This window comes from Thauera aminoaromatica S2 (assembly GCF_000310185.1).
In the GTDB taxonomy this organism is placed as follows: domain Bacteria; phylum Pseudomonadota; class Gammaproteobacteria; order Burkholderiales; family Rhodocyclaceae; genus Thauera; species Thauera aminoaromatica.
In genome coordinates this window covers 1-57,671 of the sequence record NZ_AMXD01000005.1, presented here as the reverse complement: position 1 = coordinate 57,671, position 57,671 = coordinate 1, and the positions used below count along the sequence as shown (strand labels likewise).

The window sequence follows — 57,671 nt, the reverse complement described above, 5'->3', positions numbered from 1 at the left end:
CGACAACGGCATCACCACCGCCGACGGCCGCCCTGTCGCCGCCGCGGCGACCCTGGTGGACCTGGAGACGCCGGGCGCCGACACCGAGTACTGGCTCGGCTACCGGAACTTCTACGTCATCACGCGCTACAATCGAAGCAGTTTCTACGCGATGTCGGTGTTCGAGCTCGCCGAGGCGCTGCGCCTGGGCCGGCTGGTGGAGGAAATCCGCGCCGAACGCCGCTGAAGGATCCGCCCATGCCCGCAAGCGCCCCGCCGTCGTCCTCCGACCCCTCCTCCCTCCGTCCGGCGCCGCTCGGCCTCGCCGACCTCGGCGGCGCGCTGCGTTTCGGCATCACGCAGTTCCGGGCCATTCCGCTCCTGAGCATGGCCTTCGCACTACTCTTCGTGGTGATCGGAGCCCTGCTCTTCGGCATTCTCGAGTTCGGCGCGATCGCGCCGATGAGCCTGTCGCTCGCCGGGGGCTTCATGCTCGTGGGTCCGGTACTGCTGGCCGGCTTCTTCGGTGTCTCCGACAAGCTGCGCAAGGGCCGCCAGCCGAGCTTCGGCGACATCTGGAGCGGTTTTCGGCAGATGCCGCGCGGCGGCTGGGTGGTGTCCTTCGTTTGCGGGCTGCTGTTCCTGATCTGGATCACCGACGCCGGCATCCTCTACGGCTTCATGGTGGGCCGCGAGCCGATCGGCTTCGTGCGCCTGCTGCGAATCGAGCAGGTCGTGATGGACTACGCCGGTTACAGCGCGATCATGGGTGGAGTGCTGGCCTTCATCCTGTTCGCCGTGTCGGCGTTCTCGATCCCGCTGATCTACGATGGCCGCGCGACGCTGGTGTCGGGCGTGGTGGCGAGCGTGCGTGCGGTGTTCGGTCGCTTCGGCGTGATGATGTGCTGGGCCTTCCTGCTCGCCGCGGTGATCATGGGCAGCGTTATGGCCCTGCCGCTGCTGCTGGTCAGCCTGCCGGTGATGGCCTACGCGAGCCGGGAACTCTACTTCCGCACCTTTCCCCCTGCCGCGCCCGCGACATGACGGGACTCCTGCGCGCACCTGCCGTTGTGCTTGCCTAGAGCAGCGCGTCGCGCGAGATTCCGCGCCGGCGCAGGATCCGGCGCAGTTGGCCCAGCGCCTCGAGCTGGATCTGGCGCACGCGCTCGCGGGTGAGTTCGAGGCGTTCGGCGAGTTCTTCGAGCGTGAGCAACTCGCACTCGTCGATGCCATAGCGGTGACGAATCACCATGCGCTGCTTGTCGTTGAGGATCGCGAGCCATTCGCGCACGAGTTGCTCGACTTCCGAGCACTGTATGCGAAGGTCGGCGGAGATGTGCTGCTCGTCCGCGAGCGACTCGCCGATCGACAAGGACGGGTCGATGTCGAGGGGTGCGTCGAGCGAGGCGGTGTGCTCGCCGAGCGCGAGGATGCTGCGCACCTCCTCGATCGTCTTGCCTAGCCGATTGGCGATCTGCTCGAGCGAGGACTCGCCGTTGCAATCGGCCTCGATGTGGCGCTGCGCGCGCAGGACCTGGTTGAGTTCCTTCACCACGTGGACGGGCAGGCGGATCGTGCGCGACTGGTTCATGATCGCACGCTCGATGTTCTGCCGAATCCACCACGTCGCGTAAGTCGAGAAGCGGAAGCCGCGCTCGGGGTCGAACTTCTCGAGCGCGTGCATGAGGCCGAGGTTGCCCTCCTCGACCAGATCGAGCAAGGGAATCCCGCGATTGAGGTAGTGCTTGGCGATATTGACGACCAGGCGCAGGTTGCGCTCGATCATCGTCTGCCGGGCATCGAAGTCGCCCATCCGCACGCGGCGGGCGATCACCAGCTCCTCCTCGGCGGTCAGCAGCGGATTGGCACCGATCTCGTTGAGGTAGAGCTGGGTGACGTCGCTGAAGAACTCGTTCTCGACAACCGGCGGCGCCTGGAACGAGAACACCTCCACCTCAGGGGGAAGATCCGGTTCCTGCTGACTTTCCAGTTCATCAAGATTGACCGGTTCTTCCATCCTCGCCCTCCTCAGCGCGCAGGCAGATACCCGGTCGGATCGACCGCCTTGCCCTGCTTGCGGATCTCGAAATGAAGCTTGGGCCGATCGGCTTCCGAACTGCCGAGCTCGGCGATCTTCTGGCCCTGTGCGACCTGGTCGTCTTCCTTGACCAGGAGCTTGTCGTTATGAGCATACACGGAGTTGTACTCCTGATTATGCTTGATCACGATCAATTTGCCATAACCCCGCAGGCCGCTGCCTGCGTAGACCACCTTGCCGGCCGCTGCCGCATACACCGGCTCGCCGACCGCGCCACCGATGTCGAGCCCCTTGTTGGAAGCCTCGTTGAAGCCGGCGATCACGCTGCCGGAGGCCGGCCAGCGCCATTGGCCGCTCATCGTCGAAGGCGGCGCCTCCGCCGCGGCGGGCGGCGGACTCTCGACCGCAGCGGGCTCGGTCACCGGCGCACGGCCGCCGACCGGCTCCCGCACGGTCGGGACCGTAGCGGAGCCGGTCGAAGGGATCGGCGTCGCGATGGCCCCCCCAGCCCCCGCGATCGCGCCCGTCGAGGCCGACGGCGACACGCGCAGGCTCTGGCCGACGTGGATCTGGTCGGGGTCGGTGATCCGGTTCCACGACACCAGATCGGGCAGGGTGACGCCATATTGGCGTGCGATGCCGAGCAGGGTGTCGCCCGGACGGACGGTGTGATAACCCGAGGCCGGCGCGACCGCAGCGGCCGGTGCGGGCGAAACCCCGCTACCGTCGCGCACCGGCGCCGTCCCCTGCGAGGCGCAGCCGGCAAGCAGCGCGGCGGCGACGAGGGCGATAAGATGAGAAGTGTTCTTGTGCATCCGAAAATACCGTGATTCAGTCAGTACCCGCGATCAGGGGAACGAAGCGCACCGCCTCGCACCAGGTCTCGCGGAAGGTATTGCCCTGGCGCTCGATCAGCAACAGGCGCTGCTCCGCTCCACCGACCGGAATGATCAGCCGCCCGCCCGAGGCGAGCTGCTCCTTCAATGCCGGCGGCAGCCCGACCGCCGCCGCGGCGACGACGATGCTGTCGAAGGGAGCGGCCTCGGGGAGACCAAGACTACCGTCGGCAAGTTTCAGCCGCACGTTGGGCAGGCGCAAGGGGCGCAGGTTCGCGCGCGCGCGATCGAGCAGGCCGCGGATGCGCTCTACGGCATAGACCTCGGTGGCGAGCAGCGACAGCACCGCAGCCTGATAACCGCAGCCCGCGCCGACCTCGAGCGTGCGCCCGAGCTCGCGCCCGTTGCGCAGCAGTTCGAGCATGCGCGCCACCACGAAGGGCTGCGAGATGGTCTGCTGGAAGCCGATCGGCAGCGGCGTGTCGTCGTAGGCGCTGAATGCCAGCCCCTCGTCCACGAAGGCGTGGCGAGGCACCGCCTGCATCGCCGCGAGCACGCGCTCGTCGCGGATGCCTTGGGCGCGCAGCCGCTCGACCATGCGCGCGCGTGCGCGCGAGGCCTGCCCCGGGTCGGATGCGCGCACGCTCACCGCTGCAACCAGTCGAAGACCGGAGCGATCAGGCCGGTATGGGTGAGGTCGATCTGCAGCGGCGTGACCGACACGAAGCCGTTGGCCACCGCATGGAAGTCGGTGCCTTCTCCCGCGTCGGCGGCACCGCCCGCGGCACCGACCCAATAGACCGTCTCGCCGCGCGGCGTCTCGCTGCGCACCACCGGCTCGGCCTTGTGGCGCTTGCCCAGGCGGGTGACGCGGATGCCTTGCAGGCGCTCGTAGGCGACATCGGGCACGTTGACGTTGAGCAGCACCGGACGCGGAAAGGGGTTGCGCATGAAGCGCTCGGCGAGGTCGCGAGCGACGCGTGCGGCGGCGGTGAAATCGGTGGCCGACTTGCTCACCAGTGAGACCGCGATCGAGGGCACGCCAAGCAGAAAGCCCTCGGTGGCGGCCGCGACCGTGCCCGAATACACCGTGTCGTCCCCCATGTTGGCGCCGTGATTGACACCGGAGACAACCATGTCGGGAAGGTGGTCGAGCATCCCGGTGACCGCGAGATGGACGCAGTCGGTGGGGGTGCCATTGACGTGATAGAAGCCGTTGGAGGTCTGGCGAAGCGAGAGCGGACGGTCGAGCGTCAGCGAGTTGCTCGCGCCGCTGCGGTCGCGCTCGGGAGCGACCACGGTCACCTGGCCGATCGTACCGAGCGCCTCGGCGAGCGCCGCGATGCCGGGGGCGAAGTAACCGTCGTCGTTGCTGACCAGGATGCGCATCTTGATTCCGTGCGGGTGGCTGCGAGGGATTGCAAGGGGCGCCGCGAACCGGCGGGAGCGGAGATATTAGCATGGCGTACCAGGCGGCACGCCTGGCGAACGGCACAAACAAAAAAACCGGCCTGGGCCGGTTAGTTTGATTGGTCGGGGCGGCGGGATTCGAACTCGCGACCCCTTGCACCCCATGCAAGTGCGCTACCAGGCTGCGCTACGCCCCGACACAAGCCGCCATTATAGCAGCGGTTTTCAGAAATACCAGTACTTTTGCTGCGCGATGATCAGCCTGCGAATCGTGCCGCGGATCAGGCGCGCAGTTCCTGCAGCGTGGCCGCAATCTCGGCGCGCAGTTGCCGCAGCGTGGACCTGCATTGCTCGAGTTCCACGCCGTTCTCCTGCTCCTGGATCGCCGACTCCCCAAGGCGGTTGCGCGCACCGGAGATGGTGAACCCCTCCTGATACAGCAGCTGGCGGATGCGCCGGATCAGCATGACCTCGTGGTGCTGGTAATAGCGCCGGTTGCCACCGCGCTTGACCGGTTTCAGCTGGGTGAACTCCTGCTCCCAGTAGCGCAGCACGTGCGGCTTCACGCAGCACAGCTCGCTCACCTCGCCGATCGTGAAATAGCGCTTCGCAGGAATCGGCGGCAGTTGCTCGCCACCGGTTTCAGGGCTGCTTGCTTGCATCGCTGAGTTGCTCCACCGCGGCCTTCAGTTTCTGGCTGGCATGGAAGGTGACCACGCGCCGGGCGGTGATCGGGATTTCCTCGCCGGTCTTGGGGTTGCGACCCGGACGCTGCGGCTTGTCGCGCAACTGGAAGTTGCCGAAGCCGGAGAGCTTGACGCTGTCGCCGCGCTCCAGCGCCGTCCGGATCTCCTCGAAGAAGCCCTCCACCATGTCCTTGGCTTCACGCTTGTTGAGCCCGACCTGCTCGAACAGCAGGTCGGCGAGCTCGGCCTTGGTGAGGGTCATGTCAGGCTCCCGCGCCTCGCAGGCGCGCACCCAGCACGGTTTCGGCATGCGTCACGAGCAGCGCGATGGCCGCATCCACTTCGGCGTCTTCGAGGGTGCGTCGAGTATCTTGCATCGATACCTTGAAGGCAAGGCTCTTCTTGTCATGATCGATGCCCTTGCCCTGGTAAAGGTCGAACAGCGCGATCTCGCGTACGAGCGCGGGTGCGGCCTCGCGCAGCACCTCGAGCACGCGCTCGACCGGAACCTCGTTGCCCACCACCAGCGCAAGATCGCGGCGCACCGCCTGCATGCGCGAGATCTCGGCATAGGCCGGCACGCGGGCGGCGAGCGCAGCATCGAGCGCAACCTCGAACACCACCGGCGCGGTGCCGAGCTCGTAGCGCTGCACCCACACCGGATGCAGTTCACCGAGCACGCCGATCATGTGCCCGTCCAGGCGCACGGCGGCCGCGCGCCCCGGATGCAGGGCGGGATGCGAGAGCGGGGCGAACTGCAGCTCGCGCGGCGCGAACAGCGCCTCGAGATCGCCCTTCACGTCGTAAAAGTCGACGCTGCGCGCGCGCTCGCCCCACTGCTCGGGCACCACCTGGCCGGCCGCCAGCGCGGCGATGTTCATCACCTGATGGAAGCCGCGCACCGGATCGCCATCGGCCTTGCGCTCGAACACGCGTGCCACCTCGAAAACGCGCACGCGGTCGATCTGGCGCTTGCGATTGGCGGCGAGCGTGCCGACCAGGCCCGGAATCAGGCTGGAGCGCATCACGCTGAGGTGGCTGGCGATCGGGTTGGCCAGGCGGATCGGGTTCTCGTTGGCGCAGAAGTCGCGCTCCCAGGCCTCCTCGACGAAGGCGAAGTTGACCACCTCCTGGTAGCCGCGCGCGGCGAGCAGGTGACGCAGCGCCCACACCGGGCGTCCGTTCTCGCTGCTCGGCAGCATCATCAGGCTGCCCTGCGGGGCGATCGCCGGGATGTTGTCGTAGCCGTGCAGGCGGGCGATCTCCTCGATCAGGTCTTCCTCGATCTCGATGTCGAAGCGCCACGACGGCGGCGTGACGAGGATGTCGTCACCTGTGCGCTCGACCTGCAGGTGGACGCGACGCAGCAGCGCGAGCATGTCCGCGTCGGCAAGCACGATGCCGAGCACGCGGCGCGCACGCGCCGGACGCAAACGCACCGGCGCGCGCGCGGGCAGCGCGTCGGTGGCGACGGCCTCGACCACCGGACCGGCCTCGCCGCCGCACAGCTCGATCACCAGACGGGTGGCACGCTCGAGGGCGCCGCGCGCAAGCTCCGGATCGACACCACGCTCGAAGCGGTGCGAGGCATCCGAGCCGAAACCGTAGGCGCGCGCGCGGCCCGCGATCGCATCGGGCGCGAAAAAGGCGCTCTCGAGGAAGACTTCGGTGGTGTCGAGGGTGATCCCGCTGTCCTCGCCGCCCATGATGCCCGCGAGCGCGAGCGCGCGCGCCTCGTCGGCGATCAGCAAGGTGTCCGCAGCCGGGGTCACCGTCTGCTCGTTGAGCAGCAGCACCTGCTCGCCCGCACGCGGCAGGCGCACATGGATGGCGCCCTGCAGCTTGGCGTTGTCGAAGGCATGCAGGGGCTGGCCGAGCTCGAGCATGACGTAGTTGGTGATGTCGACCAGCGCGCTGATCGAGCGGATGCCGCTGCGCACCAGGCGGCGCACCATCCAGTCGGGCGTCGCGGCGCGCGCGTCCACGCCGCGCAGGATGCGGCCGCAGTAACGCGGACAGGCTTGCGGCGCATCGAGCACGATGTCGCGGCGGGCCTCGATCGCGGGCGCGACCGGGTCGATCGCGAGCGGACGGAACTCGCCGCCGGTGATCGCCGCGACCTCGCGCGCCACGCCGGTCAGGCTCAGGCAGTCGGCGCGGTTGGGGGTCAGCTTGATGGTGAACAAGGTGTCGTCCAGGCCGAGGTAGGCGCGGATGTCGGTGCCCACCGGGGCATCCTCGGGCAGCGCGTAGAGGCCGGAGTGATCCTCGGAGAACCCGAGCTCGCGCGCAGAGCACAGCATGCCGAAGGACTCGACGCCGCGCAGCTTGGCCTTCTTGATCTCGAACTCGCCGGGCAGGACCGCGCCGACCACCGCGCATGGCACCTTCATGCCGGCGGCAGCGTTGGGCGCGCCGCAGACGATCTGCAGCAATTCGCCGGTGCCGGCGTCGACCTTGCACAGCTTGAGCTTGTCGGCGTTGGGGTGCTTCTCGGCCTCGACGATCTTCGCCACCACGACACCGCGGAAGGCGGGCGCGGCGGGTTCGGCCTCCTCGACCTCGAGGCCGGCCATGGTCAGCAGATGGCCGAGTCCGGCGCTGTCCAGTTGCGGATCGACGAAGGTCCGCAGCCACTGTTCTGAGAATTGCATGATTCGATTACCCGGATTGCGTGGTAGGGCGCAGCTTGTGCGAAGCCGCTCAGCGGAACTGGCCGAGGAAGCGCAGGTCGCCCTCGAAGAACAGGCGCAGGTCGTTCACGCCGTAGCGCAGCATGGTGAGGCGGTCCGGCCCCATGCCGAAGGCGAAGCCGGTGTAGCGCTCGGGGTCGATGCCGCCGAAGCGCAGCACGTTGGGGTGCACCACGCCGCAGCCGGCAATCTCCAGCCAGCGCCCCTCGAGCGCGCCGCTCATGAAGGCGACGTCGATCTCGGCCGAAGGCTCGGTAAAGGGGAAGAAGGACGGGCGGAAGCGCACCTGCAGGTCGTCGGTCTCGAAGAAGCGGCGCAGGAAGTCGGCGATCACGCCCTTGAGGTCGGCGAAGCTCACCGTCTCGCCCACCCACAGGCCCTCGACCTGGTGGAACATCGGCGAGTGGGTGGCATCGGAGTCCACGCGGAAGACACGGCCGGGCGCGATGATGCGCAGGTCGGGCATGGCATCGGCGTCACGGTGGCGCGCGACGTGGGCCTGCATGGCGCGGATCTGCACCGGGCTGGTGTGGGTGCGCAGCAGCACGTCGTCGTGGCCTTCGAGATAGAAGGTGTCGTGCATCGAGCGCGCCGGGTGGTTCTCGGGCGTGTTGAGCGCGGTGAAGTTGTGCCAGTCGGTCTCGATCTCGGGACCGTCGGCGACCACGAAGCCGATCGAGCCGAACAGGCGCTCGACGCGCTCGAGGGTGCGGCTCACCGGATGCAGTCCGCCCTGCACGCCACCGCGCCCGGGCAGGGTGACGTCGAGCGCCTCGGCGGCGAGCTGGGCGAGCAGCGCGGCTTCGCGCAGCGCGTTGCGGCGGCCTTCGAGCGCGGCCTCGATCGCGGTCTTGGCGGCGTTGATCGCGGCGCCCGCCTCGCGGCGCGCCTCGGGCTCGAGCTTGCCGAGCGCCTTCAGGCGCTCGGTGAGCGCGCCGGACTTGCCGAGGTAGCGCGCCTTGGCCTGTTCGAGCTGCGCGCCGTCGACCGCGGCGGCGAATTCGGCGGCGGCCTGTTGTACCAGTTGATCGAGCTGTTCCATGTCCCTGCCCTGGCGGAATGCAGTGTTGCGGGATGAGCGCTGCGGAGCGCACCGCTCATCGGGAATTCGGGGGAGTCCGGTCGCGGCGCCCGCCGGGCGCCGGGAATCCAGAAAAAAAAAGGAGGCCAGGCCTCCTTTTTTTTGGCTGCGCGCGATTACGCAGCGAGTTTGGCCCGGGCCTGCTCGGCAATCGCGGCGAACGCCGGCTTGTCGAACACGGCCAGATCGGCCAGCACCTTGCGGTCGATCTCGATCGCGGCCTTCTTGAGACCGTTCATGAACACGCTGTAGGTCAGGCCCAGCTCGCGCGCGGCGGCGTTGATACGCGCGATCCACAGGGTGCGGAACTGACGCTTGCGCTGACGACGGTCGCGGTAGGCGTACTGACCCGCCTTCATCACCGCCTGCTTGGCGATGCGATAGACGTTCTTGCGACGGCCACGGTAACCCTTGGCCTGGGAGAGGACTTTCTTGTGACGGGCGCGGGCGGTTACACCACGTTTGACTCGGGGCATTGCGGTCTCCTATCAGGCGTACGGAAGCATGGCGCGGATCAGCTTTTCATCTGCCGCATGCACTTCGGTCATGCCGCGCAGGTGACGCTTCACCTTCGTCGTCTTCTTGGTCAGGATGTGGCGCTTGAACGCCTGGGACCGCTTGATCCCGCCGCTGGAGCGGACCTTGAAGCGCTTCTTCGCTCCGCTCTTGGTCTTCATCTTGGGCATTGCTGAGACTCCATGTTTTTGGATGACACCAGGTAGCACCGAAAAGCCCGGCGCGTTTTGTTACCCGGCACCACTTGTTTTCCGCCGGAGGGAAATTCCTTCCCGCGGTCTCGCCCCTCGCGAGGCGATTTCTTCGGGAAGAAGCTCAGTGCTTCTTCTTCGGCGCGATGATCATGATCATCTGGCGCCCTTCCATCTTGGGCATCTGCTCGACCTGGCCGAGTTCCTCGAGGTCCGCCTTCACGCGCTCGAGCTGGCGCAGGCCGAACTCCTGGTGCGCCATCTCGCGGCCGCGGAAGCGCAAGGTCACCTTGCACTTGTCGCCTTCTTCCAGGAAGCGCTTGAGGTTGCGCAGCTTGATCTGGTAGTCGTTCTCGTCGGTGCCGGGGCGGAGCTTGACCTCCTTGACCTGCACCTGCTTCTGCTTGAGTCGGGCTTCGTGGGCCTTCTTCTGTTCCTGATACTTGAACTTGCCGAAATCCATCAGCTTGCACACGGGCGGCACGGCCATCGGTGCGATTTCGACCAGATCCAGCCCGGCCTCTTCGGCCATGCTGAGGGATGCGTTCAGGGAGACGATACCGAGCTGCTCGCCCTCCTCGCCGACCAGCCGGACCTCAGGCGCAGTGATCTCCCGATTTACGCGCTGCTTTTTTTCTTGTGCGATGGTTCAACTCTCCACGAAAACCAATATCAGACCGATCCGGCTTTCGCTTCAACTTCGCGAAGCCAGCGTTCGATCAGCGAATCGAGGGACATTTGGCCAAGATCCTGGCCACCCCGGGCACGTACGGCCACCAGGCCTGCCGCCTTCTCCTTCTCGCCGATGACGATCTGGTACGGCAGCTTCTGCACGCTATGTTCGCGAATTTTATAGTTAATCTTCTCGTTGCGCAAATCCGCCTCGACGCGGAAGCCGGCCTTCTTCAGCCTCGCCACCGCCTCTTCGGCATATTCGGCCTGGCCCTCGGAGATGTTCATCACCACCGCCTGCACCGGGGCGAGCCACAGCGGCATGGCGCCGGCGTGATGCTCGATCAGGATGCCGATGAAGCGCTCCAGCGAACCGAGGATGGCGCGATGCAGCATCACCGGGATCTTCTTGGTGTTGTCCTCGTCGACATACTCGGCACCGAGGCGCACCGGCAGATTGAAGTCGAGCTGCAGCGTGCCGCACTGCCACACGCGGCCCAGGCAATCCTTCAGCGAGAACTCGATCTTGGGTCCGTAGAAGGCGCCCTCGCCCGGCTGCAGCTCGTACTGCAGACCCTGCGCGTCGAGCGCGGCGGCAAGCGCGGCCTCGGCGGCATCCCACTGCTCGTCGGTACCGACGCGCTTCTCGGGGCGGGTCGACAGCTTCACCTGCACGTCGGTGAAGCCGAAGTCCTGATACACCTGCTGCAGCAGGCGGATGAACTCGGCGGATTCGGCCTGCACCTGGCTCTCGGTACAGAAGATGTGCGCGTCGTCCTGCACGAAGTTGCGCACGCGCATGATGCCGTGCAGCGAGCCGGAAGGTTCGTTGCGGTGGCAGGAGCCGAACTCGGCCATGCGCAGCGGCAGGTCACGGTAGCTCTTGAGGCCCTGGTTGAAGATCTGGATGTGGCAGGGGCAGTTCATCGGCTTGACCGCGTAGTCGCGCTTCTCGGACTGCGTGGTGAACATCAGGTCGGAGTACATGCCCCAGTGACCGGACTTCTCCCACAGCGAGCGGTCGACGATCTGCGGCGTCTTCACTTCCTGGTAGCCATGCTCGCCGATCGTGCGGCGCAGGTACTGCTCGACCTGCTGCCACAGCGTCCAGCCCTTGGCGTGCCAGAACACCATGCCGGGCGCCTCGTCCTGGATGTGGAAGAGGTCGAGCTGGCGGCCGAGCTTGCGGTGGTCGCGCTTCTCGGCCTCCTCGATCATGTGCAGGTAGGCGTCGAGCTCGTCCTTCTTCGTCCACGCCGTGCCATACACGCGCTGCAGCATCTCGTTCTTCGAGTCGCCGCGCCAGTACGCACCGGCCAGCTTCATCAGCTTGAAGACCTTGAGCTTGCCGGTCGAGGGCACGTGCGGGCCGCGGCACAGGTCGATGAAGTCTCCCTGACGGTACAGCGACACGTCCTCGCCCGCCGGGATCGAGGCGATGATCTCGGCCTTGTAGTGCTCGCCGATGCCCTTGAAGAAGTCCACCGCCTTGTCGCGCGGCCACACCTCGCGATGCACGGGGATCTCGCGCTTGGCGATCTCGGCCATGCGCTGCTCGATGGCCTGCAGGTCCTCGGGGGTGAAGGGACGCTTGTACGAGAAGTCGTAGTAGAAGCCGTTGTCGATCACCGGCCCGATCGTCACCTGGGCGTCGGGGAAGAGCTCCTTCACCGCGTGCGCGAGCAGGTGGGCCGTGGAGTGGCGGATGATCTCGAGGCCCTCGGCGTTCTTGTCGGTCACGATGGCCAGATCGGCGTCGGCCTCGAATCGGTGCGAGAGATCGACCAGCTTCCCGTCGGTGCGACCGGCGATCGCCGCCTTGGCGAGACCGGCACCGATCGAAGCCGCAACCTCGGCGACGGTCACCGGGTGATCGAAGCTGCGCACGGAACCGTCGGGAAGCGTGATGTTGGGCATGGCTGTAGCCTCGGGCTGTTGTCGCCCCGCGAGGCGCAGGACGTACAGGGGAAATCGGGAAAAACGTGGACGAAAAAAAAGCGCGGTTTGGGCGCGCTTTTTTCTCTTAGCAGACAAGCGGAGCCGACCTGTTCAGTTTCCGGCCTGAGTGGTAGTTCGGAACATGACTTTTCGACTCCAGAATCCTGGTAGGCGCGATTGGACTCGAACCAACGACCCCCACCATGTCAAGGTGGTGCTCTAACCAACTGAGCTACGCGCCTGCTGAAGTCCCGCATTATAGACACTGCGAAAAATTTGTCAAAGTTTTTTTGCAGTGCCGCGGAACGGGATCATTTCTTGAGGCGGGTCACCACGAAAAGGATCACCACCGCGCCGATGACCGCACCGAGGAAACCCGCGCCCTCGCCGGCGTGATAGATGCCGAGCGCCTGGCCGCCGTAGGTGGCGACCAGCGAGCCGGCGATGCCGAGCAGCGAGGTCATGATGATCCCGAGGCCGTCCTTGCCGGGGTGCAGCAGGCGCGCGACGAAGCCGACGATCAGGCCGATGAGGATGGTTCCGATGATGCCCATGATGCTCTCCGTAAGAGGATGGGGGATGGAGCCGGCGCCGCGCCGCTCAGCCTTGCGGCCAGGCGGCGAGGAACTGCTTCCAGTGCGGTGCGTCGATGCGGCCGAGCGCCTCGCGCACCGTCTCCACCTCCGCCGCCCACGCGGCGGCGTCGAGATGCCCGCGCATGCGCTCGAAGCGCAGGTAGACGAGGTAGGTGTTGACGACGTCGGTCTCGCAGTAGTCGCGGATCTCGGCGATCCGGCCCTCCTGCCAGGCCTGCCAGACCGCCGAACCGTCCATGCCGAGCTTGCCGGGATAGCCCATGAGCTTGGCGAGGTCGTCGAGCGGTGCGCTCGCGCGCGGCTGGTAGAGCGCGAGCAAGTCCATCAGATCCAGATGACGACTATGGTAGCGGCTGATGTAGTTGTTCCACTTGAAGTCGCGCGAGTCGTGGTAGTCGCCCTCGCCCTGGTCCCAGTAGCGCGGTGCTGCAACGCCGTGCAGCATGCCGCGGTAGTGCAGCACCGGCAGGTCGAAGCCGCCGCCGTTCCACGACACGATCTGCGGCGAGTAGCGCTCGATGCCGTCGAAGAAGCGCTGGATGATCTCGCCCTCGCCGCTCTCGGGCTCGGAGAGCGAGAACACCCGGAAATGCTGCGCGTCGCGCAGCACGCAGGAGATCGCCACCACGCGCTGCAGATGGTGCGGCAGGAAGTCGTTGCCGTGGCTGGCGCGGCGCTGCTGGAACGCCCACTCCGCGACCTCGTAGTCGGACAGGCCCGCGGGCAGGTTCTCGATCGCGCGGATGCCGGCGACGTCGGGAACGGTTTCGATGTCGAAGACGAGGACCGGCATCATTTCCTCGACCACGCAGCGCCCTGCTGCACCCACCAGCCCGGCTGCGCGCGCTCGAGCCAACGCTGCGCGAAGGTGCGGCGCACCTCGGCCTCCCACTCGGGGTGACCGTTGGCGCGCGCGATCTCGCGGTAGAGCGCGGCACGGTCGGCATTTTCGGCGGCAACCGCGGCGTTGGCCTGGGCGCGCTGCGCGAGCGGCACCGCCGCGGCGTCGCGCAGGCTCACGGTACCGTCTGCGGCGATGCCCACCGCACCCGACGCATACAGCGGCGCGAGCTGCGCGTGGCGCTGCTGCATCGTCTTGCGCAGCGCGGAGATCGCCGGGGTGTCGATCTCGAGGTTGCCCTGCGCATGCACCGGGAAGGCGAGCGCGAGGCCGACGAACAGGGCCGCCAGGCGGCCCGCCCAGGAGCCGGACGGCATCGAAGCGGATTTCATTTCGCGTCTCCCGCAGCCGGCGGCGTGGCAGGCGCGCTGCCCGCACCCTCGCGCAGCTGCCAGACCTCGTCGATGATCCGGTCGGCGGCCTTCTCGGCCGCCGCGGCCGGGAAATAGATGTTGATCGTGACGCAGGCCGCGGTGCTCGCAACCAGCGCAGCCGCGAACAGCCAGCGCGCAACAGGGTTCATGCCGTCCTCGCGGGATATGCAGATTCAATCGATCGTGGGAGAGACGCCCTCGGCCACCACGCGCTGCAGGCGGGCCACCAGTTCGTTCCAATCGACGCGCCGATTGTAGCCGATGACGTCGAGTGCCGGGACGCCTCCGCCACGCACGATGGTGAAGCCGCCATCGGCGCGCGCGGCGCCGTCCGGCGCCGCATCCAGCCCGTCCATCTCGCATACGCCCTTGGCAAGCCGGCAGCGCAGGCCGAGCTCGCGATAGCCGAAAGTCTCGAACAGGCGCAGCACGCTGCGCTGCACCGCCGCGAGCGCGCCCCCGCCGCCGAGCGCGCCGAGGTTCTGCACCGCGCGCTGGCTGATGCGGCGGCGCTCGTCGCCGGCGATGCTGGCGATGCGGGCGTCGAAGGCCGTGGGCCGCCAGCTCGACAGCTCCAGGCCGCGCACATCGGCGTCGATATGACCGGTGATGCTGCCGAAGCTGAAGGCCTCGGTAAGCTGGGCGAGATCGATGTGGCGCGCCTCGATCTCGCCCGTCAGGTGCGAAGCGACGCCGAAGGGTTCGTGCACGCGCAGTCCGCTCGCCTGCACCCACCCGCCAAAGACGGACACCGCGAGCGTGCCGTCGAGCACGAGCTCGCCCGGACGCAGGTGCAAGCCCGGCAACGCGGCCGACATCACCCCCGCCATGCGCGGCAGACCGAGCGCCTCGGTGAGCAAGGGCATCGACACCGGCTCGAGGACCGCGCCAGCGCTCCCCTCCCAGCCTGCGACGGACCAGCCGAGGGCGAGATCCCGGAGCACCAGCGCACCGTCGAGCAAGGGGATGCGCGCGCCCGGCAGGCGCAGCCCGGCGGGCCCGAGCACCGCGTCGAGCGCGAAGGCCCCGAGCGCGAGCTTCTCCCAGCGCCCTCCGCCAACCTGCAGGGCGGCCTCGCCCCGGCCGCGCGAGGACCAGCGCACGCGCCCATCCACGGGGCCGAAGGCGAGCACCTCGGCGCGCGCCTCCTCCGCTACGCCGCCTGCGGCGATTCCCTCGCCCTGCGGCGACGCGAGACCGAAGCCCGCCCCATGCAGTTCCACGTCGACCGTCTCCAGCCGATCCCGGCGCAATTCGGCACGCAGGTCCGCCCGCCCCTCGAGGCGCAACCGCTGCGCACTCGCCGGCGCCAGCAGCGGCGCCAGCCAGCGCGGGCCGATGCGGACGAGATCGACATCGGTCAGCTCGACCGCAAGGGTGTCCAGCGTGCCGCCGAAGGTGTCGAACACGCCGCGCGCGGAGGCGGCAGCAACCCCATCGAGCGCCAGCTCGCCGCGCTCGAGCACGATCCGGCGGCCGTCGAAGCGCCCGTGCGCGCGCAGCCGCGGGCCGGCCTCGAAGAGCAGCGGATGCACATAGGCCGCGCCCGCGTCCCAGTCGAGCTGCGCCGCCCAGGACCACGCCGCGCCCGTCCCACGTGCATCGAGCGTGAAACCGGCCTCCACGCCCTCGGCTGCACGCAGACCGTCGCCACTCCCGAAGCCGCCGCCCGCGATCCGGCCGCGCAGGGTTGCGGATGCGTCGCCCACACCCGCGGGCCGGTAATCGAGCTCGGCATCGAGCACGCCGACGGCCTCGAGCTCGCGCAGGCGCGCGGCGAGCTCGGCGAGCCAGGGCTCCAGCAGGGCCGCGGTCGCCGCAGGGCGGATCCGGTGCAGACGGGCGCGCAAGCTGCCATCCGCTTGAATGGCAGCCTCGATGCGGCCGCCTTCGGCCAGGCGCAGCACGATCCGCGCCGGCCCGGGGCCGAGCGTCGCCTCGATGTCGGCCTCGAAGGGCAATCTCCGCCCGCGCAGCTCCAACCGTGCCGCGCTGCACCCGAGCACGCCGTCGTCGAGATGCAGGCGACCGCAACGCAGCGAGAGCGCGCGCCACTCGCGCGCACCGACCCGCAGGCGGCCGACCGCGATCTCCCCGCTTTGCGCATGCGCGTCGAAGCGCACGCTCAGCTCCTCCGCAGCAAGGCCGGGACGGGTGATCTCGGCGATCTGGAGGGCGAGCACCCGAAACACCGTTGCGCCCGCAAGCGGAACGGCGGTCGCCAGCATCAGCAGCAAGAGGGCGCAGGACGCCACGCGCAAGCCGCGACCGCGGCGGGACGACTCCCGTTCGGCACCTGCAGCCTCCACGCGACGCGATCGCCGCGTCACCCGCGGCCCGGCCAGCCGAAGGCGCTCAGGCCGGGAACACACCCGTCGACAGGTAACGGTCGCCGCGGTCGCAGACGATGGAGACAATCACCGCGTTCTCGACCTGAGCGGCGATGCGCAGCGCGACATGCATCGCGCCACCCGAGGAGATGCCCGCGAAGATGCCCTCCTCGCGCGCGAGCCGGCGGGTCATCTCCTCGGCGTCAGCCTGGCTGACGCGCTCGAAGCGATCGACCCGCGGGCGCTCGAAAATCTTCGGCAAGTACGCTTCGGGCCACTTGCGGATGCCGGGGATGGACGAGCCCTCCTCCGGCTCGCAGCCGACGATGCAGATGTCGGGATTGCGCTCCTTGAGGAAGCGCGAGGTGCCCATGATGGTGCCGGTGGTGCCCATCGAGCTGACAAAGTGGGTGATGCGGCCGCCAGTCTGCTCCCACAGCTCGGGGCCGGTACCCTCGTAGTGCGCCACCGGGTTGTCCGGGTTGGCGAACTGGTCGAGGATGATGCCGCGGCCCTCGTCGCGCATCTTCTCGGCGATGTCGCGCGCCATCTCCATGCCGCCCGAACTCGGCACCAACACGAGCTCGGCGCCGAACGCGCGCATGGTCTGACGGCGCTCGACGCTCTGGTTCTCCGGCATCACCAGGATCATGCGGTAGCCGCGGATCGCCGCGGCCATCGCGAGCGCGATCCCGGTGTTGCCGCTGGTGGCCTCGATCAGGGTGTCGCCCGGCTTGATCTGGCCGCGCGCCTCGGCGCGCATCACCATCGACAGCGCCGGGCGATCCTTGACCGAGCCGGCCGGGTTGTTGCCCTCGAGCTTGGCGAGGATCACGTTGTTGCGGCCGGCGTCGATGCGCTTGAGGCGCACCAGCGGCGTGCGGCCGACGTAGTCTTCCAGCGTCCTGAATTCCATTTCTACCCTGTGGAGTGGGGTTCTTCGGGAGGGTTCGTCGGGAGGTGGACTCCCGACCGGCCCGCCGGGTTCGCCGCGCTTCAGGGCGTCAGGTCGAACTCTTCGGTGCGCCGCGGTGGATAGGTCTCCCAGCCGCCGCAGGCCGGGCAGCGCCAGTGGAACTGGCGCGCCTTGAAGCCGCAGGTGTTGCAGCGATAGCGTGCGACGCGTCGGGTGTGACCGTGGATGAGCTGCTTGATGAGGTCGATGTCGGCGCGCTGCTCGGCCGGCGCGTTGAGCGCCGCCGCCTCGAGCAGCTTGTCGAGCCCGAGCAGCGTGGGGTTGCGGCGCAGCTCCTCGCGCACCATCTCGTAGGCCGCCTTGGGCCCCTCGCGCTCGAGCTCCCAGTGGAAGAGCTCGTCGAGCAGGTCGAGCGAGGCGTGCCCGGCGAGCCAGGCGCGCAACAGCTGGTGCCCCTGAGCCACGCGACCGAGGCGCCCGCAGGCGTCCATGACGCGCTCGGCGACGAGGGCGAGGTAATTGGGGTCCTGGTTTTCGATGCGCTGCCAGGCTTCCAGCGCTTCCTCGTCACGGCCCTGGGCGGCATGCAGGTCGCCGAGCAGCAGGCTCGCGCGCACGCAGCGGCGATTGACCTCGAAGGCACGATCGAGATGGCCCCGCGCCTCGTCGTGGCGCGAGTTCGCCAGTGCCGTGGCAGCGAGCTCGCAATGGAAGTTGGCGACCTCGGTGTGCCACATCACGCCTTCATGGCCAGGCAGCGCCTCGGCGACCTCGATCGCCTTGGCCCAGTCCTTCTCCTGCTGGTAGATCTCGAGCAGATAGCGCAGCGCGACATCGTTGGCGCGCGTGCCGCGCAGGCGCAGAAAGGCAGCCTCCGCGCGGTCCAGCAGGCCGGCCTTGAGAAAATCCTGGCCAAGCTCGCCGAGCGCCTGCAGGCGATGCTCGTCACTGATGTCCTCGCGGTCGACGAGCAGCTGGTGGATGCGGATCGCGCGGTCGGTCTCGCCGCGACGGCGAAAAAGGCTGCCGAGCGCGAAGTGCAGCTCGACGGTCTGCGGGTCGATGCGCACCGCCTCGACGAAGGCGTCGATCGCCTTGTCGGGCTGCTCGTTGAGCAGGAAATTGAGCCCGCTCAGGTAGGAGCGCGGAAGCGCGCGCGACTCCTGCACCACCTGGCGGATGTCGATGCGCGCGGCCAGCCAGCCGAGCGCAAAGAACAGCGGCAGCGCGAGCAGCCACCAGTATTCGATTTCCATCGGGGATCAGGGCATCGGCAAGCGGGACTCTGCCGCGGCGAGCGCGGTCTCGGTCGAGGCCTTCTCGCGCTCGACGAGCTCGACCTGGCGGCGCAGGCGCGAGATCTCGCGGCGCTGGCGCATCATCGAGGCAAGCGTCGCGGTGACGCCGATCAGGGCACCGGCGGCGAAGGTGACCAGGATCACGAACACCAGCGGAAGTTGCCACTGGATGCCGAAAAAGAAGTTCAGCGTGACCAGATGGTCGTTCTTGATCGCGAAGCCGAACAAGAGGAAGAACAGCAGCAGGCGGATGATCCAGATGATTGCACGCATGACCGGCATGATTCCCGAACGATGAACAAAAAGAAGGCGACCGCAGTCGCCCTCCATTATTGCCTGTAAACCGATCGCCGCGCGGTCAACTTCCGCCGAGATCCACCCTTTCGCGCAATTCCTTGCCCGCCTTGAAATGCGGGACGTATTTTTCCGGCACCAGCACCTTCTCGCCGGACTTGGGATTGCGCCCGGTACGGGGCGGACGGTAGTTCAGCGCAAAGCTGCCAAACCCGCGGATCTCGATGCGATCACCGCGCGCGAGCGCGTCGGTCATCGCATCGAGAATCATCTTGACCGCGTAATCGGCGTCCTTTGCGACCAGCTGGGGAAAACGCTCCGCCAGCTGGGCGATCAGCTCCGATTTGGTCATGATCGGACAGATTACTGCTTCTGCTCGTTCAGCTTGGCCTTGAGCAGGGCACCCAGGTTGGTGGTACCGGCGGAAGCGGAGCTCTCGGAAGCCAGCTTGCTCATGGCTTCGGACTGCTCGACCTGGTCCTTGGCACGAATCGACAGGCTGATCGAGCGGGTCTTGCGATCCACGTTGATCACCAGCGCCTCGACCTCATCCCCTTCCTTGAACATGGTGGTGAGGTCGTCGACACGGTGCGGAGCGGCCTCGGACGCGCGCAGGTAGCCTTCGACGTCGTCACCCAGCGAGATCACCGCGCCACGGGCCTCGACCGACTTCACGGTGCCGCGCACGAGGCTGTTCTTCTCGTGGGTGGCGATGAAGTTGGTGTAGGGGTCGCCCTCGAGCTGCTTGATGCCGAGCGAGATGCGCTCGCGCTCGACGTCGATCGCCAGCACCACGGCCTCGACCTCGTCGCCCTTCTTGAAGCGGCGCACGGCATCCTCGCCCGACTCGCTCCACGACAGGTCGGACAGGTGCACCAGGCCGTCGATGCCGCCTTCCAGGCCGATGAACACGCCGAAGTCGGTGATCGACTTGATCTGGCCACGGACCTTGTCGCCCTTCTTGTGGTTGATGGCGAAATCGTCCCACGGGTTGGACATGCACTGCTTCATGCCCAGCGAGATGCGGCGACGGTCTTCGTCGATCTCGAGGATCATGACCTCGACCTCGTCGCCCAGCTGCACGACCTTGGTCGGGTGGATGTTCTTGTTGGTCCAGTCCATCTCGGACACGTGGACCAGGCCCTCGATGCCCTGCTCGACCTCGACGAAGGCGCCGTAGTCGGTGATGTTGGTGACCTTGCCGAACAGGCGGGTGCCCTGCGGGTAGCGGCGCGAGATGCCCACCCACGGGTCTTCGCCGAGCTGCTTGAGGCCGAGCGAGACGCGGTTCTTTTCCTGGTCGAACTTGAGCACCTTGGCTTCGATCTCGTCGCCGACCGACAGCACTTCGGACGGGTGACGGACGCGACGCCAGGCCAGGTCGGTGATGTGCAGCAGGCCGTCGATGCCGCCGAGGTCCACGAACGCACCGTAGTCGGTGATGTTCTTGACCACGCCCTTGATGACGGTGCCTTCCTTGAGGTTGGCGAGCAGCTTCTCGCGCTCTTCGCCCATCGACTCTTCCAGCACGGCGCGACGCGAGACCACGACGTTGTTGCGCTTGCGGTCGAGCTTGATGACCTTGAACTCGTATTCCTTGCCTTCGTACGGCGTGGTGTCCTTGACCGGACGCATGTCGACCAGCGAGCCCGGCAGGAAGGCGCGGATGCTGTTGGTCATGACGGTCAGGCCACCCTTGACGCGGCCGGTGATGACGCCCTTGACCAGGGTGCCTTCGTTGAGCGCCTTCTCGAGGTCGTTCCAGGCGGCGATGCGCTTGGCCTTGTCGCGCGACAGGCGGGTCTCGCCGTAGCCGTCTTCGAGGGCGTCGATGGCGACGTGGACGAAGTCGCCGATGTTGGCTTCGAGTTCGCCGCGGTCGTTGCGGAACTCCTCGATGGGCACGTAGCTTTCGGACTTCAGGCCGGCGTTGACGACGACGAAGTTCTGGTCGATGCGCACGACTTCGGCGGTGATGACTTCACCGGCGCGCATTTCCTGGAGGGCGAGGCTTTCCTCGAAGAGGGCGGCAAAGCTTTCTTCGAAGGCAGGGGTGGCGTTGGACATAAAAGGTGGATTCCGGCACCGCCGTGGGACGGCAAACATGGCTGGTTCAAGAAAAAACGCGCCGGAGCCCACGCTCCCGCGCGATTGCGTTCAACCGGACGACTTGCCCCCCCGCCCGACGAGATCGAGAACGAAGGCGACGGCCTCGTCGACGTCCCGTTGAGTGGTGTCGAGCAGGGCCGCATCCGGCAGCTTCACGAGTGGCGCCACAGGCCGGGCGGCATCGCGCGCATCCCGTTCCTGAAGGTCTTTCAGAAGACTTTCCATGTTAGCAGCCAAACCCTTTTCGATCAACTGCTTATGGCGGCGTTCGGCGCGCGCCTCGGCCGAGGCGGTGAGGAAGACCTTGAGCCCTGCATCGGGGAAGATCACCGAGCCCATGTCGCGGCCTTCGGCCACCAGGCCGGGGGCCGCGCGGTAGTCGCGCTGGCGGTCGAGCAGGGCCGCACGCACCGCCGGCAGCACGGCGACCTTCGAGGCGCCGACCGAGCAGGCCTCGGAGCGGATCTCGTCGGTGACGTCGCGGTCCGCGCCCTCTCCCAACAGCACCCGCCCGCCCTCGAAGCGCGCCGGCAGACCCGCGGCGAGCGCGGCCACGCCGGCCTCGTCGTCGAAGGCCACTCCCGCGCGCATCGCGGCCAGCGCCACCAGGCGGTAGAGCGAGCCGCTGTCGAGGTAGTGCCAGCCCAGCGTCTCGGCGACGCGCGCCGCCACCGTGCCCTTGCCCGAGGCCGAGGGACCATCGATGGCCAGCACCGGCACCGGCCGCGCCACCTGCGCAAAGGCCTCGAAATAGCCGGGGAAGGTCTTGTTCACGCACTTCGGGTCGTTGATGCGCACGCGGCAGCCCCCCAGGCTCGCCAGCGAGAAGCACATCGCCATGCGGTGGTCGTCGTAGGTGTCGATCGCCGCCGGCTGCAGGCGCGGCGGGCGCTGCACCACCAGGTAGTCGGCGCCCTCCTCCACCTCGGCGCCGAGCTTGCGCAGCTCGGTCGCCATCGCGGCGATGCGGTCGGTCTCCTTGACCCGCCAGCTCGCGATGTTGCGCAGCCGGCACGGCCCGTCGGCGAACAGCGCCGCCACCGCCAGCGTCATCGCCGCGTCGGGGATGTGGTTGAGGTCGAGGTCGAAGGCCTTCAGCACGCCGCCGGCGGGCGCCGCGGCCTCGATCCAGTTGTCGCCCAGGGTGATGCGCGCGCCGAGTTGCTCCAGCGCCTCGGCGAAGCGCACGTCGCCCTGGATGCTGGTCCGCCCCACGCCTTCCACCCGCACCGGCCCACCACCGATCGCCCCGGCGGCGAGGAAATAGGATGCCGAAGAGGCGTCGCCCTCGACGAACACCGTGCCCGGGCTGCGGTAGCGCGCGCCGCCCGGCACCACGAAGCGCTCCCAGCCCTGCTGCCCGACCTGCACGCCGAAGCGCGCCATCAGCTCGAGGGTGATGCGGATGTAGGGCTTGGAGATGAGCTCGCCCACCACCTCGATCGTGGTCTCCACTCCGGTCAGCGGCAGCGCCATCAGCAGCGCGGTGAGGAACTGGCTGGAGACATCGCCACGCACGCGCACCACGCCACCGGGACGGATCGTGGCGGGCTTGAGATGCAGCGGAGGGTAGCCCTCGTTGGCGGTGCAGGTGATGTCGGCGCCGAGCTGGCGCAGCGCGTCGACGAGGTCGCCGATCGGGCGCTCGTGCATGCGCGGTACGCCCGACAGGCGGTACTCGCCGCCCGACAGCGCGAGCGCCGCGGTGAGCGGCCGGAAGGCGGTGCCGGCGTTGCCGAGGAAGAGATCGCCGGTCTTGACCGGGAAGGGGCCGCCGACGCCGCATACACGGTAGTTCAGGCTGTCGCCCTCGCGCCGCCAGTCCACGCCGAGTGCGCGCAGGGCCTCGAGCATGCGTTCGACGTCGTCCGACAGCAGCAGGTCGCGAATGTCGGTCTCGCCCTCGGCGAGCGCGGCCAGCAGCAGCACGCGGTTGGAGATGCTCTTCGAGCCGGGCAGGCGGACGCTGCCGGCGGCGCCCAGCATCGGGGGCAGATCGAGAAATTCCATCATGACCTCAGAAAACGGGGCCGTCCCCGCGAAACAGGAAAAAGCGCAGGCTCACTCGGCGGTACGGATCGGCAGCCCCTCGGCCCAGGCGTTGCGCGCGTGCCGGGCGCGCTCGAACACCGCCTCCAGGCCGTCGCCATCGCCCTCGACCAGCATCATGCGCAAGCGCGCGAGCTCGCCGAGGTAGGCATCGAGTTCCTCGAGCAGCGCGACCCGGTTGGCGACGCAGATGTCGCGCCACATCTCGGGATGACTGCCGGCGATGCGGGTGAAGTCGCGGAAACCGCTCGCCGCATGCGAGAACAGCAGCGGCGCGTTGCTGCGCCCGGCGAGGTCGTCGACCAGGCCGAAGGCGAGCAGGTGCGGCAGGTGGCTCACCGCGGCGAACACGCGGTCGTGCTCCTGCGGTGTCATGCCGACCACGTTGGCGCCGCAGGCCTCCCACGCGTCGCGCACCTTCTGGACGGCCTCGGGGCGACTCTCGGGCAGCGGCGTCAGCACCACCTTGCGGCCCATGTAGAGCTCGGCGAAGGCAGCCTCGACCCCGCTCTTCTCGGCGCCGGCGATCGGGTGCGCCGGCACCACGTCGGCGAGCGCGCCACCCAGATGGGTGCGCAACGCGGCGACCACGTCGCGTTTGGTGCTGCCGGCGTCGGTGACGATGGTGCCCGGGCGCAGGTGCGGCGCCATCGCGGCGAGGATCGCGTCGGTCTGCCCCACCGGCGCGGCGAGCAGCACCAGGTCGGCGCCGTCGAGCGCATCCGCCCAGCCCTCGGCGATCTCGTCGATCACGCCGAGCGCGCACGCGCGCTCGAGCACTTCGCGCCGGCGGCCGATGCCGACGATGCGCTCGACCGCGCCCGCGCGCCGCAGCGCGAGCGCGAAGGAGCCGCCGATCAGCCCGACCCCGCAGACGACCAGCTTGCCGATGTGCGCCATCGTCCGCCCCCTGCTCAGGCGAGCGCCTGGCGCAGCGCCTCGATGAAGCGCGCGTTTTCCTCGGGCAGACCGATCGACACGCGCAGCCAGTGCGGCATGCCGTAGGCGGCGATCGGACGCACGATCACGCCCTGGCGCAGCAGCGCCTGGTTCACCCCGATCGCGTCGCCCACCTTGAAGGTGACGAAGTTGCCGGCCGAGGGGATCCATTCGAGGCCGAGTTCGCGGAAGGCGGCGACGAGCTGCGTCATGCCGCGGCGGTTGAGCTCGGCGCTGCGGGCGAGGAATTCGTCGTCGCCGAGCGCCGCCTCGGCCGCGGCGAGCGCTACCGAGGACACGTTGAAGGGCTGGCGCACCCGGTTCATCAGGTCGGCCACCTCGGGGTGGGCGATGCCGTAGCCCACGCGCAGGCCTGCCAGGCCGTAGGCCTTGGAGAAGGTGCGCGACACCAGCAGGTTGGGGAAGCGCGCCAGCCAGGCGATCGAGTCGTAGCGCTGCTCGGGGGCGAGGTATTCGGTGTAGGCCTCGTCGAGCACCACCAGCACGTGGCGCGGGACCTTGGCGAGGAAGGCCTCGAGCTCGGCGCCCGGGACGAAGGTGCCGGTGGGGTTGTTCGGGTTGGCGATGAAGACGACGCGGGTCTGCGGCTCGATCGCCGCCGCCATGGCGTCGAGGTCGTGGCCGAAGTTCTTCGCCGCCACCTCGATGCCGCGCGCGCCGCGCGCGTTGGTGGCGAGCGGATAGACCGCGAAGGCGTGACGCGAATACACCGCCGACAGCCCCGGCGCGAGGAAGGCCTGCGAGGCCAGCTCGAGGATGTCGTTCGAGCCGTTGCCGATCACGAGCTGCTCGGGCTTGACGCCGAAGCGTTCGCACAAGGCCTTCTTGAGCGCGAACGCGCCGCCGTCCGGATAGCGCGAGACCTCGCCGATCGCGGCGATCGCGGCATCGCGCGCGCGCGCGCTCATGCCGAGCGGGTTCTCGTTGGAGGCGAGCTTGACGATGCTCTCCTCGGGGATTCCCATCTCGCGGGCGAGCTCCGAGATCGGCTTGCCCGGCTGGTAGGCCATGATCGCGCGGATGTAGTCGGGGGCAAGACTGGCAATGCTCATGGGTCGTCTCCTGCTGCGGCCCGCACTCCCCGCGCGGGCCTGGTGTGCAATCGGGGCCGCGCTCAGATCGCCGCGACCGGATAGGAACCGATGATCTTCACGAAGGCGGCGCGCTCGTCGAGCTCGCGCAGCGCGGCCGCCACCTCGGGGTCTTCGCGGTGGCCGTTGATGTCGGCGTAGAACACGTACTCCCACAGCCCGGAGCGCGCCGGGCGCGACTGCAGCTTGGTCATGTCCACGCCGTGGCGGGCCATCGGCTCGAGCAGGCTGTGGATCGCCCCCGGCCGGTTGGGCGCGGAGAACACCAGCGAGGTGCGGTCCTTGCCCGAGGGCCCGGCGTCGTGGTCGGCGATCACCAGGAAGCGCGTCGTGTTGTTGGGATCGTCCTCGATGTTGGGCGCGAGGATGTTGAGCCCGTAGAGCTGCGCCGCGGCGTCGCCGGCGATGGCGCAGGACTCGGGATCCTCGGAGGCCATGCGCGCGGCCTCGGCGTTGCTCGCCACCGGGATGCGCGGCAGGTGCGGGAGGTTGCGGTTGAGCCACTCGTGGCACTGCGCCAGCGACTGCGCGTGCGAGTAGATGCGGCGGGCGGCGCCGATGCCCTCGGCGCGCGACATCAGCTGCTGGTGGATGCGCAGGCGCACCTCGCCGCACACCTTGAGCGGGTTGGCCAGCAGCAGGTCGAGCGTGCCGCCGACCGCGCCCTCGGTGGAGTTCTCCACCGGCACCACGCCGTAGTCGGCATTGCCGGCTTCCACCGCGCGGAAGACGTCGTCGATCGCCGCCATTGGCAGGAAGTTGGGCGCGGAGCCGAAATGCTTGCGGCTGGCGCTCTCGGAGAAGGTGCCGGCGGGGCCGAGGTAGGCCACGCGCAGCGGCTGCTCCAGCCCGAGGCAGGCCGACATCACCTCGCGGAAGATGGTCTTCACCGCATCGGAAGACAGCGGGCCGGGGTTGAGCTCGGCCAGCCGGCGCAGCACCTGCGCCTCGCGCTCGGGGCGGTAATACATCACCCCGCGCTTGATCTCGCCCACGCGCTGCGCGCAGCGCGCGCGCTCGGCGAGGCGGGCGAGGATTTCCTCGTCGATGCGGTCGATCTCGTTGCGCAGTTTCAGCAGTTCGTCGCTCATGCTCGGCCCGTGGCCCCTCCGGCTTGCGTCCTGATGTTGTCCCGTGTTTCCGTCCCGCCGTGCCCTGCCCCGCGCGGCCTCAGCCGCGGCGGGCGGCGAAGTCGCGCATGAAGTCGACCAGCGCCTGCACGCCCGCGAGCGGCATCGCGTTGTAGATCGACGCGCGCATGCCGCCGACCGACTTGTGGCCCTTCAGCTGCACCAGCCCCGCCGCCTTGGCCTCGGCGAGGAAGGCGTCGTTCAAGGCCTCGTCCTTGAGGAAGAAGGGCACGTTCATGCGCGAACGGCAAGCCGGGTCGATGCGATTCTCGTAGAAATCGCTGGCGTCGAGAAAGTCGTACAGCAGCTTCGCCTTGGCGACGTTCTGCGCCTCGATCGCCGCCACCCCGCCCTGGCGCTTGAGCCACTGGAAGACCAGCCCGGCGATGTAGATGCCGTAGGTGGGCGGCGTGTTGTACATCGAGCCGTTGTCGGCCACGGTCTTGAAGTCGAAGGCGGTGGGGCAGTGCGGCATCGCGCGCCCGAGCAGGTCCTCGCGCACGATCACGATGGTGAGACCCGCCGGGCCGATGTTCTTCTGCGCGCCGCCGAAGATGAGGCCGTACTTCGAGACGTCGATCACACGCGACAGGATGTGCGAGGACATGTCGGCCACCACCGGCACCTCGCCGCGGCCGATCTGCGCGAGGTCGGGCTCGAAGGGGTACTCGAGGCCGCCGATGGTCTCGTTGGTGCAGGTGAACACGTAGGCCGGATCGGCTGACAGCTTCCACTCCGCCATCGCCGGCACGGTGGTGAAGCCGCCCGCCTCGGACGAGGCGGCGATGTTCACCTCGGCGTACTTGCGCGCTTCCTTCTGCGACTTCTGCGACCACGAACCGGTGACCACATAGTCGGCCACGCGCCTGTCGCCCATCAGGTTCATCGGGATGATCGCGTTCTCGGCGATGGCCCCGCCCTGCATGAAGAGGACGCGGTAGCCGGCCGGCACCGCGAGCAGCTCGCGCAGGTCGGCCTCGGCCTGGGCGGCGATCGCGGTGAATTCCTTGCCGCGATGGCTCATCTCCATGACGCCCATGCCGCTGCCGTGCCAGTCGAGCATCTCGTCGGCGGCCTGGCGCAGCACCTCTTCGGGCAGCACCGCGGGACCGGCGCTGAAGTTCCACACGCGACTCATCAGGCCTCTCCTTCCTCGTCCGCAGCGGGGGCCTCGCCCTCGCCCGGCGCGGCTTGTGCGCCGCCTTCGGCCTCGCCGCCCTCGGCGCCCTCGCCGCTGGCACGCATGCTCTCGTCCGACTCGGACTCGGCCACCTTCTCGATGCTGGCGAGGAAGGTGCCCTCGTCCAGGTTGATCAGGGTCACGCCCTGGGTCGAGCGGCCCATCTCGCGGATGCTCTCGACGCTGGTGCGGATCAGCACGCCGCCGGTGGAGATCAGCATCACCTCGTCGCTCGGCTCGACCAGCACCGCGCCCACCAGCCTGCCGTTGCGGTCGCTGGTCTGGATCGCGATCATGCCCTTGGTGCCGCGGCCGTGGCGGGTGTATTCCGCCACCGGGGTGCGCTTGCCGTAGCCGTTCTCGGTCGCGGTCAGCACCGACTGCGACTCGTCCTTGGCCACCAGCATCGCGATCACCGCCTGACCGTCCTCCAGCGTCATGCCGCGCACGCCGCGCGCGTCGCGCCCCATCGGGCGCACGTCGGTCTCGGCGAAGCGCACCGCCTTGCCGGCGTCGGAGAACAGCATCACGTCGCACTGGCCGTCGGTGATCGCCACCCCGATCAGGTGGTCGCCGTCGTCCAGGTTGACCGCGATGATGCCGGCCTTGCGCGGATTGGAGAACGCGGTGAGCGCGGTCTTCTTGACCGTGCCTTCCGAGGTCGCCATGAACACGAAGTGCTCCTCGTCGAACTCCTTGATCGGCAGCACCGCGGTGATCTTCTCGCCTTCCACCAGCGGGAAGAGGTTCACGATCGGCTTGCCGCGCGAGTTGCGCGTGCCCTCCGGGACCTCGTACACCTTGAGCCAGTAGCAGCGCCCGCGGTTGGAGAAGCACAGCACCGTGTCGTGAGTGTTGGCGACGAAGAGGTGGTCGATGAAGTCCTCGTCCTTCATCGAGGTCGCCTGCTTGCCGCGGCCACCGCGGCGCTGGGCGCGGTAGTCGGCGAGCGGCTGGCGCTTGAAGTAGCCGGTGTGCGACAGGGTCACGACCATGTCTTCCGGCGTGATCAGGTCCTCGATGTTGATCTCGGCGGTGTTCATCACCAGCTCGGAGCGGCGCGGATCGCCGAACTGGTTGCGGATCGCGCCGAGCTCCTCGACGATGATCGCGGTGATGCGCTCGGGGCGGGCGAGGATGTCGAGCAGGTCGGTGATGACGTCCATGACCTCGCGGTATTCGCCGACGATCTTGTCCTGCTCCAGCCCGGTCAGACGCTGCAGGCGCAATTCGAGGATGGCCTGGGCCTGGGCTTCGGACAGGCGGTAACCCTGCGCCTGCAGCCCGTACTGCGGATCCAGCCCTTCCGGCCGGTAGCTGTCGGCCAGGGCGCGCGCCAGCATCTCCTCGACCAGCGCCGAGCGCCACTCGCGCGCCATCAGCTCGCGCTTGGCATCGGCCGGCGTGGGCGCGGCCTTGATCAGCGCGATGATCTCATCGACGTTGGACAGCGCCACCGCCAGGCCTTCGAGGATGTGGCCACGATCGCGCGCCTTGCGCAGCTCGAAGATGGTGCGGCGGGTGACGACCTCGCGGCGGTGCTCGAGGAAGCACACCAGCATCTGCTTGAGGTTGAGTAGGCGCGGCTTGCCGTCGACCAGCGCCACCATGTTCATGCCGAAGCTGTCCTGCAGCTGGGTGTGCTTGAACAGCTTGTTCAGCACCACCTCGGGCATCTCGCCGCGCTTGAGCTCGATCACCAGGCGCATGCCCGACTTGTCCGACTCGTCGCGGATCTCGCTGATGCCCTCGATCTTCTTCTCGTTGACCAGCTCGGCCATGCGCTCCTGCAGGGTGCGCTTGTTCACCTGGTAGGGCAGCTCGTCGACGATGATGGCCTGGCGATCGGTCTTGCCGATCGGCTCGAAGTGCGTGCGCGCGCGCATGATCACGCGGCCGCGGCCGGTGCGGTAGCCCTCGCGCACGCCGGCCAGGCCGTAGATCAGGCCGGCGGTGGGGAAGTCGGGCGCCTGCACGATGTCGATCAGGGCCTCGATGTCGGTGTCGGGCTCGGCGAGCAGCTTCAGGCAGGCGTCGACGATCTCGCCCAGGTTGTGCGGCGGGATGTTGGTCGCCATGCCCACCGCGATGCCGGCCGAGCCGTTGATCAGCAGGTTGGGGATGCGCGCGGGCAGGACCAGCGGCTCCTTCTCCGAGCCGTCGTAGTTCGGCCCGAAGTCCACCGTCTCCTTGTCGATGTCGGCCAGCAGCTCATGGCCGATGCGCGCCATGCGGATCTCGGTGTATCGCATTGCCGCCGCGTTGTCGCCGTCGACCGAGCCGAAGTTGCCCTGGCCATCGACCAGCATGTAGCGCAGCGAGAAGTCCTGCGCCATGCGCACGATGGTGTCGTACACCGCGGTGTCGCCGTGCGGGTGGTACTTGCCGATGACGTCGCCGACGATACGCGCCGACTTCTTGTAGGCGCGGTTCCAGTCGTTGGACAGTTCGTGCATCGCGAACAGCACGCGCCGATGCACCGGCTTGAGGCCGTCGCGCGCATCGGGGAGCGCCCGCCCCACGATCACGCTCATCGCGTAATCGAGGTAGGAGTGGCGCATCTCCTCTTCGAGGCTGATCGGCAGGGTTTCCTTGGCGAACTGGGTCATGCTGGGAGCGGACGGGCCGCGTTTACCAAAACGTGCGATGTTAGCACGCGACACCCACTCTCAGCCTTGCCGCCTCTGCCGTCACGGCCCTTCCCTGCGCCGGCCAACCGCCGGGCGTGGATTGCGGAAATGCGCTCGCACTTCGAGCGCTCGATATTTGCTTGCCCGCGCCCCCGGGCCTCGGCAATGATTCAAACATCATTCCCGCGCCGACTCGCATCGGGTACGAAACCGGTCCTCCCGCCATGAACCGTGCCGAACGCATCTTCCGTCTCCATCGCTGCCTCAAGTCCCGGCAGCCGCCCTCGCTCGCCCGCCTGATGGACGAGCTCGACGCCTCGCGCGCCACGATCAACCGCGACATCGAATACATGCGCCTGCACATGGGCGCGCCCATCACCTACGACCGCGACACCAACGGCTACCGCTACGCCTCCGACACACCCGAGTTCGAGCTGCCCGGCCTGTGGTTCAACCAATCCGAACTCCACGCGCTGCTCGCCTGCGAGCAACTGCTGGAAGAGGTGCAGCCCGGCCTGCTCTCGCCGTACATCGGCCCATTGCGCGCGCGCATCCGCAGACTGCTCGAGCAAGGCGGCACCTCCGCCGCAGCCGTCACCACGCGCGTGCTCCTGCGCAGCGTCGCGCGGCGCGACGTCGACCCCGAGCGCTTCGGTATCGTGGCAGCCGCCGCACTGGGCCAGCAGCAACTCCGCATCGACTACATCGGCCGCGCACACGAGCGCAGCACCACCCGCACGGTCCACCCCCAGCGCCTGGTGCGCTACCGCGACAACTGGTACCTGCTCGCCTGGTGCGAGCGCGCCGCCGATCTGCGCATCTTCTCGCTGGATCGCATCACCTCCGCCCGGCAGTTGGACGTGCAGGCGAAGGATGTTCCCGCTGCAGAACTGGACCGCCAGCTCGGCGCCAGCTTCGGCATCTTCGCCGGCTCCGCCCGCGCATGGGCGGTGCTGCGCTTCACCGCCCACGCCGCGCGCTGGGTCGAGGCAGAAACCTGGCACCCCGATCAGATCGGCCAGTGGCAAGGCGACGCCTACGAACTGCAGGTACCGTACTCCGACGCGCGCGAGCTGTTGATGGACATCCTCAAGTACGGCCCGGAAGTGGAAGTCGTCGCCCCGGAAGAGCTGCGCAGCGAAATCGCCCGGCGCCTCAATAGCGCGGCGGCACGCTACCGACCGGCGGAAGCCCCGGCCGCAGGCTCACTCCCTGAGTCACCGGCGGGCGAATAATGCCGAGGACAACTCGTATCGGAGGCCCGTGATGCTCAAGTACCGCTGCTTCATTGCACGTCTGGGCAAGATCGCTGCGCTCACCAGTCGTCCCCCCTCACTTGCAGCGACAGTCATCTGCCGGTTTCCACCCCGCTCAGATCCGCTCAAGCACAGATGCAGTTGCATGAGCCAACATCCAGCGAAGAGCATTTCAGCATGCTTGCATAACGTACCGATGGAGATAGCACTCGCATGAGTGAATACCACACCTTCGCGCACACCATCTCGGGCGGTTTGTCCCCTCATCTCTGGCAGGTCGAACTCGGTTCAGCAAGCGAATGCAGCAACCGCCTGATCCGCGTTCCCACTGGCTTTGGCAAGACGCTCGGTGTTCTTGCTGCATGGACATGGAATCGCATCCGGCAGGGTGAAGACCATTGGCCCCGGCGCCTAGTCTGGTGCTTGCCGATGCGTGTGCTGGTCGAACAGACCGCACACGAAGCCCAGCAAGTACTGGAAACAATGGGTGTGCTGTGGGACGGCAAATCGGACCATGCCGGAAAGGTCGGCGTGCATCTGCTGATGGGCGGTGCGAACGGAGGCGAATGGCATCTGTACCCGGAAGAATGTGCGGTGCTCATCGGCACGCAGGACATGCTTCTCTCCCGCGCCATGAACCGCGGCTACGGTTCGCCACGGGCGCGATGGCCGATGGAGTTCGGCCTGCTCAACCACGATGCATTGTGGGTGCTAGACGAAGTGCAGTTGATGGACGTCGGGCTGGCCACTGCCGGCCAGCTGCAGGCATTCCGGGAACAGGACGACGACAGGCGGCGGCGCCCCTGCGTGACTTGGTGGATGAGCGCCACCCTCCAACGCGGCTGGCTGGAAAAAAGTCCCGACACTGCCGAACTGGCAGCCAGCCTGCCCCTGCTTTCGATCAGCGAACAGCGCCGTCGCGGTTCCCTGTGGGAGGGCGTGAGCAAACCCTGCCAGGTAGTAACTGCCGCAATGGGCAAAGAGTTTGCGCAACGCATCTCCGAAGCCCATCTCGCGGCTGGCAGGGGAATGGCCGGCCCTACCCTGGTGGTAGTCAACCGTGTCGAGCGTGCCGTCGAACTGTACGCGCAGTTGCAGAAGGACAAATCACTGGGCGGCACGGATATCCGCCTAATCCACAGCCGCTTCCGTCCCCACGAACGCCGGGAATGGGGCCCAGCGTTCCTTAACCGGAAAGCCTGCGCTCCCGGCACCGATCGCATCATCGTCGCCACTCAGGTGGTGGAAGCTGGTGTCGACATTTCCGCATCCGTCCTGTTCACCGACCTCGCGCCATGGCCCAGCCTGGTACAGCGTTTCGGCCGCTGCGCGCGCTGGGGCGGCCAGGCACAGGTCCATGTCGTCGACTTCGCGCCTAAAGACGATAAGGCCGCCGCTCCGTACTCGAAGGAGGAACTGGATGCGGCCCGTGATGCGCTGAAAAGGCTCGACGACGTGGCACCAATCCACCTCGAAGCCTTCGAGGAGCGACATCCCGAACTGTTGCCGCGACTCTATCCCTTCGACCCGAAGAACCTGTTGCTGCGCCACGAGATGGACGAGCTGTTCGACACCATGCCCGACCTCACCGGCACCGACATCGACGTCAGCCGCTTTATCCGGTCAGGCGAAGAACGCGATCTGTCGGTGTTCTGGGTAGACATCGCCAAGGATGGCACACCCGACGCCATGCTGCGGCCCGCGCGCGAGGCGCTTTGTTCCGTCCCTTTCCTCAAGGCGCGCGACTGGCTCTGCGGCAAGGAAACCTCCAGCACCAAGGCTCCCCGGCTCAAGCAGGGCATGCGCGCCTGGACCTGGGACTGGCTGGAAGGGGTATGGCGCGTCGCCGAACGGCGTGACCTCTACCCCGGCCAGACCGTGCTGGTGGCCGCACAATGCGGTGGCTACGATCCGGAAACGGGCTGGGCGCCGGAAAACAGGCAGGCATGCGCGTTGCCGTCACCGCAGACACCGGGACAGGAGGAACTCGCCGATGCCAGCCAGGACGACGAATCGCTCAGCGCTTATCCATGGAAGACCATTGCCACCCACGGAAGCGAAACCGGCGCCTTGGCGCGCACAATCGCATCGGCACTCGACCGGGAATTGGCCGAGCTGTTCGACTTGGCTGGCCGCTGGCACGACGCGGGCAAAGTATTCCCGGCGTTTGGCGGTTCCATTCGCAAGGATTTTCCTGGTCGCCCACCATGCGACGATCTTGCCAAAGCGCCACCACAAGCATGGCACACCGGGCGGGCGTTGTATCCCATGCCAGATGGCAGTCACCGTCCTGGTTTCCGCCACGAACTGATCTCCGTTCTGGCCCTCTTTTCGGTACTGCAACGCCACGAGCCTGACCACCCTGCGCTCCTTGGCCCTTGGCGAGAACTCTTGCGACAGATAGGCGTGACCGCCACGGAACGAACCGCACCCGAAGGCCCGCCAAGCCCGCTGGAACAGGAAATCCTCGCGCTCGACGCCCACCACTTCGACCTGCTCGCCTACGTGGTGTGCAGCCATCACGGCAAGCTGCGCCTGGCCTGGCACGCAGCCCCCGCAGATCAGAAGATGAATAAACCCAGGGCACGGCTGCGCGGTGTGGAGGAAGGCGACGAAGTGCCCGCCATCCGGCTGTGCGACGCCAATGGAGCACCGCATCACCTGCCCGGTTTCACCGTCTCGCTAAGCCTTGCCGAAGCAGGACTTGGCAAGGCGTTTGGCGCAGGCTGGACCGAGCGCGTGCTGGGCCTGTTGCACCGGCACGGCCCCTTTGCGCTCGCCTGGATGGAAGCCTTGCTACGCGCGGCGGACCAGCGTTCCTCACGGGACGGTGAGCGGATTGCAGACCCGTTGCTGGAAACCGAAGCCCGGAGTTTTCATGCAGGCACGGAGGCAATTCCATGATCGTGCACAAACTGAACGGCTGCGCCCCCACCCCGCTCGCGCACTACCTCAAGGCACTGGGCGTCCTGCGATTGGTAGCCGAACAAGCCGACCCCGAGGCGCGCGGCTGGTGGGAAGGAGAACGCTTTCTGCTGGCGACACATCTCGATGAAGATGATTTGCTCGGATTTTTCCTCGAACGGTATGAGCCAACTCCGTTGGTGGCACCGTGGAATGGAGGCACAGGTTTCTACCCGAAGGACAAAAAGGCCGGTAAAGCGGTCAGTGCCATCCTAGACACCAAGACACTACGTTTTGCGGAGTATCGGCGTGCAATCCAGGATGCCAAGAAGACGGTGACTGGACGCAAAGAGGCACCGGAGAAGAAGGAGAAGGAAACACTCATCGCCGAATGCAGGCGTACATGGCGGGGAGGACACAGCCGTGCCCTCTCCGCGGCCATAGTGCTCAGCGAAGACGGCAAACCCTCTTATCCTTCGCTGTTCGGCACTGGACTGAATGACGGACGGCTGGATTTTTCCAGTAATTTCATGGGTCGGCTGCTGCACCTTTTCCCAAACGATGGTACAGCCGTAGCTACAACACTGCCGCTACTCATGGAGGCCTTGACGGGCTCTCCCACGTTGGGAATGCAGGCGAAAGCCGCCATTGGCCAGTTCCACCCCGGCAACGCAGGTGGAAACAATGCTTCCACCGCCACCGATGCTGACCCGCTTAGCAACGCTTGGGACTTCGTTTTTATGCTCGAAGGTGCGGTGTTATTCAACGCCCACGCCACCCGCCGTTTCGGCACCACGACCACTTCGCGCGCAGCCGCACCCTTTGCCGTCGCCGGGCACGGCGCCGGTTACGCCAGTGCCGCAGACAGCGACGAAAGCGCCCGTGGCGAGCAGTGGATGCCGCTGTGGCCGCAGCCCACCACCCTTTCCGAATTGCAACGGCTGCTAGGCGAAGGACGTGCCCAGATCGGCGCGAAGCCGGTCCATGAACCGCTCGACATGGCCCGTGCCGTGGCAGGCCTCGGTACGGCACGCGGTATCACGGCCTTTCAACGCTACGGCTACATCGAGCGCAACGGCCAGGCCAATCTCGCCGTACCACTTGGACGCTTCCGCGTCCCCGACCACGTTTCACCGCGTCTGGCCTGCCTGGACGACCTCGAAGCCTGGCTCGTGCGGCTGCGCCGCTTGGCCCGCGACAAGGGCGCGACCGGACGTCTGAAAGTCGCGGAACGGCAACTGGCCGATGCGCTGTTCGCAGTCGTGCAGCACCCCGACGAGTCGGCACACTGGCAGACGGTCGTCACGGCGCTGGCAAACGTCGAGACGGTACTGCTGAGCAGCGGCAACGTGCGCTGCGGTCCAATCCCGCCCTTGCGCCCGGAGTGGGTGAGCGTTGCCGACGACGCCTCCGCCGAATGGCGCCTGGCGGTCGCGTTCGCCTTGCAGGCGGCGGGTTTTCGCCGGAACGACAGAGCACCCATCGACCCGGTGCGCCGTCATTGGGTTGCGTCAAAGAATCAAGAAACCGCCGTCGTCATGCAGGGGCGTCGGGGCGTCGACGATGCCGTCGCCCTGGTACGGCGGCGTCTCATCGAGGCCACCCAAACCGGCTTGCGCCGCTTGCCGCTGATGCCGGCCCGACAGGCGGCGACACGCCTCGCCGACCTGGCCGCACTCACCGCAGGTGAAGTCGATCTCGACCACACCCTGTCCTGCGCCCGCGTATTGATGGCTGTGAAAGGGCGTGAATGGGCTCAACGACCGCAAACCACCCAAAACCCTGTGATGGTGCGCTGGCCGGACGAGGGCTGGCAGGCAATCCGCCTCGCCATGCTGCCCTGGCCTCTGCCCGACGGACGCAGCGTAGGCACCGACCCCGCCATTCTGCGCCGTCTAGAAAGCGGCGATGCCGCCACGGCCATCGAGCTGGCTCTACGCCGCCTGCGCGCCGCCGGCGTATCCGCCACGATCCGCGCCGGCACCGTAGCACCCGAAACCGCTCGCCTCTGGGCCGCGGCGCTGGCTTTTCCCGTCGGCCGGGAAACAGCCGGAAAGCTTGTCCAGCGCCTCGACCCACAATCCAGCACCGCATGAACCGAAGGAGAAAGCACCCATGAGTATCGACCTCACCAAACTCGACAATACCCACCGCCTGCTGTTTGCCATTCCGCTGAGTCCTTTGCAAGGCCAGCGCTTTCAGCCCACAGGCTTTCCCAGCCTGGGCGCTGCCACCTTCCAGACCGCCGATGGCCAGGGCCTACTGGTTGAGAGCGCGCAAAGCATGGCCAACCGGCTTGAAATGACGGTATGGGACGAAGTGAGCCAGGATATCAATTCAGCATTATCGAGTCTGTCCCACGTCAGGGTGCTCCGCCATGGGAAATTCCTGACCGATACGGTACTGGAAGCACACCGCGTGAATAGCCCGTATCTCCTCGAAGGAAAGGACAAGACCTTCTTCACTGCACTGAAGGCGGATCTAGGCGGTCTTGACGAAGGACCGATCGACCGACGCAAGCTGGCTGAAGTCTTGTTGAAATACGACATCGGTGCATTACTGCACGGCGTCTTTCTAGCCAAGAAAGAATTGGCAGGAGGTCGCTTGCGCGTTGCGCGGGCACTATCTGCCTTCATCGAAGCCGATGGTGTTCGCGTTGCAGCATCAGGCGGTGTGAAGAACGACCACGTCAATCCTTCGGGAGAAACCAAGAGCGGATTCGGCAACGTTCCCTTCGCCCGCGACGAATTCACCGCCGATAGGATCACCCTCTATGCCAATCTCGATCTGGCGCAGATTCGCGGCTACGGCCTTGGCACGGACGTGGAACGACTGCTGATTCTGCTGGCGCTCTACAAGCTGCGTGCGCTGGTCGATGGAGGCTTGCGCCTGCGCACCGCATGCGACCTTGAAGTGGTCACGGACGACATCCAGGCCACCCGCCCAACGGGTTTTGCTCTCCCCGCCTTGGGCGCGTTAACCGACGCGCTCAGGCCAGCCATCGACGCCTGCAAGACGCGCATGAGCGTAACCGAAGTCAGCTTCGACGAAGAATTGAAGAAGGGTAAGGAGGACACGTCAGAGCGGCCCGAAGACGACGAGGACGCAATGGAGGCATGAGCATGCCGACTCTGATCTTCCGCTTCCCTGCCGGGCGCTATCACGCCACGCCGTGGGGACACCATGTCAACGAGGGGCTGATCGAGTGGCCGCCCTCGCCCTGGCGCCTGCTGCGCACACTGTTGGCGACCGGTTACGCCATGCTCCATTGGCCGACTGCGGGGCCTCCACCAGAAGCCCGCTCTCTGGTCGAAAAACTGGCATCGGTGTTGCCGTACTACCGCTTACCCAAGGCCACCGGCACCCACAGCCGCCACTACATGCCAATGGCCCGATTCAAAAACGGACGCGAAGAAACCAGCCTGGTATTCGATACGTGGGCACGCGTTTCCGGCGAGCTTGCGGTCAGCTGGCAGGTCGAACTAACGGCACAGGAGCATGAATTACTCGAACGACTGGCCGAACGTATCGGCTATCTCGGGCGCTCCGAAAGCTGGGTCGTCGCGCACCTTGCCACCGACGCGCGCCCATTCCCCGCTGGCGAAGCTTGCTGGCCTGAAGGCAATGGTGAAGCATCGCCTGGCCCCGGCTGGGAACAGATATCCGTGCTTGTCCCAGAGCCAGCCGACACGTATGCGGCATGGCGGGAGCGGGCCGTCGCACGGACCCTTGAAAGTCTGGAGCACACACCGCCAGGCAGGACGCCCACTGCGAAGATGAAAAAGGAGCAGGAGAAGGCGATCCGCCCCTACCCGCCGGATCTGATCGCCTGCCTGCAAATGCAGACCAACGAACTCCAAGCTTGCGGCTGGAGCCAGCCACCGGGCAGCCGCCGCGTTCTCTATTGGCGCAGGACAGACGCCCTGGAGGTCGGTGCGCCAAGGCACCGCCACGTGCCCACAACTCCGGCCGTCGAGGCAATGCTGCTTTCCATGACGACGCAAGGCGGCAACGAGCATGCGCTGCCTCCGGTAACACGCACATTGGCCCAGGCCGAGCATCTACACCGGCAACTGGTGGGTAGCCTGAAAGGGCGCCATCACCCGGCACTGACCGGCTGTGACGAACAACGTCGGCCCTTGTGCGAACCACACCGCCATGCTCACCTACTGCCCATCGATCTGAATGGGGACGGGCATCTCGACCACATCCTGATCTGGGTACCGATGGGCCTGGATGGCGAAGCCCAGTCGACCATCCGCCGCCTGCGCAGCACTTTCGCCAAGGGCGTGATGGGGCCTTTGCACCTTGCAGTGGCCGCTTCGGCACGCGAGATTGTCGATTTGACGGCGCTGGCGGGAATAACCGGCGAACGGATCAGACGCCACATCGGCAAGAGCAGGGAGTGGATCAGCGCCACCCCGTTCGTGGCGCCCCGACACATCAAGAAGCACGGAAGCAACACGCTCGAAGGGCAGATCCATGCCGAGTTGGCATCGCGCGGAATGCCCTCGGCAACGACCATCGAGTTGCTCGATCCGCACGAGACCGAGCTTGCACGGCGGCAGCGCCATTTCATCCGCAGCCGCCGTTTCGGCCCCGCCCCGCCGATCGATCATGGCTTCACACTAAGGCTCGTATTCGATGCGGAAGTCCAAGGCCCCATCAGCTTGGGGTATGGCAGCCATTTCGGCCTCGGCCTGTTTGCGACCCTTTGAATCACCGCGTTCCTTAACAATCCGACATTCACGTTCCGCGGCTCCCTGATCCCCGGGTGCCGCGGCTTCATTGTGCGCAAAGCGATACCGCCCTCAGGGTCAAGAGTCGCCGGTAGAGTCGCCGGTAGAGTCGCAAGTGCTGGCCGCACTGCTCGCCGGCCCCCTCGGCAAAGCCGAGCTTGCGCGCGCGCTCGGCCGCAACAGACCATCCGGCCAACTGCACGAGGCGGTGCGACGGCTCGTCCAGCGCGGTGCGATCACGCCGACCATCCCGGAAAAACCCAACAGTCGCCTGCAGAAGTATCGCTTGACGACGGCAGGCAAGCGATTGCGCCGCACCTGACGATCGGACTCCACACCGAACAAGCTCTTTGACAATCCGGACTCCATTTCCGCGGCGCCCTACCCTCCAGCGCCGCGGCCTCATTGCGCGCGAAGGGCCCACCACATCCCCTGCACCGCGCCAGCCGTTCTCCCTGCGGCTATTTCCATCGCCGGCCGGCTCGATCGACGCCTGCTCGCCAAGACCGCCGCAATCGGTCGCTGCGACGCCCTGCCAATGCATGTAAACCGGAGGAACCAGAAGATGGACGCCCCACAACCGGAACTCCCGCTGCCCTTTCCAGCCCAGGGCGGTGACATGCCACTGCTGCCCGCACGCATGGTCAACGAATACCAGTACTGCCCGCGCCTGGCTTACCTGGAGTGGGTGCAGGGCGAGTGGTCCGAGTCTTCAGACACCGTGGACGGGCGCTACCGCCATCGTCGCGTGGACCGGCCCGGCGGCAATCTGCCCGATGCGGACGCCGGTGCCGAAGGCGAGCGTTTTCATGCGCGCTCGGTGACCCTGTCGTCGGAACGGCTCGGGCTGATCGCACGCATGGACCTCGTAGAAGGCGACGGCGAGCACGCCACCCCGGTCGACTACAAGCGCGGCAAACGCCCGCATGTGGCGCGGGGCGCCTACGATCCCGAGCGCGTGCAGCTCTGCGTGCAGGGCATGATCCTGGAAGAGCACGGCTACCGCTGCGACGAAGGCGTGCTCTACTTCGCCGAATCGCGGGAGCGCGTTGCCGTGCCCTTCGACGATGAACTGCGCACCCTCGCGCGCGCTGCGGTCGATGGCTTGCGCTTCGTCGCGGCAGGGGGCCAGATGCCGGCCCCGCTGGAGGACAGCCCGAAGTGCCCGCGCTGTTCGCTGGTCGGCATCTGCCTGCCCGACGAGGTCAATTTCATCCGCCACGAGAAGATCGCCCCCCGGCCGCTGGCCGTGGCGCGCGACGACGCGCTGCCGCTCTACATCCAGGCGCGCGGCGGCAAGCTCGCGAAACGGGGCGAGACGCTGGAGGTGAGCGTCGACGACGAGAAGGTGCAGACGGTGCGCCTGATCGATGTCTCCCAGGTCGTCGTCATGGGCAACGTCTACATCACCACGCCCACGCTGCAAGAGCTGATGCAGCGCGAGATCCCCGTGAGCTGGCATTCCTACGGCGGCTGGTTCATCGGCCACACGGTCGGCACCGGACACAAGAACGTCGAGATCCGCACCGCCCAGTACCGCGCGAGCTTCGACGAACGGCAGTGCCTCCACCTCGCCCGCAACCTGGTCGTCGCCAAAATCCAGAACTGCCGCACCTTGCTGCGTCGCAACTGGAAGGACGAGGAAAAGCCCGAGGATCTGGTCGCCGCGCTGCACACCGACGTCAGACGCGCCGAGCACGCCGCGGGTATCCAGGAACTGCTCGGCGTCGAGGGTTCCGCAGCCGCACGCTACTTCGGCAGCTTCGGCAAACTGCTCCGCACCACGCCCGAAGATGGCTCACCCAACGCCGCGCTGGGGTTCGACTTCACCACGCGCAACCGCCGCCCGCCCACCGATCCGGTCAATGCGCTGCTCTCCTTCGCCTACAGCATGCTCGCACGCGCGTGGACCACGACGCTGTCGGCGGTCGGCTTCGACCCCTACCGCGGCTTCTATCACCAACCGCGCTACGGCCGCCCGGCGCTCGCGCTGGACATGATGGAGCCGTTCCGCCCCCTGATCGCCGATTCCTGCGTGATCCAGGCGATCAACAACGGCGAACTCGGGCCGGGCGACTTCATCCGCGCAGCCGGCAGCGTGGCGCTGAGCGCCGACGGTCGCAAGCGCTTCATCGCCACCTTCGATCGGCGCCTCGGCCACGAGATCACGCATCCCTTGTTCGGCTACCGCATCAGCTACCGGCGGCTGCTGGAAGTCCAGGCTCGGCTGCTCGCCCGCTATCTGCTGGGCGAAATCCCGGATTATCCGAACTTCACGACACGGTGAACCGATGGACGAGCATCTATACGTCGTGACCTACGACATCCGCGACCCGAAACGCTGGCGGCGGATTTTCAGGATCATGAAAGGCTATGGCGAGTGGGTTCAGCTCTCCGTCTTCCAATGCCGACTCAACCGGCAACGTCATGCCGAACTGATCGCTCTGCTTGACGGCATGATCCATCACGCCGACGATCACGTCGTCCTCATGGACGTGGGCCCGGCCGACAGGGTGGCGCCTCACATCACCAGCCTGGGCCGCAACTTCACCCCGGTCGAACGCGCCTCCGTCATCGTCTGACGCCTCCGAGGCCGCGTTCCTTCCCGCCGAGCGGACGCGAGCGCTCCAGTGCCAAACATTGCCTCGGCCAGCGCTCGCAACGTCGCAGGGAATTGAAAACATGGAGCATTTCCCCCAGCTGCCGGGTACTATTCTGCTTGACTCGAACGCCTAGGAACGTATGCGCACACAGCCCTCGCAAGAAGCGCCAAATCTTCAGCAGAAACAGGCGATTTCGCGAGGGGCTGTCATCCACGGCAATAAGCCGTGGCCTCATTGAAGCTTGCGGGGCACTTCGACGTACCCCTCGCGAAAGCGGGTCATCCACGGCAATAAGCCGTGGCCTCATTGAAGCGGAGGCCCCGCCTTTTCCCGCGTCTGGCCGGCTCCCGTCATCCACGGCAATAAGCCGTGGCCTCATTGAAGCGTAGTCGTCGTCGTTTCCGTCTTACTACCGTCCGGGGTCATCCACGGCAATAAGCCGTGGCCTCATTGAAGCGCCGTTTCGCAGTCGCCGTCGTCGACCTGTTGCGCAGTCATCCACGGCAATAAGCCGTGGCCTCATTGAAGCTGGGTTTCGGTTTCGGAACCTGTCGGGTTCTTCGGAGGTCATCCACGGCAATAAGCCGTGGCCTCATTGAAGCTCCTGGCCTTCGGGTGCGGCGGCAGCGGGCGCGCCGTCATCCACGGCAATAAGCCGTGGCCTCATTGAAGCGTTTGCGAACGTAAGCAGATTAGACAGCCTTCGAAAAGTCATCCACGGCAATAAGCCGTGGCCTCATTGAAGCTGCTTCATGTGGCCGGCGACAATTAACCTGACCGGTCGACGACAACTATCCTGGCCGGTTGGATCTGCAGCCGGGAAGGTCCGGAAGCGAGGGATAGAGTGCTCTTCTGACGACAGGCGTTGGGAGGCGCTCGGTGCCCGGCAAGAAGATCACGGACCAACAAGTGCGCAAATACAAGGAAGCAAGAAGGCAGGCGACGCAGCAGATCGCGGCGGCCCGGATGGGCATCAGCGTGCGCTCAGCACGGCGCATCGAGCAGGCTGACGGGTTGCCGTCGCAGCGCGGACCGAGGACATGGCGGACGCGCGCCGATCCGTTGGCGGACGTCTGGGAGCAGGAGCTGGTGCCCTTGCTCGAGCGCGAACCCGGGCTGCAGGGCCGAACCCTGCTCGAGGAGTTGCAGCGCCGTCACGGTGAGGTGTTCGGCGATGGGGTGCTGCGCACCCTGCAGCGGCGGATCCGCATGTGGCGCGCCGAGCACGGACACGAGAAGGAGGTGTTCTTCTCGCAAGCCAATCCGCCGGGCCGTTTGGCGCTGTCGGACTTCACCGTGTGTGACGAACTCAGGATCACGGTGGGCGGCGAACACTTCGCGCATCGCCTATACCAGTTCGCGCTGGCGTACTCGGGCTGGCGCCATGCTGAACTCGTGTGCGGCGGCGAGAGCTTCGCCGCCCTGGCGCAGGGTCTGCAGAATGCCCTGTGGGCCCTGGGTGGGGTGCCCGAAGAACACCGTACCGACAGCCTGTCGGCCGCCTTCAACAACCTGGCCGAAGCGGAAACGCTCACGCGCCGCTACGAAGATCTGTGCCGGCACTATGGCCTGCGTCCGAGCCGGAACAATCTGGGCCAGTCGCACGAGAACGGCGCCATTGAATCGCGCCAAGGCAGCCTCAAGGGCGCGCTCGAGCAGGCGCTGCTGCTGCGTGGGCACCGCGAGTTCGCCACCACAGCCGACTATCAGCGGTTCGTCGCAGAGGTCGTCACACGCCTGAACCGGCGCATCCAGACGCGGCTGGCCGAAGAGCGCAGCCAGCTCGCTGAGCTCCCCATGCGCCGGACCAGCGAGTACGAGGAGATCGAGGCGCGCGTGACCAAGTTCAGCACCGTCAGCATCCGCCGCGTGCTCTACAGCGTGCCCTCGCGCCTGATCGGCCATCGGCTCCAGTTTCGCCTCTACCCCGAGCGCCTCGAGGGCTGGCTGGGCGGGGTGTGCGTGTTCGAGAGCGCGCGCGGAGCGGTGCCGGCAGGCAAGCGGCGCGGCAAGCAGCTCGACTACCGGCACTTGCTGCCCGCGCTCAAGCGCAAACCCGGCGCCTTTGCCCGTTGGGCGCTGCGCGACGACATGTTCCCCCGCGCCGAGTACCGGCAGACCTGGGAGCGCTTGGTCGAGACCTTGCCCGAGCGCCAGGCCTGCAAGCTCATGGTGGGGCTGCTTGATCTGGCCGCACGCGGCGCGTGCGAGGTCCAACTCGCGCAGATCCTCGGGGGTTTGCTGCAGGCGGGCACCTTGCCCGATCTCGAAGGACTCGAGGCGCGCTTTGCGCCGCGCCAGACGCCCATGCCGGCGGTCACTGTGTCGTTGCCCGCGCTGTCGGTCTACGACACGCTGTACGAGGTGGCGGCATGAGCGTCATCGAGACGGCGACGCTGCCCATGATGCTCACCGAGCTGCGGCTGCCCACCATCAAGCGGCTGTGGTCGGCGCTGGCCGAGCAGTCGAACCGCGAAGGCTGGCCGGCCGAGCGGTTTCTGGCCGCCCTGTGCGAGCACGAGATGCACGAGCGCGAGACGCGCCGCATCGACCGCCATCGAGCCGAGTCCGCCTTGCCGCCGGACAAGCGCCTGTCGGCCTTCGACTTCACGGCCGTGCCGACGGTCTCCAAGGCGCACGTCACCGCGCTGGCCGAGGGCGACAGCTGGCTCGAACAAGGCGCGAACATCCTGCTCTTCGGACCACCGGGTGTTGGCAAGACGCACCTGATCGCCAGTATCGGCCACGCCCTCATCGAACGTGGCTACCGCGTGCTCTTCACCCGCACGAGCGATCTGGTGCAGCGCCTGCAGGCCGCCCGGCGCGATCTGCGCTTGCCGGCCGAGCTGGCCAAACTCGACCGCTTCGACCTGCTGATCTGCGACGACTTCAGCTACGTCCGCCGCGACCAGGGCGAGACCTCGGTGCTCTTCGAGCTCATCGCCGAGCGCTACGAGCGCAGAAGCCTGGCCATCACTGCGAATCAGCCGTTCTCGGAGTGGGGCCACGTCTTTGCCGAACCGGCCATGACGCTGGCCACCGTCGACCGGCTCGTGCATCACGCCACGCTCTTCGAGATGAACGTGGAAAGCTTCCGCCGCCGCGTTGCTCAGAAGGGGCTCGCCCCTTCTGAGCAACGCACCCTCAACACCTCAAAGCCGAAAGGCTGAACCCCTCATGCCTCGCTTCCACCGGCCAGGATAATTGACGTCGACCGGCCAAGGTAATTGACGCTGGGCATTCATGTGAACTCTCCTCATGAGCTGGTCCCGCGTCATCCACGGCAATAAGCCGTGGCCTCATTGAAGCCTCAAGATCGGCGCTTCGACTTCCGTCGATTCGGCGTCATCCACGGCAATAAGCCGTGGCCTCATTGAAGCCAGGCCGTGCCGGTTGCGGACCATTTCCAGCGCACGGTCATCCACGGCAATAAGCCGTGGCCTCATTGAAGCACGGATACCGTGAACGACGTGAACGGCGGAATTTGGTCATCCACGGCAATAAGCCGTGGCCTCATTGAAGCATTTCAAGCGATGCAATGCACATCCGCTTTAGCTGCGTCATCCACGGCAATAAGCCGTGGCCTCATTGAAGCCTGTCTTCGACCATCGTCGGCAAGCGCGCCAACGCGGGGTCATCCACGGCAATAAGCCGTGGCCTCATTGAAGCCGCTGGCTGCGGCGTGCTATGCGCTGAATGCCGCTGTCATCCACGGCAATAAGCCGTGGCCTCATTGAAGCGGGGCATCCCTAAGTAAAGACACAACCAGGATAGCGTCATCCACGGCAATAAGCCGTGGCCTCATTGAAGCCTGCTTGTGTGCGCGTGCCCGTACCTGCGCCCAGAGTCATCCACGGCAATAAGCCGTGGCCTCATTGAAGCATCGCATCCAGGCGATGAAGGAGATCAGCATCGTCGTCATCCACGGCAATAAGCCGTGGCCTCATTGAAGCACCTTCGGCCAGGGTGGCGCCAAGATGTACTTCGCCGGGTCATCCACGGCAATAAGCCGTGGCCTCATTGAAGCCTACCGCGTCGATATATCCGTCGTCTTCGCCAATTGCGTCATCCACGGCAATAAGCCGTGGCCTCATTGAAGCTCGCCGCGCCAGATCACCGACGACACGCTCCGGGGGTGTCATCCACGGCAATAAGCCGTGGCCTCATTGAAGCGCCAGGTGGTGAATACACGGCGCAGGCCGGCGCCGTTGTCATCCACGGCAATAAGCCGTGGCCTCATTGAAGCGCGGACGTGTGCGAACTTAATAGCGGGGATGTGCTGTCATCCACGGCAATAAGCCGTGGCCTCATTGAAGCATCGCGCGCGGCCTGCGTCTTTTCCCAAGAGTCCGTCATCCACGGCAATAAGCCGTGGCCTCATTGAAGCTTGATCTTAAGCATCTCAATCTCCTAGCCCCTGTTCGTCATCCACGGCAATAAGCCGTGGCCTCATTGAAGCTCGTCCGTTGGCCAATCCGGCCTCATGTATGCCGGCGTCATCCCCGGCAATAAGCCGTGGCCTCATTGAAGCTCGGGCGACCCCGAAAAGATGTGGCAGGAGTATCCGGTCATCCACGGCAATAAGCCGTGGCCTCATTGAAGCCTGGAGCCGGCGACTGACGCGGCGGGCAGGCTGTGGGGTCATCCACGGCAATAAGCCGTGGCCTCATTGAAGCTCGTACGCCACCCGCACGCCACCGCGCGCGCCCGTCAGTCATCCACGGCAATAAGCCGTGGCCTCATTGAAGCTAGCCGACGAGGCACTTGTAGCCGTAGCTCTTTTGGTCATCCACGGCAATAAGCCGTGGCCTCATTGAAGCTCCGGTAACTGTGTCGCTTGTCGCTTCTCCGATCAGTGTCATCCACGGCAATAAGCCGTGGCCTCATTGAAGCCTCGATGCTGCGGCCCGTCATCCCCAGGTCCGCCAGCGTCATCCACGGCAATAAGCCGTGGCCTCATTGAAGCCACGAGTCCACGCTGGCCGACGTGGCCGCCGCCTGCGTCATCCACGGCAATAAGCCGTGGCCTCATTGAAGCAACGCATACGCGGGGCGAGTCGTTGCATCGACAGACGTCATCCACGGCAATAAGCCGTGGCCTCATTGAAGCGCTGGCCGGAGATGTGGCCTCCATCCCTGCGACCGACGTCATCCACGGCAATAAGCCGTGGCCTCATTGAAGCCGACGCCCTCGTCCATCGTGATTGTCGCGTTACTTACGTCATCCACGGCAATAAGCCGTGGCCTCATTGAAGCAATAGAGTCACTGAAGCACACGGCACACCGCCACCCGGTCATCCACGGCAATAAGCCGTGGCCTCATTGAAGCATGCCCGCCGGCATGCTCATGGTCACCACCTTCGACGTCATCCACGGCAATAAGCCGTGGCCTCATTGAAGCGTGCGCGCCGGCCAGGCCACCACCGCCAGCGGCAAGGTCATCCACGGCAATAAGCCGTGGCCTCATTGAAGCACGAGCTGCAGCCGCGGCGCGCGCATCGAGTACAGGTCATCCACGGCAATAAGCCGTGGCCTCATTGAAGCGTCATGTGGGGTGGGTCTCGAGCTCGATGGACTGGGTCATCCACGGCAATAAGCCGTGGCCTCATTGAAGCACGAGGTCGTGGCGGCGGTTGGTGGGCTTCCACCACGGTCATCCACGGCAATAAGCCGTGGCCTCATTGAAGCACGGGCGAGGACGCATACATCGTGGGCGGGTGCTACGTCATCCACGGCAATAAGCCGTGGCCTCATTGAAGCTATCTGGCCGATCGCTTCGAGCGCGACGTGTCCCGCTTGTCATCCACGGCAATAAGCCGTGGCCTCATTGAAGCGATGGTATCGGCCCGGTGATCGCGCATCCGCCGTGCCGTCATCCACGGCAATAAGCCGTGGCCTCATTGAAGCGTTATTGCCTGCGGGGAAATCCCAAGTCGACGCGCGATCGTCATCCACGGCAATAAGCCGTGGCCTCATTGAAGCTAGTAAGCCGTTTTGGTGGCGATGAGCTTACGAAAAGTCATCCACGGCAATAAGCCGTGGCCTCATTGAAGCGTTGCCTTCCTGATCCCGGCACTGAGGTTCCCCGCAGGTCATCCACGGCAATAAGCCGTGGCCTCATTGAAGCCTCGGCACGGACGAACTCGAGCAGCAGCGCGAGGACGTCATCCACGGCAATAAGCCGTGGCCTCATTGAAGCGACGACCCCGAGATCCTGATCACGCAACTCGCGCAGGTCATCCACGGCAATAAGCCGTGGCCTCATTGAAGCTCAATTCCGAAGCATGATCCGCTTGATGACCTTTAGTCATCCACGGCAATAAGCCGTGGCCTCATTGAAGCTTGTGGCGCTGTGGGATGGGAAACCCGGCACTTTCGGTCATCCACGGCAATAAGCCGTGGCCTCATTGAAGCTTCGGGTTGATGCGAATCCACTCGCCGGTGATGAAGGTCATCCACGGCAATAAGCCGTGGCCTCATTGAAGCTGAATGGATGGGTCGATGTTCATGCTCGCAATTCAACGTCATCCACGGCAATAAGCCGTGGCCTCATTGAAGCTGCCCTACCAGCAGCGCGTGGTCGAAGAGAAGGACGAAGTCATCCACGGCAATAAGCCGTGGCCTCATTGAAGCGTCAGGGTGCGCCATGGTCACGCCACCCCCGGCATCTGTCATCCACGGCAATAAGCCGTGGCCTCATTGAAGCGCGGGGGGCTGGATCGCCTGCTTCCACCGGGGCTGAGTCATCCACGGCAATAAGCCGTGGCCTCATTGAAGCCCCCATCCATTAGGGGCATCCGGCCAGTCGTAAAGTCATCCACGGCAATAAGCCGTGGCCTCATTGAAGCATCGGGATCTCGGCCGCTGATTGCTTTTCTGCTAGACGTCATCCACGGCAATAGGCCGTGGCCTCATTGAAGCCTCGCTGATGCTCTTTTCCCAGGTCGCGCCGGCGAGGTCATCCACGGCAATAAGCCGTGGCCTCATTGAAGCCTGGCTGAGTTCGCGCTTGGCGAGCTCGATCTTCTGCGTCATCCACGGCAATAAGCCGTGGCCTCATTGAAGCCTCGACCGTATCCGCGTCTTCGGCCATCGCATTGAGCGTCATCCACGGCAATAAGCCGTGGCCTCATTGAAGCGACTGGCGCACATGCGCAACGCGCCCCTCGATGTCGTCATCCACGGCAATAAGCCGTGGCCTCATTGAAGCGTCATCGTGTATCCAAACCATGTGCCCGCTCCAGGGTCATCCACGGCAATAAGCCGTGGCCTCATTGAAGCAATGGGCATTGGATCAGACCTCGGTGAGGCGCAGGGTGAGTCATCCACGGCAATAAGCCGTGGCCTCATTGAAGCATGCCGCCCGCGACCAGCGCCTCATAGTCGGGCTGTCATCCACGGCAATAAGCCGTGGCCTCATTGAAGCAGCGCCTGGTATCTTGACTGGAGGCCGAGCGATTCAGTCATCCACGGCAATAAGCCGTGGCCTCATTGAAGCGCGAAGCGGATGTTCGATGCAGTCACAAAGTCGCGCAGTCATCCACGGCAATAAGCCGTGGCCTCATTGAAGCATGCCCCGGATCTTCTGGATCGTCGGGTGCATGCCGGTCATCCACGGCAATAAGCCGTGGCCTCATTGAAGCTTGTCTGACATTTGGTTGGCGGACGCGCTGCGCGAGGTCATCCACGGCAATAAGCCGTGGCCTCATTGAAGCCTGCGCCACTCGCCACGCGAGCACCGCGCCATCCCGTCATCCACGGCAATAAGCCGGGCTCTATGCCCTTTCCAGTGGAAATTGACTCAACAACAAACATGACGGTAGCGCCCGTATTCGCGGGGGATCGCCGGCACCATGGGGTTCTTCGGTAGATGCTCGAGCTTGGACATGCGCAGGTAGGCGACGGCGATGAAATTGTCGAGGTTGCGGAAGCCTCGGGCGGCGGTCTTCGTCTGCTGAAGCTGCCCGTTCATCGCCTCGACGTAGGCGTTGCTGCGCCCGTCGAGCATGCCGCGGAGCACGCCGCCCAGATGCGCCTTGACCGTGGCGCCGAGCCGCTTGAAGGGTTCCAGGCGAGAGCGTCGGGCCCAACTGATCCACTTCATCAAGGCCCCGCGGGCGACCTCTTCGCAGTTGCTCGCCGCCGCCTCGCGGTAGACGAGCCGCAGGCCCTGCTTCATCCGCCACGCCCGCGCACTCTTGAGGCCCGAGCGCTGCAGCCAGTTCATCGCGTCGCACTGTGCCGGCGTCCATTGCGGCGGGTTCTTGCGCATCGCCCACAACAGCTGGCGCAGCGTCTTCTTGTTTCCCGTACCGGCCGCCGCGCGGACCGCGGCTGCGGCGCTGCGCATCTCCTCGCGGCGAACCTCGTCCATCGCCGTATTGGCCAGGGCCACGACGTGGAAACGGTCGTAGCTGACCTGCGCCGTGGGCAGCGCCTGGGCAATCCCCTTGGCGTAGGCCGCGCTCATGTCGATGCAGGCGTGCTCGATCCGCTCCGGCTCGCCACCGTGCGCGCGCAGGTCCTGGGCAAAGGCCTGCAGGGTCGCGTGGTCTCGCCCGGGCGTGGCGAACAGCAGGCGCTTGGCCTCCAGGTCATGCACCACGGTGATGTACGCGTGCCCGCGCTTGACGCTGGTCTCGTCGATGCCGACGTAGCGCACGCCCGACATGTCATCCCGAGCGCGTGCACCGTGAACGTAATGGCGGATCCGCCCCCACAGCCGCTTGGGCGCGACGCGCATCTGGGCGGCGGCCTGGCGCACGGGCAACTCGCTGCACAGGGACAGGCCCAGCGCCTCGAACAGCAGCGTGAAACCGCTGCCCTCGCGAGCCCACGGCACCGGCAGCTGCGTGGTCTTGCCGCAGCCCGAGCACTGCACGCGCGGGATGTCGGCATGGAGCCACGCCTCGAACTGAAAGAAGTCCAGGTGACGCCAGCTGCGCCGCACTCGATCGTGGACCGGCTGATGCGCCGCCCCACAGGCCGGACAGGGCACGCGCTTGCCGGCGTGCTCGACTTCGAAGTCGATCCGCCGCTTCGCGGTGTCGAGGTCCACCTTGGCGACGTACCAGGGCGGCTGCAGGCCGAGCGCGGTGGTGAAGAGGGCTTCGATCGGAGAGCTCATGGTCTGTGCGGGTGCGGGTGCGGGTGCGGGTGCGGGTGCGGGTGCGGGTGCGGTCAAGATCGGGGCGTTGTACCACCGATCACACGGTTTGTTGTTGAGTCAATTTCCACTGGAAAGGGCATAGAGCCATAAGCCGTGGCCTCATTGAAGCGGGTTGCTGCGGCTGCATCAGGTTCATCTGCTGCATGGGTCATCCACGGCAATAAGCCGTGGCCTCATTGAAGCGTCGCCGTGGCGCTTGCCGGTGTCCATGATGCGGCGTCATCCACGGCAATAAGCCGTGGCCTCATTGAAGCCCAGGTGCTCTTGCCGTTCTTTCGCGCGACCTCTTCGGTCATCCACGGCAATAAGCCGTGGCCTCATTGAAGCCTCGAATCGAAGATCCTGCACCTCCCAATAGCCAACCGGTCATCCACGGCAATAAGCCGTGGCCTCATTGAAGCTTGTCAAAGCGCTTGGCGCTCTCGCGCTCCAGATCCCTCGTCATCCACGGCAATAAGCCGTGGCCTCATTGAAGCAACGCGCTCCAGCTCGGCCGGCTGCGCCTGAAGCCGTTGTCATCCACGGCAATAAGCCGTGGCCTCATTGAAGCTCCATCGGCCGAGACCTTCAGGACTTTGCCGCCGTTGGTCATCCACGGCAATAAGCCGTGGCCTCATTGAAGCGCCGTGATCGTCGAGGAGGACTGAGCCATGACCAACAGTCATCCACGGCAATAAGCCGTGGCCTCATTGAAGCCTCGCCATGGGCGTCCTCATGATCGGCCCCAATGCGGTCATCCACGGCAATAAGCCGTGGCCTCATTGAAGCATTGGCCGCGCGGTGGCGGAAACGCGCTCGCAGGTCGTCATCCACGGCAATAAGCCGTGGCCTCATTGAAGCCACCCGATACCCGAAGCGCAGCAGCTGCGCGTAATCCAGTCATCCACGGCAATAAGCCGTGGCCTCATTGAAGCGATTACCGGGCTGGAGCGGGTTGCGCAGGATGCGCTGCGTCATCCACGGCAATAAGCCGTGGCCTCATTGAAGCCAGGACGCCGCAGGCACGCTGCCCGTGACGGCGATGGGTCATCCACGGCAATAAGCCGTGGCCTCATTGAAGCTGCGCCGGTGGCGGCGGTGAAGCGGCGGGCTGGGGTGTCATCCACGGCAATAAGCCGTGGCCTCATTGAAGCGTGGCAGAAGTGACGCGCTGATACTCAGGAAGGGTGGTCATCCACGGCAATAAGCCGTGGCCTCATTGAAGCATGGCGTTGGGCGGTTTGAATACATCCCTTTCGATGTCATCCACGGCAATAAGCCGTGGCCTCATTGAAGCCGTCAAGGGAGAACCGGAAGCCGCAGCGGAGCGCAGGCGTCATCCACGGCAATAAGCCGTGGCCTCATTGAAGCTACGCCGGCATCGGGCGCAAGGGCGGTGTTCGCCCGCGTCATCCACGGCAATAAGCCGTGGCCTCATTGAAGCTGGTCCCGCGTCGGTTCCGGGCAGTCGGCCGGCAGCCGGTCATCCACGGCAATAAGCCGTGGCCTCATTGAAGCGCCGGGTGCTTACGCCGCGCCAGGATCCAGCGCTGCGTCATCCACGGCAATAAGCCGTGGCCTCATTGAAGCCGCCGGGGGTTCCGCATGTCCGGCCGTGCGGCGGGTGTCATCCACGGCAATAAGCCGTGGCCTCATTGAAGCATCCGCCGGGAACAAATGGGGCACGTCCAGACGGAGTCATCCACGGCAATAAGCCGTGGCCTCATTGAAGCAGCCCTCCCGGTAACAACGCGCCCCAGGTACCGCACGTCATCCACGGCAATAAGCCGTGGCCTCATTGAAGCGACGCGCTTCGCGGTGGCCTCGGCCTTGTCTGCGGCGTCATCCACGGCAATAAGCCGTGGCCTCATTGAAGCTCATCTGGCGTGCGCTATGCCGAACTCGCCGACTCGCGGTCATCCACGGCAATAAGCCGTGGCCTCATTGAAGCCTCGTTCACGACCGCGTTTTGCAGGTGGGCGCCTTCTGGTCATCCACGGCAATAAGCCGTGGCCTCATTGAAGCGAGTAGGTTGTTCGCCTCGTCGAGCGCTGTGAGTTGGTCATCCACGGCAATAAGCCGTGGCCTCATTGAAGCTTGGTCGTGGCCGCGGCGCTGGTACCGTTCCAGCCGATGTCATCCACGGCAATAAGCCGTGGCCTCATTGAAGCTGATCCCATGCGGGAAAGACGTATTGGCTCTCACGATGTCATCCACGGCAATAAGCCGTGGCCTCATTGAAGCGTGGCGGCCTTGATCTGGTCGATGCTCTCTTGCTGGTCATCCACGGCAATAAGCCGTGGCCTCATTGAAGCTCGTGACCGTCGAGCATGCCTGCAATGCGGCGGATGGTCATCCACGGCAATAAGCCGTGGCCTCATTGAAGCGGCCTCGCGGCGCTGGCGAGCCATCGCCACGGCAGCGTCATCCACGGCAATAAGCCGTGGCCTCATTGAAGCCCGATGAGGAATACGACGCGATCACGGCTGCGTATGTCATCCACGGCAATAAGCCGTGGCCTCATTGAAGCCACCAGCGCCGTGAAGTTCGGCAGCCATCGGATCAATGTCATCCACGGCAATAAGCCGTGGCCTCATTGAAGCATGACTACACCGGCCAGCGGTACAACCTCGATTGGTGTCATCCACGGCAATAAGCCGTGGCCTCATTGAAGCGCATGACCCCCATCACAGGCGCAGATGCCCGCGCCGTCATCCACGGCAATAAGCCGTGGCCTCATTGAAGCGGGCCCGTCGTGCTGGTCGTGGTCGTCTGACCCGGCACGTCATCCACGGCAATAAGCCGTGGCCTCATTGAAGCAATCGGTATCCGCCGCGAACTTCGCCGGCTTGCGGGCGTCATCCACGGCAATAAGCCGCGGCCTCATTGAAGCGCACCGTAGGGCATCGGCTGCAGTACGAGTTGCTCGTCATCTGCGGCGTCGAACCTTGACCTGTTTGGAGCCTCGGCCCGCACGAGCGCCTTCAACATTTTTTGACCCAAGCCTCTTGAACTCGCGCCGACCGTCCCCAAGTACCCGGCTGTTTCGCATTCCAACACGGAGCCAACCGACATGCAGGACCCGAACCAGGCCAGCCAGAACCCCACCGACCAGCCGGCGGAACAGGCCGCGCAGGGCGGCGCGCAGCAGCCCGCGCAGCGAGGCCCGGAGCTCGACCTCCAGGCCGCCGCTGCGGCGGCGGACACCGCGCCGGAGAACGGCATCGACAGCATGCCGAGCCTCGAGGAGGCGCTGCGCCAGGCCGAGCTGAAGGCCGCCGAGCACCACGACGCCTGGCTGCGCGCCAAGGCCGAGACCGAAAACCTGCGCCGACGCGCGCAGGACGACATCGCCAAGGCCTCCAAATTCGCCGCCGAGAAGTTCGCCACCGCGATGCTGCCGGTCAAGGACAGCCTGGAGGCCGCGCTCGCCACCGAGAACCAGACCGTCGAGAAGATGCGCGAGGGCGTGGAGCTCACCCTCCGGCAGCTGATCTCCGCGTTCGAGGGCGCCAAGCTCGCCGAGGAGAACCCGCTCGGGCAGAAGTTCGACCCCAACAAGCACCAGGCGATCAGCATGGTCGAGGCCGATGCCGAGCCCAACACCGTCGTCACCGTGCTGCAGAAGGGCTACCTGCTCAGCGAGCGCGTCATCCGCCCGGCGATGGTGATGGTCTCCAAGGGCAAGGCCCAGTAACCCCCGCAGGCAAATTCGCGCGGCGCGCTTGAAAGCGCGTCCGCCCGCCCCATATTCGAACCAGACCGGCGCGCCACAGGCCGCGCCACCCGAATCCAGACGAAAAAGGAACTCTCATGGGCAAGATCATCGGTATCGACCTCGGCACCACCAACAGCTGCGTCTCCGTGATGGAAGGCGGCAAGCCGAAGGTCATCGAGAACTCCGAAGGCGCGCGCACCACCCCCTCGGTGGTCGCCTACGCCGAAGACGGCGAGATCCTGGTCGGCGCGCCGGCCAAGCGCCAGGCGGTCACCAACGCCAAGAACACCCTGTTCGCGATCAAGCGCCTGATCGGCCGTCGCTTCCAGGAGAAGGAAGTGCAGAAGGACATCGACCTGATGCCCTTCACCATCACCAAGGCCGACAACGGCGACGCCTGGGTGGAAGTGCGCGGCAAGAAGATCGCGCCGCCGCAGGTCTCCGCCGAGATCCTGCGCAAGATGAAGAAGACCGCCGAGGACTACCTCGGCGAGGAAGTCACCGAAGCGGTCATCACCGTGCCGGCCTACTTCAACGACAGCCAGCGTCAGGCCACCAAGGACGCCGGCCGCATCGCCGGCCTGGAAGTCAAGCGCATCATCAACGAGCCCACCGCGGCCGCGCTCGCCTTCGGCATGGACAAGAAGCCGGGCGACTCCAAGATCGCGGTGTATGACCTCGGCGGCGGCACCTTCGACATCTCGATCATCGAGATCGCCGACCTCGACGGCGAGCACCAGTTCGAGGTGCTGGCGACCAACGGCGACACCTTCCTGGGTGGCGAGGACTTCGACCAGCGCATCATCGACTACATCGTCACCGAGTTCAAAAAGGAACAGGGCGTCGATCTCAAGAACGACGTGCTCGCACTGCAGCGCCTGAAGGAAGCCGCCGAGAAGGCCAAGATCGAGCTGTCCTCCGGCCAGCAGACCGAGATCAACCTGCCCTACATCACCGCCGACGCCTCGGGCCCAAAGCACCTCGCGATCAAGATCACCCGCGCCAAGTTCGAGTCGCTGGTGGAAGACCTGATCGAGCGCTCGATCGAGCCCTGCCGCATCGCGCTCAAGGACGCCGGCCTCAAGGTCTCGGACATCGACGACGTGATCCTGGTCGGCGGCCAGACCCGCATGCCCAAGGTCATCGACCGCGTGAAGGAGTTCTTCGCCAAGGAGCCGCGCCGTGACGTCAACCCTGATGAGGCCGTGGCGGTGGGCGCCTCCATCCAGGGCGGCGTGCTGCAGGGCGAGGTCAAGGACGTGCTGCTGCTCGACGTCACCCCGCTGTCGCTGGGCATCGAGACCCTGGGCGGCGTGATGACCAAGCTGATCCAGAAGAACACCACGATCCCGACCAAGGCCAGCCAGGTCTTCTCGACCGCCGACGACAACCAGTCGGCCGTGACCATCCACGTCCTGCAGGGCGAGCGCGAGATGGCCTCGGGCAACAAGAGCCTGGGCCAGTTCAACCTCTCCGACATCCCGCCGGCGCCGCGCGGCATGCCGCAGATCGAGGTCACCTTCGACATCGACGCCAACGGCATCCTGCACGTGTCGGCCAAGGACAAGGCGACCGGCAAGGAGAACAAGATCAAGATCCAGGCCAACTCCGGCCTGTCGGACGAGGAAGTCCAGCGCATGGTGCGCGACGCCGAGGCGCACGCCGAGGAAGACAAGAAGGCCCACGAGTTGGTCGACGCGCGCAACCAGTGTGACGCGCTGATCCACTCGACCAAGAAGGCGCTGACCGAGTACGGCGACAAGCTCTCCGACGACGAGAAGTCCAAGATCGAAGCCGCGATGAAGGAGGCCGAAGAGTCGATCAAGAGCGGCGACAAGGACAGCATCGAAGCCAAGAGCCAGGCCCTGGCGATGGCCGCGCAGAAGCTCGGCGAGCACATGTACGCCCAGGCCCAGGCCGAAGGCGGCGCCCAGCCAGGTGCGGGAGCGGGCGGCCAGCAGGCCGGCGGCAAGGCCGACGACGCCGACGTGGTGGATGCCGAATTCACCGAAGTGAAGGACAAGAAGTAATCGTCGTTCTGGCGAATCCTTCGCGGCCGAGCCCCGCCGGAGCCCTGCTCCGGTGCCGGCTCGGCCTTTGCTTGAGACCAGACTGAGCGCAGCACCATGTCCAAACGCGATTACTACGAAGTCCTGGGCGTCAACCGCGACGCCGGCGACGACGAGATCAAGAAGGCCTACCGCAAGCTGGCCATGAAGTTTCATCCGGACCGCAATCCGGACAACAAGGAAGCCGAGGAGAAGTTCAAGGAGGCCAAGGAGGCCTACGAGATGCTCTCCGACCCGCAGAAGAAGGCTGCCTACGACCGCTACGGCCACGCCGGCGTCGATCCGTCGATGGGCGCGGGCCCCGGCGCGCAGGGCTTCGACGGCTTCGCCGACGCCTTCGGCGACATCTTCGGCGACCTCTTCGGGGGCGGCGGACGCGGCGGGCGCTCAAACGTCTATCGCGGCGCCGACCTGCGCTACAACCTCGAGATCACCCTGGAAGAGGCCGCGCGCGGCGCCGAGAAGACGATCCGCATCCCCACCGTCGAGGAGTGCGGCACCTGCCACGGCAGCGGCGCCAAGCCCGGCACCCATCCCAAACCCTGCCCGACCTGCCAGGGCCACGGCCAGGTGCGCGTGCAGCAAGGCTTCTTCTCGATCCAGCAGACCTGCCCGAAGTGCCACGGCAGCGGCAAGATCATCCCCGACCCGTGCCGCGACTGCGGCGGCGCCGGCCGCACCAAGAAGCAGAAGACGCTCGAGGTGAAGATCCCCGCCGGCATCGACGACGGCATGCGCCTGCGCCACGCCGGCCACGGCGAGCCCGGCCTCAACGGCGGCCCGCCGGGCGACCTCTACGTCGAGATCCACATCCGCAAGCACGCGGTGTTCGAGCGCGACCACGACGACCTGCACTGCGAGATGCCGATCAGCATCACCACCGCGGCGCTCGGCGGCGAGATCGAGATCCCGACGCTGGAAGGCATGGCGCGGCTGAAGATCCCCGCGGAGACGCAGAGCGGCAAGGTCTTCCGGCTGCGCGGCAAGGGCATCAAGAACGTGCGCAGCCACGTGCACGGCGACCTGATGTGCCACGTGGTGGTCGAGACCCCGGTGAACCTGACCGAGCGTCAGAAGGAGTTGCTGCGCGAGTTCGAGGAGAGCGCCAGCGGCAACGCCACCCGCCACAACCCCAAGGCGCAGGGGTGGATGGACAAGGTGCGGGACTTCTTCGGCGGCTGACACCTGTTCGCGGGCGCGGGGCGGGCCCGGTTTCAGCCGCCTCGCGCCCGCCGCCGCGCGTCGCGGCTCGTAACGTCGATCGCGACTTGCGTCGCTCCCACGGAAACCGTCACGCCCGCCGCCGCGCGTCGCGGCTCGCGACGTCGATCGCGAC

Annotated in this window: 44 protein-coding genes, 2 tRNA genes and 3 CRISPR repeat arrays (1 of these 49 running past the window's edge); of the genes, 15 read left to right on the top strand and 31 right to left on the bottom strand. The window is 66.1% G+C overall.

What is annotated here, in order from left to right:
* Window positions 1-226: the end of a lytic murein transglycosylase B gene (mltB, locus tag C665_RS02280; protein WP_051021663.1), read on the top strand. It extends 839 nt beyond the left edge of the window; 226 of the gene's 1,065 nt are visible here — the last part of the coding sequence; the start codon falls outside the window, past its left edge; the stop codon is at window positions 224-226.
* 11 nt (window positions 227-237) lie between these two features.
* Window positions 238-1,023, top strand: coding sequence for a DUF2189 domain-containing protein (locus tag C665_RS02275; RefSeq protein ID WP_004299109.1), 786 nt, complete (start codon window positions 238-240; stop codon window positions 1,021-1,023).
* Window positions 1,024-1,057: 34 nt separating this feature from the next.
* Here the strand turns inward: C665_RS02275 and rpoS are convergent, their stop codons facing one another.
* The 30 genes from rpoS to gyrA all read right to left on the bottom strand — a co-directional run bounded on the left by rpoS (window position 1,058) and on the right by gyrA (window position 29,877).
* On the bottom strand, window positions 1,058-1,996 hold the full coding sequence (gene rpoS, locus C665_RS02270; protein WP_012585785.1) for an RNA polymerase sigma factor RpoS: 939 nt from the start codon (window positions 1,994-1,996) through the stop codon (window positions 1,058-1,060).
* Window positions 1,997-2,007: 11 nt separating this feature from the next.
* Window positions 2,008-2,832: a peptidoglycan DD-metalloendopeptidase family protein gene (locus tag C665_RS02265; protein WP_004299104.1), complete on the bottom strand. Its 825-nt coding sequence runs from the start codon at window positions 2,830-2,832 to the stop codon at window positions 2,008-2,010.
* 16 nt (window positions 2,833-2,848) lie between these two features.
* Window positions 2,849-3,502, bottom strand: coding sequence for a protein-L-isoaspartate(D-aspartate) O-methyltransferase (locus C665_RS02260; protein ID WP_004299102.1), 654 nt, complete (start codon window positions 3,500-3,502; stop codon window positions 2,849-2,851).
* Window positions 3,499-4,242, bottom strand: a complete 744-nt coding sequence (surE, locus tag C665_RS02255) for a 5'/3'-nucleotidase SurE (protein WP_004299100.1) — start codon at window positions 4,240-4,242, stop codon at window positions 3,499-3,501. The genes C665_RS02260 and surE overlap by 4 nt, the downstream gene beginning before the upstream one ends.
* A gap of 141 nt (window positions 4,243-4,383) precedes the next feature.
* Window positions 4,384-4,460 (bottom strand) — tRNA-Pro (locus C665_RS02250).
* An 84-nt stretch (window positions 4,461-4,544) separates the two neighbouring features.
* Window positions 4,545-4,925: a MerR family transcriptional regulator gene (locus C665_RS02245; RefSeq protein ID WP_004299098.1), complete on the bottom strand. Its 381-nt coding sequence runs from the start codon at window positions 4,923-4,925 to the stop codon at window positions 4,545-4,547.
* Window positions 4,906-5,211, bottom strand: a complete 306-nt coding sequence (locus C665_RS02240) for an integration host factor subunit alpha (protein WP_004299096.1) — start codon at window positions 5,209-5,211, stop codon at window positions 4,906-4,908. The genes C665_RS02245 and C665_RS02240 overlap by 20 nt, the downstream gene beginning before the upstream one ends.
* A gap of 1 nt (window position 5,212) precedes the next feature.
* Window positions 5,213-7,603, bottom strand: coding sequence for a phenylalanine--tRNA ligase subunit beta (gene pheT / locus C665_RS02235; RefSeq protein WP_004299094.1), 2,391 nt, complete (start codon window positions 7,601-7,603; stop codon window positions 5,213-5,215).
* A gap of 49 nt (window positions 7,604-7,652) precedes the next feature.
* A complete protein-coding gene (gene pheS, locus C665_RS02230) occupies window positions 7,653-8,684 on the bottom strand; it encodes a phenylalanine--tRNA ligase subunit alpha (RefSeq protein ID WP_004299092.1) in 1,032 nt (343 codons plus the stop codon).
* Window positions 8,685-8,839: 155 nt separating this feature from the next.
* On the bottom strand, window positions 8,840-9,199 hold the full coding sequence (rplT, locus tag C665_RS02225) for a 50S ribosomal protein L20 (RefSeq protein WP_004299089.1): 360 nt from the start codon (window positions 9,197-9,199) through the stop codon (window positions 8,840-8,842).
* 12 nt (window positions 9,200-9,211) lie between these two features.
* Complete coding sequence (rpmI, locus tag C665_RS02220) at window positions 9,212-9,409, bottom strand: 50S ribosomal protein L35 (protein WP_004299086.1); 198 nt, start codon at window positions 9,407-9,409, stop codon at window positions 9,212-9,214.
* 145 nt (window positions 9,410-9,554) lie between these two features.
* Entirely contained in the window at window positions 9,555-10,076 is a 522-nt protein-coding gene (gene infC / locus C665_RS02215; RefSeq protein ID WP_082047932.1) for a translation initiation factor IF-3, read from the bottom strand.
* 26 nt (window positions 10,077-10,102) lie between these two features.
* The gene (gene thrS / locus C665_RS02210; protein ID WP_004299082.1) at window positions 10,103-12,019 is read right to left on the bottom strand and encodes a threonine--tRNA ligase; all 1,917 of its coding nucleotides are present in this window, start codon (window positions 12,017-12,019) and stop codon (window positions 10,103-10,105) included.
* Window positions 12,020-12,205: 186 nt separating this feature from the next.
* Window positions 12,206-12,282 (bottom strand) — tRNA-Val (locus tag C665_RS02205).
* Window positions 12,283-12,351: 69 nt separating this feature from the next.
* Complete coding sequence (locus tag C665_RS02200; protein WP_004299079.1) at window positions 12,352-12,594, bottom strand: GlsB/YeaQ/YmgE family stress response membrane protein; 243 nt, start codon at window positions 12,592-12,594, stop codon at window positions 12,352-12,354.
* Between the two features lie 46 nt (window positions 12,595-12,640).
* A complete protein-coding gene (locus C665_RS02195) occupies window positions 12,641-13,432 on the bottom strand; it encodes a 3'-5' exonuclease (RefSeq protein WP_004299077.1) in 792 nt (263 codons plus the stop codon).
* Window positions 13,429-13,869, bottom strand: a complete 441-nt coding sequence (locus tag C665_RS02190; RefSeq protein WP_004299072.1) for a DUF1318 domain-containing protein — start codon at window positions 13,867-13,869, stop codon at window positions 13,429-13,431. Before C665_RS02190 ends, C665_RS02195 begins: the two co-directional genes overlap by 4 nt.
* Complete coding sequence (locus tag C665_RS02185) at window positions 13,866-14,060, bottom strand: hypothetical protein (RefSeq protein ID WP_004299068.1); 195 nt, start codon at window positions 14,058-14,060, stop codon at window positions 13,866-13,868. Before C665_RS02185 ends, C665_RS02190 begins: the two co-directional genes overlap by 4 nt.
* A gap of 24 nt (window positions 14,061-14,084) precedes the next feature.
* Complete coding sequence (locus tag C665_RS02180; RefSeq protein ID WP_144312175.1) at window positions 14,085-16,166, bottom strand: translocation/assembly module TamB domain-containing protein; 2,082 nt, start codon at window positions 16,164-16,166, stop codon at window positions 14,085-14,087.
* Window positions 16,167-16,266: 100 nt separating this feature from the next.
* Window positions 16,267-17,157, bottom strand: a complete 891-nt coding sequence (gene cysM, locus C665_RS02175) for a cysteine synthase CysM (protein ID WP_004299063.1) — start codon at window positions 17,155-17,157, stop codon at window positions 16,267-16,269.
* An 80-nt stretch (window positions 17,158-17,237) separates the two neighbouring features.
* Window positions 17,238-18,413 (bottom strand): lipopolysaccharide assembly protein LapB, encoded by a 1,176-nt coding sequence (lapB, locus tag C665_RS02170; RefSeq protein ID WP_004299059.1) that lies wholly within the window; start codon window positions 18,411-18,413, stop codon window positions 17,238-17,240.
* 6 nt (window positions 18,414-18,419) lie between these two features.
* Complete coding sequence (locus C665_RS02165; protein ID WP_004299057.1) at window positions 18,420-18,737, bottom strand: LapA family protein; 318 nt, start codon at window positions 18,735-18,737, stop codon at window positions 18,420-18,422.
* Between the two features lie 76 nt (window positions 18,738-18,813).
* Window positions 18,814-19,101 carry an integration host factor subunit beta gene (locus C665_RS02160; RefSeq protein WP_004299053.1) on the bottom strand — a complete coding sequence of 96 codons (288 nt, stop codon included), beginning with the start codon at window positions 19,099-19,101 and terminating at the stop codon, window positions 18,814-18,816.
* Between the two features lie 11 nt (window positions 19,102-19,112).
* Window positions 19,113-20,816, bottom strand: coding sequence for a 30S ribosomal protein S1 (gene rpsA / locus C665_RS02155; RefSeq protein ID WP_004299050.1), 1,704 nt, complete (start codon window positions 20,814-20,816; stop codon window positions 19,113-19,115).
* A 90-nt stretch (window positions 20,817-20,906) separates the two neighbouring features.
* Window positions 20,907-22,868 (bottom strand): bifunctional 3-phosphoshikimate 1-carboxyvinyltransferase/cytidylate kinase, encoded by a 1,962-nt coding sequence (locus C665_RS02150; RefSeq protein ID WP_040828306.1) that lies wholly within the window; start codon window positions 22,866-22,868, stop codon window positions 20,907-20,909.
* A gap of 51 nt (window positions 22,869-22,919) precedes the next feature.
* Window positions 22,920-23,807 carry a prephenate dehydrogenase gene (locus tag C665_RS02145; protein ID WP_004299043.1) on the bottom strand — a complete coding sequence of 296 codons (888 nt, stop codon included), beginning with the start codon at window positions 23,805-23,807 and terminating at the stop codon, window positions 22,920-22,922.
* Window positions 23,808-23,821: 14 nt separating this feature from the next.
* Window positions 23,822-24,919 (bottom strand): histidinol-phosphate transaminase, encoded by a 1,098-nt coding sequence (hisC, locus tag C665_RS02140; protein WP_004299041.1) that lies wholly within the window; start codon window positions 24,917-24,919, stop codon window positions 23,822-23,824.
* A 62-nt stretch (window positions 24,920-24,981) separates the two neighbouring features.
* Window positions 24,982-26,049 carry a prephenate dehydratase gene (pheA, locus tag C665_RS02135; protein ID WP_004299037.1) on the bottom strand — a complete coding sequence of 356 codons (1,068 nt, stop codon included), beginning with the start codon at window positions 26,047-26,049 and terminating at the stop codon, window positions 24,982-24,984.
* 79 nt (window positions 26,050-26,128) lie between these two features.
* Window positions 26,129-27,226: a 3-phosphoserine/phosphohydroxythreonine transaminase gene (serC, locus tag C665_RS02130; RefSeq protein ID WP_004299033.1), complete on the bottom strand. Its 1,098-nt coding sequence runs from the start codon at window positions 27,224-27,226 to the stop codon at window positions 26,129-26,131.
* Window positions 27,226-29,877, bottom strand: a complete 2,652-nt coding sequence (gyrA, locus tag C665_RS02125) for a DNA gyrase subunit A (RefSeq protein ID WP_004299030.1) — start codon at window positions 29,875-29,877, stop codon at window positions 27,226-27,228. Before gyrA ends, serC begins: the two co-directional genes overlap by 1 nt.
* A 245-nt stretch (window positions 29,878-30,122) precedes the next feature.
* Here gyrA and C665_RS02120 point away from each other — a divergent pair, with 245 nt between their 5' ends.
* The 10 genes from C665_RS02120 to istB all read left to right on the top strand — a co-directional run bounded on the left by C665_RS02120 (window position 30,123) and on the right by istB (window position 44,570).
* A complete protein-coding gene (locus tag C665_RS02120; protein WP_004299026.1) occupies window positions 30,123-31,133 on the top strand; it encodes a helix-turn-helix transcriptional regulator in 1,011 nt (336 codons plus the stop codon).
* Between the two features lie 234 nt (window positions 31,134-31,367).
* The gene (cas3g, locus tag C665_RS02115) at window positions 31,368-34,058 is read left to right on the top strand and encodes a type I-G CRISPR-associated helicase/endonuclease Cas3g (RefSeq protein ID WP_083854665.1); all 2,691 of its coding nucleotides are present in this window, start codon (window positions 31,368-31,370) and stop codon (window positions 34,056-34,058) included.
* Entirely contained in the window at window positions 34,055-36,154 is a 2,100-nt protein-coding gene (cas8g1, locus tag C665_RS19965; RefSeq protein ID WP_083854664.1) for a type I-G CRISPR-associated protein Cas8g1/Csx17, read from the top strand. Before cas3g ends, cas8g1 begins: the two co-directional genes overlap by 4 nt.
* Window positions 36,155-36,173: 19 nt before the next feature.
* Window positions 36,174-37,178 (top strand): type I-G CRISPR-associated RAMP protein Csb1/Cas7g, encoded by a 1,005-nt coding sequence (cas7g, locus tag C665_RS02105; protein WP_004299018.1) that lies wholly within the window; start codon window positions 36,174-36,176, stop codon window positions 37,176-37,178.
* A gap of 2 nt (window positions 37,179-37,180) precedes the next feature.
* Window positions 37,181-38,776 (top strand): type I-G CRISPR-associated protein Csb2, encoded by a 1,596-nt coding sequence (csb2, locus tag C665_RS19960; protein WP_157277002.1) that lies wholly within the window; start codon window positions 37,181-37,183, stop codon window positions 38,774-38,776.
* Window positions 38,777-38,912: 136 nt separating this feature from the next.
* On the top strand, window positions 38,913-39,119 hold the full coding sequence (locus tag C665_RS02095; protein ID WP_004299011.1) for a Fic family protein: 207 nt from the start codon (window positions 38,913-38,915) through the stop codon (window positions 39,117-39,119).
* Window positions 39,120-39,362: 243 nt separating this feature from the next.
* Window positions 39,363-41,084, top strand: a complete 1,722-nt coding sequence (locus C665_RS02090; RefSeq protein WP_004299008.1) for a CRISPR-associated endonuclease Cas4/Cas1 — start codon at window positions 39,363-39,365, stop codon at window positions 41,082-41,084.
* Window positions 41,085-41,109: 25 nt separating this feature from the next.
* Window positions 41,110-41,379, top strand: coding sequence for a CRISPR-associated endonuclease Cas2 (gene cas2, locus C665_RS02085; RefSeq protein WP_245537124.1), 270 nt, complete (start codon window positions 41,110-41,112; stop codon window positions 41,377-41,379).
* A gap of 226 nt (window positions 41,380-41,605) precedes the next feature.
* Window positions 41,606-42,146: direct repeats of the CRISPR family, unit length 36 nt; unit sequence GTCATCCACGGCAATAAGCCGTGGCCTCATTGAAGC.
* A 133-nt stretch (window positions 42,147-42,279) separates the two neighbouring features.
* Complete coding sequence (gene istA, locus C665_RS02080) at window positions 42,280-43,776, top strand: IS21 family transposase (protein ID WP_040828304.1); 1,497 nt, start codon at window positions 42,280-42,282, stop codon at window positions 43,774-43,776.
* Window positions 43,773-44,570, top strand: coding sequence for an IS21-like element helper ATPase IstB (istB, locus tag C665_RS02075; RefSeq protein ID WP_004298999.1), 798 nt, complete (start codon window positions 43,773-43,775; stop codon window positions 44,568-44,570). The genes istA and istB overlap by 4 nt, the downstream gene beginning before the upstream one ends.
* 103 nt (window positions 44,571-44,673) lie before the next feature.
* Window positions 44,674-49,115: a CRISPR direct-repeat array (repeat unit 36 nt; unit sequence GTCATCCACGGCAATAAGCCGTGGCCTCATTGAAGC).
* 86 nt (window positions 49,116-49,201) lie between these two features.
* Here the strand turns inward: istB and C665_RS02070 are convergent.
* Entirely contained in the window at window positions 49,202-50,527 is a 1,326-nt protein-coding gene (locus C665_RS02070; protein ID WP_004265459.1) for an ISL3 family transposase, read from the bottom strand.
* A 189-nt stretch (window positions 50,528-50,716) separates the two neighbouring features.
* Window positions 50,717-53,441: direct repeats of the CRISPR family, unit length 36 nt; unit sequence GTCATCCACGGCAATAAGCCGTGGCCTCATTGAAGC.
* Window positions 53,442-53,621: 180 nt separating this feature from the next.
* On the opposite strand from C665_RS02070, the gene grpE reads away from it, so the two are divergent.
* From grpE to dnaJ, 3 genes are all read left to right on the top strand, one after another.
* Window positions 53,622-54,245, top strand: a complete 624-nt coding sequence (gene grpE / locus C665_RS02065) for a nucleotide exchange factor GrpE (protein ID WP_004298995.1) — start codon at window positions 53,622-53,624, stop codon at window positions 54,243-54,245.
* 116 nt (window positions 54,246-54,361) lie between these two features.
* Window positions 54,362-56,296 (top strand): molecular chaperone DnaK, encoded by a 1,935-nt coding sequence (gene dnaK, locus C665_RS02060; protein ID WP_004298992.1) that lies wholly within the window; start codon window positions 54,362-54,364, stop codon window positions 56,294-56,296.
* A 96-nt stretch (window positions 56,297-56,392) separates the two neighbouring features.
* Window positions 56,393-57,517: a molecular chaperone DnaJ gene (gene dnaJ, locus C665_RS02055; RefSeq protein WP_004298989.1), complete on the top strand. Its 1,125-nt coding sequence runs from the start codon at window positions 56,393-56,395 to the stop codon at window positions 57,515-57,517.
* Window positions 57,518-57,671: the final 154 nt, after the last annotated feature.

Coding starts and splice junctions, on each gene's coding strand:
- C665_RS02275 (WP_004299109.1), top strand. CDS start 238: ATGCCCGCAAGCGCCCCGCCGTCGTCCTCCGACCCCTCCTCCCTCCGT.
- rpoS (WP_012585785.1), bottom strand. CDS start 1,996: ATGGAAGAACCGGTCAATCTTGATGAACTGGAAAGTCAGCAGGAACCG.
- C665_RS02265 (WP_004299104.1), bottom strand. CDS start 2,832: ATGCACAAGAACACTTCTCATCTTATCGCCCTCGTCGCCGCCGCGCTG.
- surE (WP_004299100.1), bottom strand. CDS start 4,242: ATGCGCATCCTGGTCAGCAACGACGACGGTTACTTCGCCCCCGGCATC.
- C665_RS02245 (WP_004299098.1), bottom strand. CDS start 4,925: ATGCAAGCAAGCAGCCCTGAAACCGGTGGCGAGCAACTGCCGCCGATT.
- C665_RS02240 (WP_004299096.1), bottom strand. CDS start 5,211: ATGACCCTCACCAAGGCCGAGCTCGCCGACCTGCTGTTCGAGCAGGTC.
- pheT (WP_004299094.1), bottom strand. CDS start 7,603: ATGCAATTCTCAGAACAGTGGCTGCGGACCTTCGTCGATCCGCAACTG.
- pheS (WP_004299092.1), bottom strand. CDS start 8,684: ATGGAACAGCTCGATCAACTGGTACAACAGGCCGCCGCCGAATTCGCC.
- rplT (WP_004299089.1), bottom strand. CDS start 9,199: ATGCCCCGAGTCAAACGTGGTGTAACCGCCCGCGCCCGTCACAAGAAA.
- rpmI (WP_004299086.1), bottom strand. CDS start 9,409: ATGCCCAAGATGAAGACCAAGAGCGGAGCGAAGAAGCGCTTCAAGGTC.
- thrS (WP_004299082.1), bottom strand. CDS start 12,019: ATGCCCAACATCACGCTTCCCGACGGTTCCGTGCGCAGCTTCGATCAC.
- C665_RS02200 (WP_004299079.1), bottom strand. CDS start 12,594: ATGGGCATCATCGGAACCATCCTCATCGGCCTGATCGTCGGCTTCGTC.
- C665_RS02195 (WP_004299077.1), bottom strand. CDS start 13,432: ATGATGCCGGTCCTCGTCTTCGACATCGAAACCGTTCCCGACGTCGCC.
- C665_RS02190 (WP_004299072.1), bottom strand. CDS start 13,869: ATGAAATCCGCTTCGATGCCGTCCGGCTCCTGGGCGGGCCGCCTGGCG.
- C665_RS02185 (WP_004299068.1), bottom strand. CDS start 14,060: ATGAACCCTGTTGCGCGCTGGCTGTTCGCGGCTGCGCTGGTTGCGAGC.
- cysM (WP_004299063.1), bottom strand. CDS start 17,157: ATGGAATTCAGGACGCTGGAAGACTACGTCGGCCGCACGCCGCTGGTG.
- lapB (WP_004299059.1), bottom strand. CDS start 18,413: ATGGAAATCGAATACTGGTGGCTGCTCGCGCTGCCGCTGTTCTTTGCG.
- C665_RS02165 (WP_004299057.1), bottom strand. CDS start 18,737: ATGCCGGTCATGCGTGCAATCATCTGGATCATCCGCCTGCTGCTGTTC.
- C665_RS02160 (WP_004299053.1), bottom strand. CDS start 19,101: ATGACCAAATCGGAGCTGATCGCCCAGCTGGCGGAGCGTTTTCCCCAG.
- rpsA (WP_004299050.1), bottom strand. CDS start 20,816: ATGTCCAACGCCACCCCTGCCTTCGAAGAAAGCTTTGCCGCCCTCTTC.
- C665_RS02150 (WP_040828306.1), bottom strand. CDS start 22,868: ATGGAATTTCTCGATCTGCCCCCGATGCTGGGCGCCGCCGGCAGCGTC.
- C665_RS02145 (WP_004299043.1), bottom strand. CDS start 23,807: ATGGCGCACATCGGCAAGCTGGTCGTCTGCGGGGTCGGGCTGATCGGC.
- hisC (WP_004299041.1), bottom strand. CDS start 24,919: ATGAGCATTGCCAGTCTTGCCCCCGACTACATCCGCGCGATCATGGCC.
- pheA (WP_004299037.1), bottom strand. CDS start 26,049: ATGAGCGACGAACTGCTGAAACTGCGCAACGAGATCGACCGCATCGAC.
- serC (WP_004299033.1), bottom strand. CDS start 27,226: ATGAGTCGCGTGTGGAACTTCAGCGCCGGTCCCGCGGTGCTGCCCGAA.
- gyrA (WP_004299030.1), bottom strand. CDS start 29,877: ATGACCCAGTTCGCCAAGGAAACCCTGCCGATCAGCCTCGAAGAGGAG.
- C665_RS02120 (WP_004299026.1), top strand. CDS start 30,123: ATGAACCGTGCCGAACGCATCTTCCGTCTCCATCGCTGCCTCAAGTCC.
- cas3g (WP_083854665.1), top strand. CDS start 31,368: ATGAGTGAATACCACACCTTCGCGCACACCATCTCGGGCGGTTTGTCC.
- cas8g1 (WP_083854664.1), top strand. CDS start 34,055: ATGATCGTGCACAAACTGAACGGCTGCGCCCCCACCCCGCTCGCGCAC.
- cas7g (WP_004299018.1), top strand. CDS start 36,174: ATGAGTATCGACCTCACCAAACTCGACAATACCCACCGCCTGCTGTTT.
- csb2 (WP_157277002.1), top strand. CDS start 37,181: ATGCCGACTCTGATCTTCCGCTTCCCTGCCGGGCGCTATCACGCCACG.
- C665_RS02090 (WP_004299008.1), top strand. CDS start 39,363: ATGGACGCCCCACAACCGGAACTCCCGCTGCCCTTTCCAGCCCAGGGC.
- istB (WP_004298999.1), top strand. CDS start 43,773: ATGAGCGTCATCGAGACGGCGACGCTGCCCATGATGCTCACCGAGCTG.
- C665_RS02070 (WP_004265459.1), bottom strand. CDS start 50,527: ATGAGCTCTCCGATCGAAGCCCTCTTCACCACCGCGCTCGGCCTGCAG.
- grpE (WP_004298995.1), top strand. CDS start 53,622: ATGCAGGACCCGAACCAGGCCAGCCAGAACCCCACCGACCAGCCGGCG.
- dnaK (WP_004298992.1), top strand. CDS start 54,362: ATGGGCAAGATCATCGGTATCGACCTCGGCACCACCAACAGCTGCGTC.
- dnaJ (WP_004298989.1), top strand. CDS start 56,393: ATGTCCAAACGCGATTACTACGAAGTCCTGGGCGTCAACCGCGACGCC.